Raw genomic sequence first — 57,671 nt, 5'->3', positions numbered from 1 at the left:
GTCCACTCGACCTGAAAAGTCGTACTCAAAGGGACAGCCGGTGGGGTAGAGGGAGCTCTGCGCGGCACAGGTATCAAGATAGGTCTTAATCTGCTGCTGAACCGAGGTCACCGCAGTTTCAGAAGGGGTGAGGTCTACAGCAAGGGTGGACGGCTCACTACTGGGGGCCGTCACATCGACCGTCTGCGACCCAGCGGTATACAGTGCTGACTCATAGGTGACCGTATAAGAGCCGGGGTAGAGCACCGCAAACTCGCGGGAGCCACCCTCAACCGCCACCTTAGTGTTATTGAGGGTAGCTGCCTCTACCGAATTCGAGGTAATTTCCACGGTCGGCAGTTCACCGGCGTCAATCTGCCACTGGTCAAAAACTCCCCAGTGGGAGCCCACCTTATGCAGCTGGAAATCTGTGCTGCCTGCCTGCCCATCGAGGGTGTAGGTAACGGTCACGGTGGCCCGCTCCCCGCCGTCCGTCACAGTGACAGTTTCGGTCGAAAGATCTTTGAGACCGGCAAAGGAGGCCTGCAGTGCATCCCCATCGAGCATAGCGGCGCTGGCATCAGGAACCTGGGCACCCAAGATACCCAGGGCCTTAGAACCGTCGCCCTCCCGCGCCGCAGCGAAGTAGGCGCGCACCTGCCCCTGCGGCCCGTAGACCAGACGGTTAATGAGGGCTAAAGAAACAAGAGCGATAAAAAGCGCGGCAAGGACGCCCAACAACCACCAGGCTAAAACACGGTCTACTGAAGATCTAAAATGCACCCTTTAAATGTAGCTCACATGCGCTTACGCCCCGTTTGGGCGGTACTGCCGATAGAGTAGAGCCATGGCAGAACACGCTCACCAGGTACCCGATAAATACGGGGCCGTCACGAAGATCTTTCACCCCCGAATCAACTCCTACCACCGCCGCCTCATCGCGGGTGTACCCGCGGGTGTGCTGGCTTTAGCCTGCATCTGGTTCATGGTGGCCAAGCGCCCCACCCCGGTCTTTATGGTGCTTCTGGGCCTGATTACCCTGGGTGCCCTCTTTGCTATCTACTCCACCCTGCGCCCTCAGATTGTGGTTAAGACCGAAACCCACGTGCTGAGCGGACGCCTGTTCGGATGGCAGGCTGCCGAGCTCAGCTCGATTTCTCAGACAGTCTTCGCTGAGCGTCTCACCCCCCGCCAGGCAGCGGGCAAGGAGCTAACCGGCATGGCAGCTTTGCGCTACAAGGGGGTGCCTGCCCTCTGGGCCGTGAACGCCAAGGGCAAGCGTGTTTTCCGCCTTGACGGGCGTATCTGGGACGCCAAAACCCTGCGCTCCATCGCCACCGCAATTGCCCCCCAGACCACCGTCTACCAGGTTATCAACGTGACCCAGATGAACAAGCAGCACCCCGGCCTGGTGACCTTCAACGAGCTGCACCCCGGCTGGAAGTCCACCACCGTGGGCGTCATCTCCCTGCTCTTCCTGCTGGCCCTGGCTGTTGCCGCAGTGCTCCCAGAAGAGACCCTGCAGCAGTTCAATATCCTGTAGCCAGGCGCTCACAGGCTAAAGAAAGGCCCGGGGTTCCCCTGATATCAGGGGAACCCCGGGCCTTGGCCTATCTGCTGGGAACAGGCCCTAGAAACTACTGGCGGTCATCCGCGACGATTTCGTAGTCTGAGGTGAGCTGGCTGTCGTCCTCATCAGCATCTGCCTCTACATGGTTCTCGTAGTCAGCGTTAATCTCAGCAATGATGTCTTCGACGAAGCTCATGACCCTGCCACCACCGAAGACCGGCCCGCCTGCCAGAAGGCCGTCCGCACCGAGCGCGACAGCGCTGGGGGTGCCGTTGCCGAAAATGCGCTGGGTTTTAAAGCCGGGGTCAACAAAGGCCTGGATATCGCCGGTGAAACTGAAGCGGTCGATATCGGAGTCGTTTGATACGACCGGGTGAATGCCAAGCATGGGTAGCTGCTGCTGCCATTCGTCAATCTTGCCGATGACCTGGTGGCAGTGACCGCAACCGGGGGAGACGAAGAAAAGCACACGGGCCTGCTGCAGGGCCAGGTCACGCAGGCTGGTTTGTTCGCCTGAACCGGCAGGCAGGGAGCGGTCCTCGTGGGGGTAGTAGAGGGGTGCGAAGGGGACAGGGGTACGGACGTACTCGCCCTCCTCATCCACGGGCGATTCAAGGGCCGGTGCGGGCTTCTCTTCCTCGGCAGCAGGAACCAGCTCAGAGCGGTAAATCGCCCAGAGGGTCAGCGAGGCCAGGCCGGCACCAATCACCCAGAGCCAACCGTTGGCGTCGAGGGCCAGGAGCATGGTCAGGGCTGAACCGCCGGTGGCCAGGGCCCCGATGAGGGCGCCGCAGGCAGCCAACAGGAGGGCCGTGTTACGAACCAGGGTGTAGACCGAGACGGGGGCGGTAGAAGCCGACCCGAAACAGTTACAGCTGGCGGTATTACCCTGAACCACAGCCCGTGCGATAACGGCCCAGTAACCAATAAAGAGCAGCAGGGCGGCTATAGCCGCAAGAATCTGGATAATGCCGGGGGCAAAGAAAAGGACGGCCGCCAGGGCCAGCTCTGCCCAGGGCAAGACCCTGGCAATCGGCTTAACCGGCAGCCACTGATCTAGCTTGAGATTGACGATAGCGGTAACCGTGCTGGAAGGCTCTTTCGCCTTGGCGTAACCGCTCACAGCCAGCGTCACAATAATGGTGAGCGTGCATAGCACTAGGGGAGTCATAGTCTGCTTTCATGCGAGTGAGGGAAGATTCTTTGATTTTAAGAGTACGTCTCTTTCCCACAGAATAGAGGGTGGACTACGCCACGCTGTATATAGGGCATCAGCCTGGTGCTGTTGAAGTGCGGTATTTTTGAAGTGTGCTATTTTCTGATCAGGATATCCGCAAAGAAATTGATGCCGGGCGAATTGCCCTAGAGCCCTACGACCCGTCAATGATTCAGCCCGCCTCGGTTGACGTGCGCATTGACCGCTTTTTCAGGCTCTTCGACAACCACAAGTACCCCTACATCGACCCCTCCCAGGCCCAGGAAGACCTCACCCGCCTGGTAAAGGTGGCACCCGATGAGCCCTTCATCCTGCACCCTGGCGAATTCGTGCTGGGTGCAACCTACGAGAAGGTGACCCTGCCCGATAATATTGCTGCCCGACTTGAGGGCAAGTCCTCCCTGGGGCGTCTGGGCCTGCTCACCCACTCCACCGCCGGTTTTATCGACCCCGGCTTCTCGGGCCATGTGACCCTGGAGCTGTCGAATATGGCGACCCTGCCGATTATGCTCTGGCCGGGCTCTAAGGTCGGCCAGCTTTGCTTCTTCCAGCTCACCAGCGCAACCGAGCACCCCTACGGGTCAGGAGCCTACGGCAACCGCTACCAGGGCCAGCGCGGCCCCACCGCCTCGCGCAGCTACCTGAACTTCCATAAGACCCTCATCCCTACCGATACCCCGACCAGCTAAAGGAGCCCCATGCGCGGCCTGTTGCTTCACCCCGCAGACGTTCCGGTGCTGGTGGTCTTTGAGGACGCGTCGGACCGGCTCTGGGAGGACTCCCTGCGTGCCTGGGGGTCCCTAACCCCACAGATTATTGACCCCCTCACGGAGGCCCATGCGGAGGACGTCCGCCTGGTCGTGCTGACCCGGCGGTCAGCTGCCGACGTGGTAGCTGCCTACCCCAAGGGCCTTGAAACTACCACTATTGATAGCTCTGATGAGGGGCTTGCAGCCGAGCGCCTTACGGTGCACGTCACCATGCACCTGCTCAAAGCCCATGCGGGGAACAAGCACCTCTTGCACGCCGCTGTATTAGGCGACGCCGAGAGCGGGCAAGCCGTGGGCCTGGTGGCAGCTTCTGGCACCGGTAAAACTACCGCTGCCAGCGTGCTGGGGGCCTCTTTTGCCTACCTCAGTGACGAGACGGCCGTGGTCAACGTCGATGACCTGAGCATCATGCCCTACCCCAAGCCCCTTTCGGTGATTGAAGAGGAAAATGCGCCAAAGGTTCAGTACGACCCCGCTCAGCGGGGGCTCAAAGTCGCTGCGCCTGGCAGCACCTACACCCTCTCGCACCTGGTAATTCTTGACCGGGATAAGACCGGGCAGGCACCGGTGAGCTGGGAACGCCTGCCGCTCGATGACGCCCTCTTTACGATTGTTCTGCAGTCCTCTGGGGTGCAGCAGATGCCCCAGGGGCTAGGGGAACTAGCCCGACTTCTGAACCGGGTGGGCGGGGCTATCAAGCTGACCTACAGCGAGATTACTGAGACGCTCCCTTTCTTCCGTGACCTGCTTGCGGGGCGACTAGGTATTCCGCCGCTCACCCCAGATTTTGAATACCTGTGTGCCCCCGAGCCCGTAACGGGTGGGACAAGTGGCGACAAGCTCTACCAGCGGGCCCCCGGCACTGAGGGCTTGGCAATTGGGGATAGCTTCTTACTGACTACATCAGGAAGGCTCTCACGTATCTCTATCATCGGTTGGGATATTTGGTCTTTCTTAGAGACCCCCCAGCGTGCAGACGATATTTACGAGGCCATGATTGAGCTCTACGGGGACATCGCCCGCCTTGACTTTGACACGGCCCTGCGGGGCATGGTCGACGGGCAGATGCTCAAAGTTATCCGCCAACCTGATGCCCCTGAGGACGCCCCGCTCCCCGATACCCGAACCTAGGCCGGTCAGGGCTTACTTCCCTGCGGCCACCTGCGGGTCCTTAATGGGAATCATCAGGAGCAGGCCGGCCAGGAGCACGATGATGATGCCGACGATGCCCCAAATCTGGCTGCCCATGAGGGTGACGAAGATGCCGAAGAGGGCCGGGGCCAGGAAGCTGGCTGCGCGGCCGGTGGTGGAGTAGAGTCCGTAAATTTCACCTTCCTGGCCTTCTTCAACCAGGCGACCCAGGTAGGAGCGGGCCGCTGACTGAGCCGGGCCGACAAAGGCGCACAGGGCGAGGCCGCAGACCCAGAACATGGTGGTGGACGGCCAGACCAGCAGGGGGACGGCTACCGCGATGAGGGCTACCAGCGAGAAGATAATGACGCGTTTGGGGCCAAAACGGTCGTCGAAGAAACCGCCCAGCATGGCCCCTGCCCCTGCCACGATGTTGCCGAAGATGGCAAAGATAATCACCTGGTTGGTACTAAAGCCAAAGGAACCCGCCGCGAGGATGCCGCCGAAGGTAAAGATACCGTTGAGGCCGTCGCGGAAAACAGCGGACGACACCAGGAAGTAGAGGGTCGTGGGGGCCTGCCGGTAGAGCCTGACGACGGTGGCAAAAAGCTGTTTGTAGGAGGTGAGAATGCCGGTGCGGGGGGCGTCCGGACGCACCGCCTGCGGCAGGGAGCGCACCTTGAGAATCAGGGGCAGGGAGAAGACTAGAGCCCAGGCCGCCGAGAAGAGGGCCACGGCACGGATGTTGAGGGCGCCGTCCTCCGTAATACCTAGCAGGCCGGGGGAGATGAACCCCACGAGCACAAGGAGCAGGGCTACAATGCCGCCAAAGTAGCCAGCTGCCCAGCCGGTTCCGCTCATTTTGCCGATGGTATCTCGGGTAGAGATAGTGGGCAGGATAGCGTTGTAGTTGACCACGGCGAACTCATTGACCAGGTTGCCCAGGGCCAGCAGGGCCACACCCCAGATAAGGTAGTCGGGGGAGGGGGCTACGAAGAAGCACAGGGCCATCAGAAGCACCAGGAGCAGGCTGTTGACGGTCAGCCAGAGGCCGCGGCGGCCGGTCACATCGGCCCGCTGGCCCGAGAGTGGGGCAAGTAGGGCGATGAAGAAACCTGCGATGGTGAGACCGGCGGAGAGGACGGCCGAGGTGTGCTCGGTGCTGCCAAAGCTGGAGCTGGTGAGGTAGACCGTGAAGACGAAGGTCGTCATGATCGCGTTGAAGCTGGCGTTGCCCACATCCCACAGGGTCCAGGCGAAGAAGGTGGAGCGGGAGGCAGGGGCGGTAGCAGTGGCGCTGCCGGGTGCTGGTGTGGTCATGGCTATATGCTATCGGCCCGGTTGCTACTTGTGGCCTGTGAAACGGTTAAATGACGGTAAAAGTAAAGGCTGGCCCCGCTCTCCACTGAGCGGGGCCAGCCTTGCAGGCGGGACTACCGGCCGGGCTTAGACCTCAGCCTGGTTGCCTGATCCGGCCTTTGCTTCAATCTTGTGCTGGGCACGGGTGATGCTGACCTTGATGACGGTTCCGACCAGGCCGGTAATGAGGGACCAGAGGATGATGTCGCGCCAGCGCTCATCGTCGTCGGGGTTATTGGCGGGGGGCTCGTTGCCGGTGATCTTGGTCCAGGTTGCACCCAGGACCTTGTTGGCCAGGGCAACGCCGCCGAGTGAGGCAGCGGTTCCTGCGATCTTGATGAGGGGGTTCATGAGGTTCCCTTTCGGTAGCTGATGGAGGCTCTACAGAGAGCTACTGGCACTAACACTATCAGTACTGTGTAAATGTGGGCAGCTGGCAGCGGCTTCTGTCATAAAAGTTTGTATCTTTTCTTTGCCCGGCTGACCTGCCTATACTACAAAGGCGTTCAGAAGGAACGTCCGCCCACGGCGGAAACGACAGGGGAGCGCCCACACGGGGCGCTGAGAGTGCACATGCAGACCCTCGAACCTGATCCGGTTAGTACCGGCGCTAGGGAGTCGAACAGAACGGCTGGTTTTTTGCCTGCCGGTGCATGCCCCCTTTGCTGTACCACACCAAAGGAAGGCTTATGTCTAAGAAAGCTGCGCTGACATGGCGCGTTAACGATATCGTAGTAGCCTCTGTGCTGGCTGTTGCCTGCGCTGTGCTCTTCTGGGCCTGGAATAACGGCGGCTACAACATGGCCCAAACCGCCTTGGCTCTGGCCCCCGAGTACGCCTCGTTGGTGGGCGGCACCTGGCTGATTGCGGGCGTCCTTGGCGGCTATATCATCCGTAAGCCCGGCGCTGCTCTCTACACCGAGCTGCTGGCTGCGGTGATTTCTATGCTGCTGGGCAGTAGCTACTCTGTAGCGATTATTATCTCCGGCATTATCCAGGGCCTGGGCACCGAGCTGGTCTTCCTGCTCTTTGCCTACCGCGTCTGGAACCTGGGCACCGCCCTGCTAGCGGGTGCTTCTGCCGGTGCCTTTATGAGTATTTCTGAGCTCTTTATCTACTACGCGGGCGTCTTTGAGGGCTCCAAGGCTGTCACCTACGCGGTGTGCGGCGTTATCTCCGGCACCCTGCTGGCTGGTCTGGTGTCGTGGCTTCTCACCCGCGCCCTGGTGACGACCGGTGTGCTCGATTCTTTGGCCGCTGGCCGTGCCCGCCGCCGGGCTGGCACCTCACCCCGCTCCCAGGCCTAGACCAGGGGCAGGCGCGTGCACGTAGAGCAGGGGGCCCGCTTTGTGGCCCGTAATTTCGGCTGGCATCACCCCGGGCGGGCTACCCCTGCCTTTTCGGGGCTGAACTTTGAGATTGCCCCGGGGCAGAAGGTACTCCTGGTGGGCCCTTCTGGCGCGGGCAAATCGACTCTGCTGCACGCCATGGCGGGCCTGCTTGTTGACGAGGACGACCAAACCCAGCTAGGTGAGCTGACCGTCAACGGGCAGACTCCCACCGAGGCCCGCGGGGTCTGCGGGCTTATGCAGCAGGACCCCGAAAGCTCGGTGGTGCTGGCGCGGGTAGGCGATGACGTGGCCTTCGGACCCGAGAACCTGGGGGTGCCCCGCGAGGATATCTGGGACCGGGTGGCCTGGGCCCTGGAGGCCGTCGGTCTGGGCTCCCTGCCCCTTGACCGCTCTACGTCCGCTTTGTCTGGTGGTCAGAAACAGCGACTGGGGCTGGCCGGAATTTTGGCCATGCACCCCGGTGCCCTGCTGCTCGATGAACCCACCGCCAACCTCGACCCTGCCGGCGTGCTGGAGGTACGCGACGCCGTCCTTGCTGCCGCCGCAGCATCGGGAGCAACCCTGCTGGTGATTGAGCACCGGGTGGGAATCTGGGCTGAGCACGTAGACCGCATCCTGGTATTGGACGCCCAGGGCGGAATCAGCCATGATGGGCCCCCGCAGCAGGTACTTGACCAGGCCCGCGAGCAGCTCATTGCTGGTGGGGTCTGGGTGCCCGGCTACCTGCCCCACCCGCCTCGTCAGGAGCAGGGAGCGGACGCCCGCCCCGGGAACGCTCGTAAGAGCCTGCTCCTTGAGGCCCGCGACCTCAGCGTCACCCGCCAGTTGCCAACCCGCCGTCAGCGGAAGGAGCGCTCCCGCGCTATCGCCGCGGGGCAGGTGCCTACCCTCGATCTGCCCACCCTGGCTAGTGGAATCAACCTGACCCTTTCGTCCGGGGAGCACCTGGCTCTTTTGGGACCCAACGGTGCCGGGAAATCGACCCTGGCGCTGACCCTTGCCGGGCTAATCTACCCGGCTGCTGGGCAGGTCTACGCCCATGAGGCGCTCACCGCGGGCCTACCCGCCCGGCACCGTAGCTCCGATCCGGCTAGCTGGCCCGCTGCCGAGCTGGCCGACCGTATCGGTCTGGTCTTCCAGGAGCCGGAGCAACAGTTCCTCGCCCCCACCGTGCGCGCAGAACTAGAGTTTGGCCCCCGGCACCTAGCCCGGGTGCGCAAGGAGAAGATTGATGAAGACCGGCTGGCTGCCCGCACCGATGAGCTCCTTGCCCGCTTGCGTCTTACCGACCTGGCAGATGCCAACCCCTTTACCCTCTCGGGTGGTGAAAAACGACGGCTGTCGGTAGCTACAGCCCTGGCCACCGAACCGGCGGTCCTGGTGCTTGATGAACCTACCTTTGGGCAGGACGCCACTACCTGGGCCGAGCTCGTCACCCTTATCAAAGAACTGCTCGACCGGGGGCTGGCCGTTATTTCGGTAACCCACGATACAGACTATGTAGCTGCCCTCGGCGGTACGCGCCTGACCCTGCAGAAAGCGGAACCTACCCATGGCTCTTGACCTTTTCGCGCTAGGCCCTGCCCACCGTAGCCGCGCCGGAAAGCTCAACGCGGGCACCAAACTGCTGGCTACCTTCCTGCTATCGATAGGGCTGCTGCTCATCAAAGACTGGGGCACCGCCCTGGTGGTATTTGCCCTTGAACTGGCCCTGCTCAAAGCCTGGGGTGTGCAGCCGTTCGCCCTGCTGGCCCGTTTCTGGCCCCTGCTGATTGGCACCCTGCTCACCGGCTGGTCCACCTCGCTGATTGCCGATAAAACGGGGGAGACGGTGCTCCAGGTGGGGTTTATCTGGATTACCACCGACTCCCTTGCCATGGGTATCTCCCTGATGGTTCGTGGCCTGGCCCTGATTCTGCCCAGCCTCCTGCTCATCACCACCACTGACCCCACCCACCTGGGCGACTCCCTAGCGCAGACGGCTAAACTGCCGGCCCGCTTCGTCCTGGCCGCCCTGGCCGCCCTGCGCCTGCTGGGGCTCATGTTCAGTGAATGGCACACCCTGGGGCAGGCACGGCGGGCGCGGGGACTGGGGGCAAGCGACTCCCTGCTCCGCCGCGTCCGCACCCTGGCCGGGCAGACCTTCGCCCTGCTGGTGCAGGCTATCCGACGGGGCACCCGCCTGGCTGTCACCATGGAAGCTCGCGGTTTCGGTGCCGGGCCCCGCACCTGGGCCCGCGTTCCCGTCTACAGCAGGGACGATTCAACCTTCCTGCTGTGCTGTCTGGGAACGCTCATCATCGGCTACGTGACATCGGGCCTTGCTGGCACCCTCACCTGGGTGTGGCAGTAAAAATATGACCTAAAAAGTCCAAAAATCTTTGAGAAAGCCCCACCGACCGCGTTAGAGTGAAAGCGTGTACCCGGTCACCAGGCCCCACGCTGGATGACCTCGGGCCAACGACTCCGAGCCTCCGACCAGAGGGCTCGAAGAACGCTCGCATCGTACGCGGTGCTCGCATCAGGTGCTCCCGCCCCGCAGCCCCTAACGCCAGGTTGCCGCGGGAGCATCAGCGTTAAGGGTTAGGCTTGGAAGTATGACTACAACCGTTGTGATGCTAACCCAAGAAAACCCTACCGGTGAGCTGGTTGACGCCACCGCACCCCTCATCAACATCGAAGACCAGGGGCTGACCCGCGGCGACGGCGTCTTTGAAACCATGCTGGCCGCTAACCGCCGCGTCCGTAAATTTGAAGCCCACCTGACTCGCCTGGCCGGTTCTGCCCGCCTACTCGACCTGCCCTTGCCCGCTGAAGATAACCTGCGGGCTGCCGTGCAGCTGGCCGTCGACGCCGCTGCCCAGGGGCCCCAGACCGTGCTGGGTGAAGAGCACACCGTCAAAATCATCATCTCCCGCGGTACCGTTGAAGCCGGCCCCCACGCATGGGTGACCGTGGCTCCGTCCTCACCCACGATTCTGCGTCAGCGCGAGCAGGGGGTGCGGGCTATGCTCCTACCGCGCGGCCACGACCCCGCCGAAGATTCCGCCTACCCCTGGCTCCTGGCCGGAGCCAAGACCCTCTCCTACGCCATCAACATGTCGGTGCTGCGCTATGTGGGCAAACACGGTGCGGACGACGCCATCTGGGTGACCGACGACCGTCGCATTCTTGAGGGGGCAACCTCATCGGTAATCGTTGCCAAGACCGAGGAGCAGAAGAAGGTGCTCTACACCCCCGAACCGGCCCACGGCATTCTGCCTGGCACCACCCAGGGCGCTATCTTTGCGGGCGCTCGCGCCGCCGGATGGGAGCTCGGCTACGGGCCCCTCTACCCCCAGGACCTGCTGGAGGCGGACGCCGTGTGGCTGACGTCCTCGGTGCGCCTGCTGGCACCGGTCACCCACCTCAACGGAACCCCCGTGGCCACCGATAAGGAACTAACCGAAGAACTGCTGGGCTACCTGGCGCGCGGCTAGCGGTGGGAGCCGGACGCTAGGGCTTGGCCCGGTCGGTCGCGTAGTCGCTTTCTGCCTTAGGGGTTGTGACCAGGCTAAGGCAGGCCAGGGTAGCGAAGCCCAGCATGGCCAAGGCCATAGGCATGTAGGCCTGCGGCCCCGCCAGCGATACGAGCGGGGCAGCAAGGCCACCCATGAGGGACTGGACGGTGCCCATGAGGGCAGATGCTGACCCCGCGATGTGGCGGGCCTCGCCCATGGCCAGGGCAGAGGCGTTGCCAAACATCAGACCCACCGAGGTGGTGAAGGCAAAGAGCAGGGCCAGGGTGGGGATAAGGCTGGGTCCCAGGGCAAAGTGCAGGGTCAGCAGGGCCGAGATGGTTACGATAGCAAAAGCCCCGAAGGTCAGCACCGTGCGCTGGGCAACGCGGCCAATCAGCGAGGCGTTCAGGAAGGAAGCCAGCACCACGCCCATGGAGTTGAACCCAAAAGCGTAGGTAAAGTGCACCTCTGAGAGCCCCATGACATTCTGGAGCAAGTAGGGGGAGCCTGAAATATAGCTAAAGAGGGCGCCAAAGCCCAGTACCAGGGTCAGGCTGAATCCCCGGTAGCGGCGGTTGCGAGCGACCTCAATCATGCCCGTATAGACCGAGATCAGGCTGCCGGTGCGGCGGCGCTCTACCGGTAGGGACTCCTTGATGAAGAGCACCACCAGCAGCATAGAAAGAGCAACGAGAACCGCAATTACCCTAAAAATATCGCGCCAGGTGCCGAAGGAGAGCACTAGACCACCCAGAAGGGGCGCGATCACGGGAGCGAAACCGTTGATCATCATCATGACGCTCATGAGGCGGGCTGTCTGCAGACCGCTGGTGGAATCGGTGATAACAGCGCGGGAGAGCACCAGCCCAATGGACCCGGTAAAGCCCATGACAAAGCGGGCGGCAATCAGCAGCTCAATGGTGGGGGCAAAGGCGCAGGCCAGGGTCGCTAGGGCGCAGAGAACCACCCCAATGAGGAGGGGAAGGCGCCGACCGGTCTTATCGGAGAGGGGCCCCACAATAAACTGGCCCGCCCCCATGCCTGCTAGGAAGGCGGTGAGGGTCAGCTGGACGGTGGGGGCTGTTGTGCCCAGGTCGGACGCAATTGCGGGCAGAGCCGCCAGGTACATATCGATGGCCAGGGGCCCCACAGCGGTCAGAGAGGCAAGAGTGAAAATGGCTATCAGGGGAAGGCCTGGCCCGGTTTCTGGCGCGTGTGAATCTGCGGTATTCATGTCTCTCGTCTCTGCGGCTTATATGTGGTGATGAGGTGGCCTAGAAAGCCCCTTGTATTCTACGCCCGCCTCTTTCGTGTGTGACAGGGAAAATCATGTGACCTTGCAGTAATGAAAAAAGTGACTTACCGCTGAAAACATCAACGCGTGCTCTAGGATTAATTTCAGAGACTTTTTACTGCAAGAAAGATTGAGGGTTGATGGGGGAAAACACGGGCCGGTATCTGCTTTCTTTTAGTGCCGGGGCCTTGATGCTTAATGAGTCCTTGGCGGTGGCCAGGGTCTATTGCGATTTTCGCGATTGGGAAGCCACTCGGCAGTACGTGTTAGAGAATAATTCGATTCAGGCAGCGGCTGGGTCGAGTCTCAAAAGGTACACGGCTGAGGTTGTTGGCCGGCTGAAAGTGCTGACTGATGACCAGTTAGGGTTCCTTGCAGATGCCTCAGCGACTGACCAAAAGCTCGCTATCTGGGTTGCAATCTGCCGCCGCTATACCTTTATCGGGGAGTTTGCTGAGGACGTTGTCCGGCAGAAGTTCCTGCTTCACGATTATGCACTGACTTACGAAGACTACGACCGGTTTGTAGCCCAGAAAATATTTTGGCATGAGGAACTAGAAGAGCTGACGGAGCTAACCCAGAAGAAATTGCGGTCGGTCATTTTTAAGATGCTGGCGGGGGCTGATGTGGTCAATGACGCTGGACTGATCTCGATGGTTTTTCCGTCTGCTGAGCTGATTAGGCTGTTTGACGGAGCGGAGCCAGGGTCTACGGTCCGTTATTTACCTACGTTTGAAAGCGGTGCATAGCATGGCAACTGACCAGGAGCTGATAACTCTTTTGGGGAGTGAAAATTTTCTTAAGATGAGGGGGCTGAATAATGAGGTTCCTTTTTTCATTTACCCCTTTGATCCTGCAGACGCTCTGAACGCTGAAAAGTCCTTGTATCTTGTGAGTGGGCACCTGCGTCAAGACGGTATTGACCTCGTGACGATAAATCTCTTTGACCTGTGTCTTGAACTCTTGGAAGAAAGAGGTCTGCTGAATCCTGTGCTGAAAGCAGAACCTCGGCAGAAGACTAAGTCAAAGTTTGCTGCTGGTTTGCAGAGCATTCTGGATGTGGAGACGTTGATCGCCCCAAAGATAGCTGCGAAGTCGAGTGATCACAAGCTTGTGATTGTGCACGGTATTGGGGCTGTCTTCCCCTTTATCCGTACTCATGCTCTTCTGGAGGCCCTACAGATTCATATGCCGCCGGTACCTTTGGTGCTGTGGTTCCCTGGTCAGTACACCAAGAATGAGGCTCGTGGGTATGAGCTGAAGGTGTTGAATATAGCTGCTAGCGATAGTTATTACCGGGCTAAGAATATTGAGGAAATGGTAAGGGCAGGTCTGTAATGCAGATTAATAATCTTTTTGCGAAGGATATTCAGCGTTCTATTGAGGGTGTGATCAAGGCTGATGACGCGAAGCAGCTGGGTACTGAAGTTGAAGAGTACGTTTTAACGGCGGAAGCCGCACATGCTGTTGAGAACCTACTCGATAGCTATAACAACAACGACGGTAGCAACGGCGTGTGGATTTCTGGTTTCTTTGGGTCTGGTAAATCCCACCTGCTGAAGATGCTAGCGCACCTACTGGGTACTGTTCCACAGCATGAGTTTGATCGAGCTGTGGCTGTTGATGCTTTTTGTCAGAAAGCTCGTGAAGCTGATGAGTTAACCTTGGAGGGGGCTATTAGCCGTTCGGCTGGGATTCCGGCAACGAGTATTCTCTTCAATATTGACCAGAAGGCCAGTAACTCGGTGGAGAAGGGCGATGATGCCCTGCTGGCTGTTTTTGTGAGGGTATTTGACGAGGCCTGTGGGTATTTTGGGCGTATGCCCCATGTGGCCCAGTTTGAGAGGGACCTGGACGCGCGGGGGGAGCTTGGCCGGTTCAAGGATATTTATGCCGAAGTTGCAGGGTTGCCTTGGGATGAGGGGCGTAGCCATAGTTTCTTGGAGGAACACAATGCGGCTATTGCTTACGCCCGGTTGAAGGGAGCATCAGAAACTGATCCTGTTCAGATTCTGACCCAGTACAGCGATAACTACAGCGTTACTGTTGAAGATTTTGCCCAGAACGTCAAGGACTGGCTAGACCGCCGTGAGGATTCCCGCTACCGGATTAACTTCTTTGCTGATGAAGTGGGGCAGTTTATTGCCAATAATGTGAAGCTGATGTTGAAGCTCCAGACGGTTGCTGAGACCCTGATGACGGTCTGTGAGGGGCGTTCTTGGGTTTTTGTCACGTCGCAGGAGAGCATGGATGCGGTTCTGGGCGACCAGACGAAGCAGCAAACGAATGATTTCTCTAAGATTCAGGCCCGTTTTAAGGCCCGTTTGAAGCTTTCTAGCCAGGACGTTGAAGAGGTCATCAGTAAGCGTCTGCTGCGTAAGAACGACGAGGGTGCAGCTGAGGTGAGGGCCCTTTATGCCCAGCAGCATCAGAACCTGAAGACTTTGTTTGATTTTCATGATGGGTCACGGGCGTTTGGCTATTTCAAGGATGAGAGCCATTTTGTAGATATCTATCCCTTTGTGGGTTATCAGTTCCGTCTGTTCCAGAATGCCATTGAGGGGCTTTCCCAGCAGAATGCCTTTGAAGGCCGGTATTCGTCGGTGGGTGAGCGGTCTATGCTGGGGGTTGTTCAGGACGTTGCCCGGCAGATTGCTGAGGAGAAGGTCGGTACGACCGTTAGTTTTGACCGTATGTTTGAAGGGATTAAGAATTCCCTGCAGTCATTGATTGTGCGGCAGATTGTTGCTGCGGAAGTTGAGCTTGACTCTTTTGCTGCTCGGGTGCTTAAGGCCCTTTTCTTGGTTAAGTATGTTGATGAGTTTAAGGCTTCTGAGCATAACCTGGTGGTCCTTATGTACGAGGGCTTCAATTCTGATCTTTCGGCTGTGCAGGCCCGGGTAAAACATGCTTTGCAGGATTTGGAGCAGCGTAGTTTCATCCAGCGTAAGGGGGAGCTCTTCGAGTATCTGACCGATGCTGAGAAGGACATTGAGCAGAAGATTAAGAATGTTGAGCTGGATCCGGGCGAGGAGCTGAAGGAGTATCAGCAGAACATCGCGTCGATTCTGGCCGGTACAAAAATTCGTGATGCTGCCACGGGACGGGATTTTGCCTATACTCTCAAGATTGATAACACGTCTGCTGGCCGGGCACAGGATCTCAGCATTAACTTTTTGACCCCGCTCTATGAGTTCCATGAGAATCTTGATGCTCTGCGCGGGCACAGCATCGGTAAAAAAGAGCTGGTAGTGATGCTGAGGCCTGATGATTTGCTGGTACACGATATTCGTCTGTTTGTTCAGACCAATAAATATGTGAAACGCACCCAGGGTAGCTCACTCACTGAAGATGCAACCAGGGCCTTGAACATGAAGGTTCAGGTTAATCAGGTTCGGGGCCGGGAACTGAAGGGGCGGATTGAGAAAGCTATTCTTGAATCTGCTCTGTTCGATAATGGTTCTGAGCTGATGGATATTTCTGCTTCAACAGCTAAGGGCCGGGTAGAGCTTGCCTTCTCTCGTTTGGTAGGACGGGTGTACTCGCAGTTGGGTCAGTTGGGGAGCACCCGGGCGACTGAGGCAACGATTCGGTCCATCTTGAGTTCTGAAGAGACACTTGAAGGTATTGAGACCCAGCGTTCTATGGCGGTGGCCGCCGAGACAATGCTGGGGGCGATAACCCGTAAACAGAATGAGAGTCTCAATGTTGCCTGGTTGATTGGTCATTTTGAGGGTAGCCCTTATGGTTGGGATTCCCTTTCGTCCCGTGCTGTTCTTGCCCTTCTGGTGTCTGAGGGTAAGGTGACGGTGAGTAAGGATAGCCGCCCCCTGAAGCGAACCCAGGTGTCTGAAGCCCTGACGAAGGCTACAGGGTTTGATGTGCTGTGGTTGAAGGTGACTCGCCTGATTCCAGAGGAGCAGATTCGGTCTCTGCAGGATTTTTTGCATGATTTTGAGCCGCATGAGAGTCTGCCCGTCTTTGAAGGTGGTGAAGAGCTGGCAGCCTATGCCCTGACGCGAATTCAGGCGGTGGCAGCTGAAGTAGCCCAGTTGGAGAAAGAACCCTACCCCTTTACACCGCTGCTTCGCCCCCTGTTGGAGAGGTTGGAGGGGTTCAAGCAGTATGCCTCTCATCCGGTGGTTCTTTTTGAACAGGAGGAAGAGCTGGAAAGCCTTTTGGATGAGGTTGAAAGCGTGCTAGCTCCTGTGAGGAGCTTTATGAGGGGGCAGCAGCGGAAGGACTATGACCGGGCTACCCAGCTGTTGGAACGTGAGAAGGTGAATCTTGCGTCTGTTCCTGCTTCGGCTGTTGCCCCGCTGAGGTCTGCCTTGGCAGCGGAAAGGTGCTTTGATAGTCGTGTTATTCAGAAGATCCGCCAGCTGACGGGAGACCTGATTGAGAAGCTTGACCTGGCCAAGCAGGGCGCGAGGAGTCAGGTTCTAGAAGATTTGGGTCTTGGGCGGCAGGAACTTGAGAATCTGCCGGAGTGGTCGCAGGCTACCGAGGCCCTGCGGGAACGGGTTGACCAGGAGTTCCAAGGAATCCAACAGCGTATTGTGGAAGAAGCCTTTATCCCCCTGATTCAGTCAGCGGCCCAAGAATTTAGGCAGACCAGGATTCCTGCTCTGGCACAGGAGTTGCTGGTTGCTTCAGCAAAGACTGCTCCTGCTGACTCTGGAGAGATTCAGCCGTCTCTGGGGGAGGTTGAACCTAGCGAGCCTTCCCAGAACCTTCCTGAACAGGCCGCCCAACAGGTGGCGGCTCCGGTTCAGATTGGTCAGCTGGTGAAGCCTGAGGGTGCCCCCCAGGTCTTGCGTTCGCAGTCTGATGTTGATTCCTACCTGAGCCTTCTGAGGCAGGATCTTGAGCGGGCTGTGGCTGAGGGCCGCTACATCATGCTCTTCTAGCCCTACCCGTGAAGCGACGGGCGCTGACACTGACCGCGTGTTCAGCGCCCGCGTTTGTTTTAATGAGAAGTAAGTTTTGATTCAGAGTAAAGGTGTATGTGTGGATACTTCAGTGTTGAAGAATTTTGCGGCTGAGACCCGTCGGGAGCTAGCTCAGGGGGTGGCTGCCCGACTTGATGCTGTGCTCATGCGGGGGTCGAATGAGCGTCTGGATTTCCCTGTTCTGGTGGGGAAGCTAGAGCAGGCGATTGCTGAGTCGTCGCGTGAGGCTGTGATTGAGCGGGTGACCTACCTGTGGTTTAACCGCCTGGTGGCGATGCGGTTTATGGACGCTAGGGGCTATTCTCCGGTGGGGGTGGTGTCACCGGCTGAGGGAGCTAATCCTATGCAGGCTCCTCCCCAGGTGGTTTCGGATGCCTTTGCCGGCATGATTGATGAAAACATCGTGAAGTCTTTTGGAGTGGCTGGAAAGATCCGGGATATTGTGAACGGGGTAGCTCGTTCTCAGGATCCTTATTCTGATGTTTTCGCCCTGCTGGTGGATGAGTACGCTCAGCATTTTCAGACCTGGGTTCCGGCGATGTTCCCGGAGGCTGATGACGTGAGTAATTTGCTTCTTCCGGCTAACCTGCTTGCTGCTCATTCTGTGGTGCGTAAGATTGCCCAGACCATGACGGTGGAGATGTGCCAGGACGTTGAGGTGATTGGCTGGCTGTACCAGTTCTATATTGCTGAGCGTAAGGACGAGGTCTTCGACGGCTTTAAGAAGGGGAAGAAGGCGGGGGCTGCTGAGATTCCTGCGGCGACCCAGCTGTTTACGCCGAACTGGATTGTGCGCTATCTGGTGCAGAATACGGTGGGGCGTACCTGGCTGTTGAATAACCCGGGTTCTGCCCTGCGGGGGCAGATGGAGTATTTTGTGGAGCCGGTGGGCGGCTTGGATTCTGTTCAGGATTTTGTGCGGATTAGTTCGCCGGAGGAGCTAACGGTTCTGGACCCGGCGGTGGGTTCTGGTCATATGCTGACCTATGCTTTTGATCTGCTCTATGAGATGTATTGTGAGGCTGGGTATGCTGAGGCTGAGATTCCGGGTTTGATTTTGGCTAAGAACCTGGTGGGTGTGGAGTTGGATGAGCGGGCGGGTGCTTTGGCTGCGTTTGCTTTGACGATGAAGGCTCGTGAGCGTTACCGCCGTTTCTTGCGTCCGAACCGGGTGGTGGCCCCGCAGATTTGTGTGCTGCAGAAGGTGTCTTTTACGGGTGAGGAGTTGAGGAGCCTGGGGGAGGGCTTTGATTTCGCTGCTGACCATGCGGTGGATAGTGGGCTGGTCCAGGTGGATGCTGATGTTTTTGCTGGGTTCTGGAACCAGTTTGAGAGCGCTGATGTGTTTGGCTCTTTGATTCGTCCGGATGCTGCTGTTCTGCAGGTGATGCGTGAGCATGTTGAGGCGTTTGTGGGGGAGGCGGACGCTGAGCCCGGGCTTTTGCTGGATGAGTTGGCTGAGCTGAGGGAGAAGGCACGTCTGGTGCTGCGCCAGGCTGAGCTGCTTTCGTCGACTTACGTAGCTGTGGTGGCTAACCCGCCCTATATGGGTTCCAAGAACATGTCGCCGATGATGACGGCTTGGTTGAAGGAAAACTACCCTGATACGGCGGCTGATTTGATGACTGCTTTTATGGAGCGGGCAGAAACTCTTGGCGAAAAATCTGCCTATTGGGGCATGATTGATCTACCTTCATGGATGTTCTTGAGTTCCTTCAAGAACTACCGTGCCCATCTGCTGAAAGACCTACGGGTGACCACTCTTGCACATTTGGGTCGGGGAATTTTCGGTTCTGACTTTGGCTCGGTTGCTTTCATTGTTCAAAACTCTGAGCCCTCTGAGGGTACTACCGGAATTTACCGTAAGCTCTATGACCAGCATGTTGAGGTGCGCTCGGTTGAGGTAATTCGCCAGAGGTTTTTTGCCGAGGCAGAAACTCAGTTCGTTGTGAAGCAGGTAGACCTTTTGAAGGTGCCGGACCAGGCGCTTTCCTATTGGCTACCTGGAACTATTCTTGAGAATTTTCAAAATAGCCCAGCAATTTCTTCGATTGCTGACGCAAAGCAAGGGATAATTACAGGAAATAATGAACGGTTTATTCGGTATTGGTACGAGGTTAATAATTCAAAAATAAAAAGAGATTCGTTAGATAGGGAAGACGCTTGCGTGAGCGGTGCTAAATGGTTCCCCCACCCAAAGGGTGGCAATTATAATAAATGGTCCGGAAATAATGATCTCGTAGTTAATTGGGAAAATGACGGTTTTGAAATAATTAACTTTAAGGATAAGGTAACTGGTAAACGTAAATCCAGGCCGCAAAATCTTGATTTTATTTTTAGAGAGGGTATAACCTGGGGTACTTTATCAAGCAGCTCCCCATCATTTAGGTATAGTCCTGCTGGTGCAATTGCAAATGCTAAAGGTTCGATACTTTTCCCAAGGGATAGTGAAAATACACTAGGTCTGCTTGGGTTTTTGAACTCATCTACGGCAAGCTATATTCTGGCATCTATTGCTCCAACTGTTGATTTCACTGAGGGGTCTATCTCTAAATTGCCTACATGTACAGAGGTTATCTCGAGCGGGCTTATAAAAGAATTGGTATCAGAATGTATAGAGATTTCTGACAAAGATTTGGCTAATATTGAATCTTCCCATACGTTTTCTGTCAATCCAATCGTTTCCCTGAGGGGGGGAACTATAGAGGGCTCGGTTGATAGGTTGAGAAAATATAACAGTGCCCAGATTGGGAAACTTAAGGAAAATGAGCAGGAGATAAATAAAATTGTTTCACGGTATTACTTTGGTGACCCTGAAGAAATTGATAATTCTGTAAGCAATAAATCAATCACGCTCAATTTCAATAGTGAATATTATTATGGTGATGGAAGCTCGACTAGGATGGTGAAAGACCTCATCTCCTACTTCGTCGGCGTCCTCTTCGGTCGCTACTCCCTCGACACCCCCGGCCTCATCATCGCTAACCAGGGCGAAACCCTGGCCGACTACCTGGCTAAGGCTGGCACCGACGCGCCCACCTTCATCCCCGACGAAGACAACGTCATCCCCGTCCTCGCCGACGACCGCTTCGACGACGACATCGTCGCCAAATTCCGGGCCTTCCTCAAAAAAGCCTTCGGCGAAGAAAACCTCGAGATCAACCTCACCTACATCGAAGCGACCCTCGGCAAGAGCGTGCGCAAATACTTCACCGACGACTTCTACAAGGACCACCTCAAGCGCTATTCCAAGCGGCCCATCTACTGGATGTTCTCATCCACCGGTAATGGCAAGGGCAGCTTCAAAGCCCTGGTCTACATGCACCGCTACACCCCGGCCACCGTCAGCACCGTCCTTAACGACTACCTCCGCCCCTACATGGACAAACTCACCGCCAACCGGGAACACCTCCAATACACCATCGCCCACGGCCAAGGCCGCGAAGCAACCCGGGCCCAAAAAGAGGACGACGCCCTTGCCAAAACCCTCAAAGAGCTCACCGACTACCAAGACAGCGTGCTCTACCCCCTAGCCGTCAAAAACATCCACATCGACCTGGATAACGGCGTCGCCCACAACTACTCCCTACTCGGCAAGGCCCTCCACTCCATCTAGAAAGGCCAAGACCCCGTGTTCGATGAGCTGACCACCGACAACACCGGCAAACTCACCCGCCCCGAAGGCAAAACGCTGGAATACAAGCGGGACCTCACCCACCCCGCCGGGCCCCTGCGCACCCTCGTGGCCTTCGCCAACTCCGCCGGTGGCCAGCTCATCGTAGGAATCAACGACGACCGCACCGTCAGCGGCTTGGATGACCCCCTCGCCGAAGAAGAACGGCTCACCTCCCTCATCAACGACACCATCACCCCGCAACTCCTGCCCAACATCATGGCAGCCACCGTAGCCGGGAAAACCGTGCTCATCGTCGATGTACCTGCCACCCGAAAACCCCACTACATACGCGCAGAAGGCCTCGACCACGGCGTATACGTCCGCTTAGGAAGCTCAACCCGCCGGGCAGACACCGCCATGGTCGCAGAACTAGAGCGGCTAGCCCGGGGGAGCTTCTTCGAAGACGAGCCCTGCCCTGCTGCCTCCATCGACGAGCTAGACCTAGAGACCCTCTCCCAGCTACGGAACACGCCAACCAGCCGGGAACACCTCACCCACCTAGGACTAGCCGTCGCCTATCTCGGCACCCTGGTCCCCACTAACGCCGGAATCCTGGCAGCCCACCCCCACCCCGACTCCTACCTCCCCACCGCCTACGTGCAACTAGCCCGCTTTCGCGGTACCGACCGGCTCCACATCAGCGACCACACCGATGTTCACACCAACATCCCAGCCGCTGTGGAACCCATCATGGACTTTATCCTTAAGCACGCCTACCGCAGGGCAATCTTCGGGGGAGTGAAACGTCAGGACGTCTACTCCGTGCCGGTCACAGCCCTCCGAGAACTCGTTGTCAACGCCCTAGCCCACGCCAACTACGGCGAAAGAGGCACCCCGATTCGCCTCGCCTTCTACGACGACCGGATCGAAATTGAGAACCCCGGCACCCTCATGCCGGGCATGACCATAGAGAGCATGCGCTACGTCTCCAAGCTCCGCAACCCCTCCCTGGCCAAAATTTTCAGAGAAGCCAACCTCATGGAACAGTGGGGTACAGGTTTAAAGCGAGCTTTCGCAGATATCGCAGAGGCCGGTTTACCCGAACCCCGTATCGAAGAGATTGTGGACAGGGTACGGGTCACCGTATACATCGAAGACCACTCCTCAACGCCCAGCACCTCAAGCGCATATGATGAACCGGATACCGCATATGATGAGCTTGAAACCGCATATGATGAACCGGATACCGCATATGATGAACCGGATACCGCATATGAGGGGCTCAAGCTTTCGGCAAACCACCTGACGCTCCTGAGATACCTGGCTGGGGGTAGCAAGACAAGACAAGAAATTCAGATGAGGCTCGGTATCAAATCAACCAGCCACCTGAGCAGCAGCTACCTTACCCCCCTGCTGAATGCCCACTTGATCGAGCGCACCCTCCCCGACAAACCTCAGAGTAAGAACCAGCAATACAGGCTCAGCTTTACCGGCCGGCAACTACTAAAAACAGGAAAATAAAAATGTCAGAAATTACACAGGCCATTAGCCGTAAACTTGACCAGCAGGGCATTGTAATCTGGCACGATCCTGACCAGGACTTCCTCGAAGACTTCAACCAGCTAGAACTACCGGATAACACCCAAAAACTGCACGTTGATAACAACGAATTCGGTATCAAACACACAGTGTTCACAGCCCCCGAAGGCCAGAAATTTCTCCTCTACCGCCCCGGGCCCGCCACCCAAGATACCGACAACTGGCTTCTCGACCTTGAGCTAGCCTACGGCACCTTCACCGCAGACCGGGCTTCCCTAGCCCTCAACGCAGCCGATATCAGATCCCCGCTCGCAGCCAGCCTCGCTGCCCACCACCCCGCTTTCTTCAGTGACAGTGCCCTGCTGGACCAACTCAAGACCCGCCTCACCGACCAAGAAGACGAAGCAACCTTTAAAGCAAAAATGACAGCCTGTATTCTGGGTTTGCCCGAAGACCAGCACTCCATGCAGGCAGTCCTCTCCGCCCTCCTGATGAGCTACGCTGATGGCAACCCAGAACCTGAAGACGTGCTCGCCCCATACGACCTCAAAGAATTCTTCTGGCAGGGAGCACGGGCAATCTACGCTTACCCAGAGGAAGCAACCGAAAACTTCGGCGCCTTCCTCATCTGGGCCTACCGCGATGAGGTGCTCAACAGCACCGCTCCCGAATACCGCAATATCCGAACAGACTACAAGGCCTTCCGCGACAGCTACCACACCCGCCAGAACGCTCTCACCATCGCCCGTATCGTTGCAGAGAACACCAACTATCGCCAAGCCCATCAGGACGATGCTCTGGACGACCTACTAGTCAGCACCCTCTTCGAGGAAACTGAACAGCTCATCCTCCTACACCTCGCTCAAGCTGTTTTCAACTCCCGCTACTCAGCGCAAGAAATCAGCGACATGGTGACCCAGCGCGAGCAAAACTCAGTGCTCTGGTACACGAAATACGAAAACTCCTACCGGGCCCTCCGCGCCGGGGCACAATTCCTCGAAACAATCAAGCGGTTCGAGCTGGGAAGCGGCAACCTCAGCGAAACCTTTCAAACCTACGTCACTACCTGGTACACCATCGACCAGCTCTACCGTACCTACCACCTGGCCCAGAAACGGAGCAACCAGGACCACGGAAACTCAATGTTCAAGGCCCTGACCCAGCAGATTAACCAGGCCTACACCAACAACTACCTCCTGCCCCTGGGAAACCGGTGGTCTGAACTCATCGACTCAACCCCCAAATGGAGGCAAACTTTCCCCACCAGCAACCTGCAAGAAAACTTCTATACCGAGCACGTCCAACGCGAAACCGAAAAAGCCCGCACCTGCGTCATCATCTCAGACGGCCTTCGATTCGAAGTAGCCCAAGAACTAGAACGAAAACTAGCCCACAATAAAAAATACGACACAACAATCAGCGCCATGCTCGGAGTTCTACCCAGCTACACCCAGCTAGGAATGGCCTCCCTGCTTCCACCTGCCCCGCTGACAATCAACCCTTCTAGCTCCACCGTTTCGGCGGGCGGCATCTTAACCAGCGGCACAGAAAACCGTGACAAAATCCTGCGGCACAATGAGGGTCTTGCTGTGCAGTATCAGAACATCGTCTCCCTGAGCCAAACTGAAATCCAGGAAAAATTCAAAGACCACAAATTTATCTACATCTACCACAACACCATCGACAATATCGGAGATAAACGAGCAACCGAGAACGAAACCTTCACCGCAGCAGAACAAGCAAAGAAGGAGATCAAGGCCCTCATCAAAAAGCTCCACCGGTCTGTGACCCGCATCCTCATCACAGCCGACCACGGCTTTATCTACCAAGACGAAGAAGACAACCAGGTAAGCTACCTCAGCGAAAAAGCCCACGGCGACTCACTGAGCTTTGTAGACCGTCGTTTTGTTCTGGGCACAGGTCTGAGCCGCAGCGACTCCTTCCACCACTTCACCTCAGAAGAATTAGGCCTGACCGGTGATACAGAGATTCTCATCCCCCGATCCATTCAACGGTTGAAAAAGCAGGGCTCTGGCTTCAAATACGTTCATGGCGGAGCCTCCCTCCAAGAACTGACAGTGCCTGTGATTAATGTCCGCGTCACCAAGAAGAAGAACACCGCCCAGACCGTCAGGGTAGGCTTCGCAGAGGTGCCCCAACGAATGACCACCAACCTGCTCACCATCAAACTCCTCCAACAAGAACCTATAGGAGAGCTTAAACCCCTCAAACTCAGAGCAGGAATCTACCACGCTGACAAGCTCATCTCAGACCAACCTGAAGCAACCTTTCACTTCACCTCTGAAATGCCCAGTGATAGACAAATCAAACTCACCCTGGAACTAACCCGCGCAGCTGACGGCCTCCCTGCAGGACCCGCAGACATCAGGCTAGAGAGCTACAACACTACTACCGATACCTGGCAGCACTACGACAAAACAAGTATCGAGATAAAACGCGGCAACACCGAGATCGACGACTTCTTCAACTAGGCCACAGCAAGGAAAGAACACACACCATGGCTTACACACCGCTAGATGAAAAAATTATTGCTGAATTCACCGGCAACGTGGTCCGCAAAGACCTCTCAGCCCACATTAAAAGCAATGCACCAGTACCCACCTACGTCCTTGAATACCTCCTGGGCCAATACGCTACCTCCCATGATGAAACTCAAATTGCTGAGGGTATTGAGCGAGTTAAGCTCATCATGCAGAACAACTTTGTTCAGCGAAACCAGGCAGAACTCATCAAATCTACCATCCGCGAAAAAGGCCCCAAACTCCTCATCGATCGTATCCACGTAACCTTTAACGACCAAGACGACCGCTACGAGGCAAGCTTTAACAATTTAGGAATATCAGAGGTCATCATCGACCCAGCTACCGTTCGCGCAAACCCAAAACTCCTGACCACCGGCGTCTGGTGTCTGCCCCGGGTGAGCTACAACGGGACTACCGAAAAGGGCGTCAGCCCCTGGAGCATTGATAGTCTCAAACCAGTACAACACTCAGGCTTCAACTTTGAAGAGTTCACCAAACACCGTGCAGAGTTCACGACCGAAGAATGGATTGACGTGCTAATGCAGTCCATTGGCCTCAACCCAGAATTCTTTGGAACCCGCCAGAAACTCTTCCAGCTCACCCGGCTCATCCCCTTCGTCGAGCGTAACTATAACCTGATAGAACTTGGCCCCAAAGGAACCGGCAAAACCCACGTCTACTCGGAGTTCTCCCCCCACGGCATCGTTATATCCGGCGGCGACGTTACCGTGCCAAAGCTCTTCATCAACAACACAACCGGCCGCATAGGCCTCGTGGGCTACTGGGATGTCGTAGCCTTTGACGAGTTCGCCGGGCGCACCAGACGCCCCCAGCGGGAACTCGTTGACATTATGAAGAACTACATGGCCAACAAGAGCTTCTCCCGAGGCAGCGACGTACAAAGTGCCGAGGCCTCTTTTGCCTTTGTAGGGAACACCGCCCATAACGTTCCCCATATGCTGAAGCACTCAGACCTCTTCTCGGAACTCCCAGCGAATTATCACGACCCCGCCTTTATCGATCGTTTCCACACTTACATCCCTGGCTGGGAAGTTGAAACCGTGCGCAACGAAATGTTCACCCAGGGGTTCGGTTTCGTGGTGGACTACCTGGCAGAAGGCCTGCGGTACATGCGAAATCTCGACTACTCCCAGCACGCCTCAACCTACTTTGAACTCGATAATAGTCTCTCCAAGCGTGACCGGGACGGAGTCAACAAGACCTTTTCAGGTCTGCTCAAGCTCATCTATCCCCACGAAATTTTTACGTCAGAACAGGCCGAAGAACTTTTCACCTTCGCTATCGAAGGCCGAAAGCGCGTCAAGGACCAGCTGTGCCGGATCGACTCCACTATGACCCAACCTCGCTTTGCCTACCGTGAAAAAGCAAGCGGAGAAGAGCGCACCGTCCAGATCCTTGAAGAGGTTGAATACCCAGATCTTTACTGGCGGGAAAGCGTACAGAACCAAGAGGGGCAGACGCTACCGAGCTTGGGGGAGACAGCAACTGACCACATACAGGTGGCCTCCACACCGTCACGTGCGCTCTCTGCAGGTACCTCTCCAGAAGGCAAGAGCGAACCTCAAGAAAAGCGTCTTGAAATCCGTGAAAATCAGACAGGAATTACCTACCAGGCACTTTTTGCTGACTACCTGCGGGGCGCTACCCTCATCCAGCTAGAAGATGCCTATATCCGCCGTTATCACCAGGGGCGCAACCTATTGGATCTTCTGGCCGTTGTTCACTCTGTTAAAGCCCCTGAAAGTGAAATTGTTTTTACACTGCGCTCGGGGTCTGATGAATACGGGGGTTTTACTCAAGAACAAGAAGATATGTTCGCAGAAATCAAAAAACAGGTTCAACCCCACGGAATCACCTTCATCTATACCTACGATCCCGACGCCCACGACCGATCCATCAAATGCAACAACGGATGGATTATCGATTTAGGTATCGGACTAGATATGTTCCAAAAACCTGCAATGGGATCGTTCTCCCTGGAATTGAACTACCAACAGTTTCGAAAAACCAAACGGCTAGTTCTGAACTACACGTTTGAAGCTGAAGGAAATACAGTTCCTCATGCCTAAAGCAACCGCAATTTTTATCTGCGATGTGAGAGTTAACCCAGAGCTCTTACCCCAGGCTAAATCCGGCTGGAAAGTAGGAACCTACTCTATACCCAGCGGAACACGTCGAGACGGAAGCCATCTCTACTCAGATGGCAGGTGGCGGGCAAACTACTTCCCCGCCACCATGTCTTCCTTCCTCTATGGAGACCTTGAGGGGTCTCAAAGCCTTACCGCTATGCCCGTCAGATTCCACAGCGTACAGCAGATTGACCTGATGCCCTACGTTGAGAGGAAAACCCGCCGAGTGGACGGGGAACTAGTACCTAACTTCCCTCAGGTAACAGAATTCTCCATCCGACGGCTAGAGATTCTGCTGGCTGACAGAGTAACGGATGACCTAGCGCTTGCCCAGGTAGCGCTTGTGTGCGATGTGGTAGCTGAGACTGAGAAACAAGTTAAAGATGTGATACGCAGTTTTGCCTCAGCCTACGGACGGGGCACACACAGAGGCGTTCGAGGGCGGTATCTTCACGAAGTCATCGAGCAAGAGGCGCCGGAACTCAACATCGAGTTTCCGACAGCGCAAACCTTACGAGATGATACTGAGGCGAATACCTACACAGCTATTCTGCTCCAAAAAACTCCTGAAGAAATTGAAGAGCTGAGCCAAGCCTACCCAGAAGAATTCAAAGAGTACGAACCTGTTCTGCCTTTGCTTGTTGAGTATTCAACTAACCTATCTCCTGAGCGTGTAGCCGAAGATATGGACCGCTTTGACCAGGAACAAGAAAGCCGGTTTATTACCTTCAACAGGATAGGCTACGGATACTTCGCCCGGTACTACGCCACGTTCATCGCGATCAAGGAGCAACAGAATAAGCGTCTCAACAACTTTATCGTGAGCTTCGAAGCTGAATACCTCGACGCACTCCTACTGGGCAGACTACAGGATCAGATGCTTCGCCGTTCTGAGCTGCGCCTCGTGGAGGCTATGGCAGGGGCTGCCCATTCAAATAATCTCGGGAAAACCTCAGATCAGGTTTTGGCTCTCTACCGAGAAATTGAAGTTGATTCTGTGCGCTACTGGATGGACGATGCATCGGCCAATACAGGTAAGACAATGGAGGTTCTCCGGGAATATAAGGAGGCTATTGAGTTTTACAAGCGGTACGGTGTGATGAAAGAACACGCGGCAACCATCATGAACATCGCAACTCGCGATCAGCAGGAAGCTGCCCTCGAAAGCCAAGACCGTATCGCGTTGATTCTTGCTATCGTCGGTGCCCTCGTTATTCCCCTGCCCCTCTTAAACGACGGTTTCGACTTTGTAGATAAAGTAGCTCAGCAGCAGATTTTTGTTTCCTGGCAGGTCTTTGTCTTCTGGTTCCTGCTATCAGGTATCTTGCTAGGCGCTATCGTAGGCCTAGCGAACTGGCTTCTAGCCAGGCGAAAAGGCCGCCTCCGAGGAATCTTTTCTATCCTGCGCCTGGGGAGGCCCCGCCGATAAATTTAAACACCTCAGTATTCTCGTACGCCCCGACATAGTCCTGTAAGAGAGTTACCTCCTGGGCCGCCCACATGTCCCAATAGGGGCGGTAGGTTTCCCCGTCGCGGGCGAGGGCCCGCTGCCTGCGGCGCGCGGTATCGAGCTCTACAAAAACCCCCACATCGTGGGCGCCGGTGAGAGCCCCAACTCCTTCGGCAATTAGCACCCCGCCTGCCGCCTGCTGGGCAGCGGTAAAAGGGTGTGGGCCGGTTGCCTGCGAGCTCACCCAATCCCAGCCAAGCCAGCGCGGGGCAGTGCCGGGGGAGCTGGCGCGTCCGCTCACTACCGCCTCTGCTAACTGCTGCCAGACCAGCGCCGCCTGTGCCAGACCGTTCCAGCCCTGATAGAGATCTTCAAGATGGAAGACCTCCGTAACCAGCCCCCGCCCCCGCAGACAGGCAGCCAGGTCACCTGCCAGAGTGGTCTTACCCGACCCGCTGCGGCCATCAACTGCCACGAGCAGGGGGCGCTCGCACTCCTTACCGTCTCGGGCTTGATCGATGAGCTCGCACAGGGGCTCTAATTCCCTATAGTCTGGCACCTTGGTCGGCTCCTTTTCAGCCTGTCAACTTCTCTGCCCTCAGGCTACCGCACGGCAGCCGCCCACTGGGTCATAATGAGAAACAGGCCAATCGGCCCCTAACCAGCACTTCGGGGGAATACATGAGCACCGACCTTACCCAGGGCCAAGCCCTACTTCACGCCAGCCAGCGCAGTCAGGCCACCTTAGCCGCCCTGGCTCAGCCAACAGCCCTGCGTTTTGACCTGCCCCAGGGCTACGCTGGCTCCCTCTACCGGTGCGCCCCGCTAGCTCCTGCCTCCATCGGAAATCTCTCAACCTGGCTCACTCAACAGTTCTGGCGTAACCAAAACCCCGCCCTCCACGATGACCTGCGCACCCTCGCCGCTGCCGGCGACAACCTGCCTGCCCTCCTGGCAGATATCCAGGCAGGGAGCGGTGGCCTGCTGGGCCGACTTTTCGGTGGCCAAAAGCGCCGGGCCGCAGAAGCTGCCAGCGCGGTGCTTGCTGAGCGGCTGGCGTCCGCCTCCGGTGCCCTGGCCCGCCTAGAACCTATCTTTGCCCAGGCTGACCAGCTCGCCACCCTCACCCCCGAGGCGGCCTTCGCCGCCAACACCTTAGGGCTTCAGGATGCCGCCGCCCCGGCCCTAGCCCGCTACGCCGGGGAAAGCTGGGCTGCCCCGCACTGGGAAGAAGTCCCCGCCGCAGAACACGCCGCCTTCCTTAATATCTGGGGCGCCCTCAACACCCCCGAACGTGCCCAGCTGCTAGCCGGCATGAGCGGCGACATGCAGGCCCTCAAGGCTGAACGTGCGACCCTGACCCTCTCCGGCGTACCGGTTGACAAGCTCCGCGAACTTACCAGCGGCACCGTCCGTACCGCACCCCTTGCCGGTGCGGGGCTGACCACCGTCGCTGACGTCCTGGCCCAGGGCAACGCCGCAGCCCTGACCCGCATACCCGGCATTGGCGACACCACCGCCAACCAAATCTACGCAGCAGCCACCCGCCTGCTCGATGAAGCCGCCGGGCAAGAAAAAGAAAACCTGGGCGAAACCCGCACCCCCGCCGCAGAACGAATCCTCATCGGCCTTGACCGTCTGCGCACCATCGACGCCACCCTCGGCGATACCGACCTGCTCGACCGTCTGGCCTCCTACGCGTCCCTGCTCACCCAGCCGACCCCGGCGTCCGGCCCCCTCTACGTAGCTGTCGGCGATGACCCCACCGACCTCAACCAGCTCCGCGCCGACCTGGCCCGTTGCCTAGCCCTTGCCCCCATCACCGTTCCCGCAGCCACCTGGCTCACCGCCGACGCCGCCTGGGCAGGCTACCTAGCCGACCCCGCCAGCCACCAGGCCCTACTGGCCCACTACCTGGGCAAAGAAACCCTGGGCGATGACTACCTATCGGCTGAAATCTTCGAGCGCATCCGCAAGTACCCCCTCAGCCTCACCGGCCTGTCCGCAACCCTGCGCGGCTACCAAACCTACGGTGCCAAATTTATGCTGGCCCAGAAAAAAGTCATCCTCGGCGACGAAATGGGCCTGGGCAAAACCATGCAAACCCTCGCCGCCCTCACCCACCTGAGCAACACCGGCAAAACCCACTTCATCGTGGTCTGCCCCGCCTCCCTCGTCATCAACTGGCAACGCGAAACCGAAAAATTCACCCAGCTCACCACCCACCTAGCCCACGGGGACGCCCGCGACGCCGCCCTCACCGCCTGGAAAGCCGACGGCGGCCTACTCATCACCACCTACGACGGAGCCCGCCTCTACGCCGACGCCACCTGGTGCGCCGACGCCGTCATCGCCGACGAAGCCCACCTCATCAAAAACAAGAGCGCCCAACGCTCCCAAAAAGTCGCCGACCTCGTGAGAGCCGCCGACTACGCCGTCCTACTCTCCGGCACCCCCATGGAAAACCGCGTCTCAGAATTCGTCACCCTCGTCGACTACCTACAACCCGACCTCGTCGCCGGCGGCGGGGCCGAAAACCTACTCGCCAGCGAATTCCGCGCCCGCATAGCCCCCGCCTACCTACGCCGCAACCAAAAAGACGTACTCTCCGAACTACCCGACATGACCGAACACCGCGACTGGCTCGAACTCACCCCAGCAGACGCAGACGCCTACCGGGCCGCCGTCGCCGAAGGCAACTTCGCCCTCATGCGCCGCGCCGCCTGGGCTGCAGACGACTCCGCCAAACTCACCCGCCTACTCGAAATCGTCGAAGAAGCCACCAACGCAGGCCGCCAAGTCCTCGTCTTCTCCTTCTTCCTCTCCGTCCTCACCCGCCTCGAAACCGCCCTCGGTACCAAAACCATCGGAACCATCACCGGCGCCATGCCCCCAGTCGAACGCCAAGCCGCCGTCGACAGGCTCAAAGATGCCGCCCCCGGCTCCGTCCTACTCGCCCAAATCACCGCAGCAGGCGCCGGACTCAACATCCAATCAGCCTCCGTCGTCATCCTCGCCGAACCCCAGTTCAAACCCACTATCGAAGCCCAAGCCATCGCCCGCGCCCACCGTATGGGCCAAACCCATGCCGTCGATGTCTACCGCCTCCTCGGCGCCAACACCGTCGACGAACGCATGATCGAACTCCTCGGCCTCAAATCCCAACTCTTCGACGAATACGCCCGCCTCTCCGCCTCCAAAGACGGCGCCGCCGAAGCCGTCGACATCTCCGACTCCAAGATGGCCGCCCAAATCATCGCGGACGAACGCGCCCGCCTCGGCCTGGACGCCGCCGCACCCGTGGCTGATAGTGAGGGGACGGCTGAGGGCTAGGGAACAGGAGGAAAGCGCACAGGGTTCGCGCTCGCTGGGCGGACGCGGCCAGGGCGCCCCTTGCGCTGACAACCGCTCTCGTTCGTCGCCCGGGGGCTCCTCACGATTCACCGCCAGCCCCGATCCACGTCAGCTCTCAGGGGCGCCCCTGCCCGCTTACCCGGCACAGGTTAACTGCTGTGGGTCTGGACCTGCTCGATGACTCCGGGCACGGCGTCCCGAATCATCTGGAAGGTCTCGTAGAAGTCGCTCATATCGCCGTACCAGGGGTCGTAGATGCCCAGCCGGTCAAGGGGCTGGTCTGCGACAGCCGGGTCGAACTCGCGCATGAGCCTAACCTTGGCCGCTGCCTCGTCGCTAGGGGCCATACGCTTAAGCGCCCGGTAATGGTTGGTGTCCATGGCTAGAAGCAGGTCGTAGCGGTCAAAATCGGTCCGGGTGAACTGCTGGGCTCGGTGGGAGCCGGTATTGATGTTGAGCTCATCGAGCACCTTCTTGGCTCGACGGTCGATGGGATTGCCCTCTTCCTCATTGGAAATGCCGCTGGAAGCGACCTCCACGGTGAGCCCGGCCTGGGCGGCAGCTTGTTTGATAAGGTACTCGCCCATGGGGGAGCGGCAGATATTTCCGGTGCATACAGTCATGATTCGATACATGCTCACTATGTTCCCATGAAGCTTTCGGGAAAAGGTGGGCGGGCAGAGAAGCTGAATAAAAAGTGGTAAAAAGTTCGCTCTAAGGCGGAAAAATTAGGGCAACCTGTGTATAGTCTTACAGGTACACACACTTGATGGTGGCTCTTAGGCAAGAAGGTTTGCCCGGTTCATACAGCAGTGAACTGAGAAGAGTAACACCAGACACTCAGTTTCTTGAGTTCTTTCGAGATGACAAAAGCCCCGCAGGCCACACACCTGCGGGGCTTTTGCGTACTGCCTACAATGGGTGACATGAGTACCAGCACAACAGTCAACGACGACCGCCCTGAGGAACAGACCCCTAAACCTCGCCGCAGCGGGGGTAACCGCCTAGCTCTTGCCGCTCTACCGCTCATTTTCATTCTTGCGCCCTGGGTTCTAGCGCTGACTGCGCCTGAGCAAGTGGTGATTACTTCGATTCTGGTCGGCACCCCACTCGTCCTTGCGATTCTTGCTGCCTACGATGCGGCAACCTACCGACCTAATCTCACTTTCTGCCTGTTGGCCGCAGCCTGTATGTGGCTGGCTTCCAGGCTTTTTTATCCGGACGGAGCGGGCTGGTACGTTTGGGCGGTAGTCATCATCTATATCGTGTCTGTCAGCCCCTGGCACAAAAAATTTGCGGACGAGTGGGGTACAAGTTCCGAGGGTAAAGAAGGCTCTGGAGGGAAAGAGTAATGCTCCGCTGGGAACTGCACCACCCTGTGGCAGGGCATCTGCTTCTGGAGCGTGGATCTGATGCCGAATTCATCGAGATCGACCCGGACTGGCCTATCAAAAAACCAGACGAGAAGTCACTGCACGCCCTTAACGAGTCTCCGGTAGGGGCAAAGATCCGTGAACGTATCGCCGAACGTATCGACCGGCCTAAGCAACGGGTGAGGGTGCTCGTTGACGGTGAAGTAGTGGGCCGGTATGACCATACTCCTACCAGCATTGCACTCAAGAAGAACCTTCTAGACGGAAAGTTCTCCCGGGCTAAGACCGCTGTTCCCACAGACCCCCAGCTTAAACTCACCACAAACTTTCTGGATGAGCTGCTGGTCGTGGCCTATAAACATGGGACAGCTAAGGAATATGTCGAGCTCGACGTGCCAGCCGGTAGCCGGTCAGAAGCCTACCGTGAGGCGCTTGAAAGAAGCCCCTCTCGACGGTTTGTTTTGCCCTTGCTGTTCGGTTTGGGCCGCTCTGCCTGGTTTCTCGCCATGCTGGTGCTTATGCCTGTGCTGGGTAGGGTAGTGCAGTGGCTAGTCGAACGTCTTCCCGATATAAATGCGCCCCAGATAGCCCTGCCTGTCCCAGAATTTACTCTTTCCCTGCCTGCCCCACCCCAGATAAGTCTGCCCGTTCCTTCCTGGCGCGTCCCCTGGCCTACTATTACTCCACCGGACTGGCTTATTTTTCTTATGGAATACTCCAAAGCCTGGGTTCCTCTCGTCATCGGAATAGTCGCTGCAATTCTGGCTGTACGTAATGGGAAAAAATCTAAGCGCAGGAGGGCCGAGCTCGAAACTGACGGCAAAGAAGTCCAGAGATAGTACAGGGAAAACGCAAACACCGCGCGAAATATAATCAAGCTGACCATTTTCGCCTGTAAAGTTAGCTAAGACACACACTATCTGTATGAAGGATGAGATTGCCATGACTCAGCAGCCTACAAACCCTGAGCCCAACCTCCCTGGTGCAGGTCAGGCGGCGTCCGCCCAGGGCGTCCCACAGCCTGCGCCCGGCACCCAGGCACCCGATACTCTTATCGGCGGCCCTATGCCCCAGCCTCCCGCTGACCCGAAAAAGAGAAACATGGGTCTGCTCATCGGCGGCCTGATGGCTATCGGTATTGCCATAGCTATTCTGGCTGGAATCTTCCTGACTGGCGCGTTTGGTGGGGCGAGTAAGGTCTCCAGCTACGACAAGTTTAAGGAAGGGATGCAGGAAGCCACAGCAGGCTCTGCCGCCTCTGTCTGTGCTGATAGCGGTGACACCATCTTGGAGTCAGCTCTTGAAGAGACTAAGCAACAGGGGGCTACCGATCTGGGTGTTGCCCCTGAAGATGTCAATATTTATATTTGCTCCCCGGCCGACTTGAGCAGCTTTGAAGGCATGATGGCTATTGACGATTCTTCGCCCCTCATTATGGGGTTCTATGTAAACGGTGCTTCAGTTGATGAGAATCAGGTTGCCGAATTTTCTCAGTCTGACTTTGAAGGCGGCTGGGTTACCTATGGAGAGAACTGGATGGCCGTAGGTATGAACGCTGAAGAGAGCCTTAAGGCCAGCCTGCTCGATACCTTCAACGGTAAGGAAGCTGAGCTCAACTAAGACGTAGAGTCTCCGAAGTATCAGATCTGTCGGCACCCCCTTGTTGTGGGGTGCCGACTTCTTTATGTTCACTTTCAGGGTTTTAAAAGGTGCGGACGCCGCCACCCGCCTTTGCCCTGCAAAGGCGGGGCGGGCGTCCGTCCGCTCCCCACTAGCTTAAACTTAATCTGCGCAAAAAAGTTGAGTCTTTTTGACTCAACTCTGTTGACTTCTGCTCAAAACGTGGCAAACTAGATATCAAGACAAGCGGGTTGAGCCTGCAAGACTCAACTTGCTTGAAAGATGTACAGATAACCAAACCATAAGGAGTAAACATGTCACGTGCAGTAGGTATTGACCTCGGTACTACCAACTCAGTTGTATCAGTCCTCGAAGGCGGCGAGCCCGTCGTCATTGCCAACGCAGAAGGCGCCCGCACCACCCCCTCCGTCGTCGCATTCTCAAAGGACGGCGAAGTTCTGGTCGGCGACGTCGCAAAGCGCCAGGCCGTTACCAACGTTGATCGCACCATCGCCTCCGTCAAGCGCCACATGGGCACCAACTGGACCACCGACATCGACGGCAAGAAGTACACCGCCCAGGAAATCTCAGCCCGTACCCTCATGAAGCTCAAGGGCGACGCTGAAGCCTACCTGAACGACAAGGTCACCGACGCCGTCATCACCGTCCCCGCCTACTTCAACGACGCCGAGCGTCAGGCCACCAAGGAAGCCGGCGAAATTGCGGGCCTCAACGTCCTGCGTATCGTCAACGAGCCCACCGCAGCAGCCCTGGCCTACGGCCTCGACAAGGGTAACGAAGACGAACTGATCCTGGTCTTCGACCTCGGCGGCGGTACCTTCGACGTCTCCCTGCTCGAAGTTGGCAAGGACGAAGACGGCTTCTCCACCATCCAGGTACGCGCAACCTCCGGCGACAACCGCCTGGGTGGCGACGACTGGGACCAGCGCATCGTCGACTGGCTGCTGGAGCAGGTCAAGTCCAAGACCGGCGCCGACCTCTCCAAGGACAAGATTGCCCTGCAGCGCCTGCGTGAAGCCGCAGAGCAGGCCAAGAAGGAACTGTCTTCTGCAACCTCCACCAACATCTCCCTGCAGTACCTGTCCGTAACCCCCGAGGGTCCCATCCACCTGGATGAAAAGCTGACCCGCGCCAAGTTCCAGGACATGACCGCAGACCTGATCGAGCGCACCAAGAAGCCCTTCAATGATGTGATCGCTGAAGCAGGCGTCAAGGTCTCAGACATCGCCCACATCGTGCTGGTCGGTGGCTCAACCCGTATGCCTGCCGTCACTGAGGTCGTCAAGGAACTCTCCGGTGGTCGCGAGCCCAACAAGGGCGTCAACCCCGACGAGGTTGTTGCTATGGGTGCTGCCCTGCAGGCAGGCGTGCTGAAGGGTGAGCGCAAGGACGTCCTGCTCATCGACGTCACCCCCCTCTCCCTCGGTATCGAAACCAAGGGCGGCGTGATGACCAAGCTGATCGAGCGCAACACCGCGATCCCCACCAAGCGTTCCGAAACCTTCACCACCGCTGAAGACAACCAGCCCTCAGTATCGATTCAGGTCTTCCAGGGCGAGCGCGAGTTCACCCGCGACAACAAGAACCTGGGCACCTTCGAGCTGACCGGCATCGCACCCGCCCCCCGCGGCGTCCCCCAGATCGAAGTTACCTTCGACATCGACGCCAACGGCATCGTGCACGTCTCCGCTAAGGACAAGGGCACCGGCACCGAGCAGTCCATGACCATCACCGGCGGCACCTCCCTCTCCAAGGAAGACATCGACCGTATGGTCAAGGATGCCGAGGCTCACGCTGAGCAGGACAAGGCCCGCCGCGAGGCAGCCGAGACCCGCAACGCTGCTGAGAACACCGCCTACTCCATCGAGAAGCTCATCAAGGACAACGGCGAGAAGCTGCCCGAGGACGTCAAGACCGAGGTTCAGGCCGACGTTGACGCCCTGAAGGCTGCCCTCGAAGGTGAAGACGATGACGCCGTCAAGGCCGCTTTCGAGAAGCTGCAGGCATCTCAGACCAAGCTGGGCGAGGCTCTCTACGCCCAGGCTCAGGCAGATGCTGCAGCCGGTGAAGGCGCCAAGGCTGAAGACGACGACGTCGTTGACGCCGAAGTAATCGATGAAGAAGACGAGAAGAAGAACTAATCATGGCTGAGAACACCAACGAGCCCGTAGACAACCAGCCCGAGGGCACCGACCCTCTGGAGGACGCCTTCGCTGCCCCGGCTGCTGAAGGCCACCCCGAGCCCGAAGGTGTAGCTGCTGACGCTGCGGCAGATGAGGAATCTGCCGCAGCCGAGGCCGGCGAAAGTGCAGAGGCAGCTGAGAGCGCTGACGCGGCCCTGGCCGCCGAACGTCTTGAAGATCTGCGCCGCCTTCAGGCCGAGTTCACCAACTACAAGAACCGCACCGCCAAGGAAAAAGACCAGCTGCGCGACTTCGTCATCGCCGATCTGGTAGCAGCCTTGCTGCCCGTCATTGACGATATCGATGCCGCCCGCAAGCACGGCGACCTTGAAGAAGGCCCCTTCGCCGCCATCGCCAAGAAGCTGGAAGAAACCCTAGCCAAGCAGGGCCTAGAGCGCTTTGGCGAAGTCGGCGAACCCTTCAACCCCCAGGTTCACGAGGCTGTCCTGCAGCAGCCCACCAGCGAGGTTGAGCCCGACTCAGTCTCCATGGTCCTGCGCAACGGTTACAAGGTGAAGGACCGCGTGGTCCGCACCGCCCAGGTAGCTGTTGCGGTAGCAGAATAAGGACGCGGGCGGGCACCCGGCCTGATACGTCAGGCTAGGTGCCCGCCCCTTATGTCAAGAGGTTTATATATTATGAGCTATTTTATTGGAGTATTTCCACTCGCAATTTTTAGCATCGGCTTCGTTGTCATTTTTTGTTGTATAAAGAGGCCCGCAAAATATCTAATAATGGAAAAATTTGCAGGGTTTGCATTTCAAACTGGTCTAGCAATAGCAGCAATCTCCGGTGCGATTCATATGGCAGTGGTTACATCTCTTATTTCCTATACAACGGCTTTAGGGGTGTCTGTCTCTGAAGTTCCCGAAAATCTTGATAATGATAGAATCTGGGAGATGGTTAGTATGCTCCAAGAGTATTCGGATGAGGCTTTCTATATCGCAATTTGTGCAGCAATTCTATGCCTTCTTGGGATTATTTTTTCTGTCGTGGCAACGCTAATAAAAGAAATATAATTTTAATTTAAAAATTTGGTGAAGTAAGTCTGCAAAGGGTGGCCCATTGTAGAATTCTTTGAATAAACTTCTATAAATAGTTGAATATCTACCTCGGAAGGAGAGGCACATGGCGAGCGAAAACTGGCTCCATCAAGATTTTTATAAGGTACTGGGCGTAGCCGAGGACGCTTCCGAGGCAGATATCAAGAAGGCCTACCGCAAGCTGGCCCGCAAGCACCACCCCGACCAGAACCCCGGCGACGAGGCCGCTGAGAAGAAATTCAAGGAAGTCTCAGAAGCCTACGACGTGCTCTCAGACCCCAAGCAGAAGGAAGAGTACGACCAGATTCGCAAGTACGGCGCTGCCGGATTCGGTGGGGCTGGTGGCGGCTTCCCGGGCGGTTTCCCCGGTGGGGCCGGGGGCTTCCCCGGCGGCGCTGGCGGTATCAACATTGAAGACCTGCTCGGCGGCATGTTCGGTGGCGGTGCTGGCTTTGGCGGGGCCGGACGCTCCGCCGGAGGTTTCCCTGGCGGTGCGGGTGGCTTCCCCGGTGGCGGCTTCTCAGCCCCCAAGGGGGAGGACGCCACCACCAGCGCCCGCATCACCATCCAGCAGGCCTACGACGGCGCTGAGGTCTCGGTCTTCCGCCCCGGCGGCTCCCAAACCCAGGTGCGCCTGCCCCGCGGCGTCAAGGACGGCCAGAAAATCCGTGCCCGAGGCAAGGGGCACCCCGGTGCCGGTGGGGCAGGGGACCTGATCGTCACCGTCCGTGTGGACTCCCACCCCGTCTTTGACCGCGAGGGTGATAACCTGCTCGTGCGTGTGCCCGTCACCCTGGAAGAAGCCGTCAAGGGCGGCGTGATTGAGGCCCCCACCCTCGACGGCGGGAGCGTCAAACTCCGCCTGGCTGCCGGGGCCCCGTCCGGCCGTAAGCTGCGTGCTAAGGGCCGCGGCTTCGTGACCAAGAAAGGCACCGGCGATATGCTGGTTATCCCCGAGGTGCAGCTGCCCACCAACCTCACACCCGAAGCTGAGGCAGCCCTTGACGCCTTCTTCGCGGTGGCACCCCAGGCCAACCCCCGTGAGGACCTGCTGAGGAAAGCTGGTGACTAAGAATGGCTCTCGAATCTGACCGCCCGGTCTTCGTTATATCCGTAGCGGCTGAACTGGCCGGTATGCACCCGCAGACCCTGCGCCAGTACGACCGCCTGGGGCTGGTGCAGCCCCAGCGAGCCCCGGGGCGGGCCCGTCGCTACTCCGAACGCGATGTGCAGAAACTCCAGGAGATTCAGGAGCTCTCCCAGTCCGGCGTCTCGCTCGAGGGTATCAAACGTATCATGCAGCTGGAGAACCAGGTGGAGGCCCTGCGAGCCCGCATGACCGAGCTACAGGCTGAAAATGAGACCCTGCGCAACCGTCTGCAGGAGAACTCTCGCATCTTTGCTGCCGGAACCTCAGGTGGGGCTGTGCACCTGGCCCGGGGCAAGCGTCCGGCGGCCCGCCAGACCTCCCAGGCCGTGGTGCTCTACCGGCCGCGCTAACCACTGATATACGTGCATGTGCCCCTGAAAACAATCAGGGGCACATTTTTATAGAGGGTATTGGTGGTTCAGCGTAACATAGCAAGTACACAAGGGTACACAAGGTACATAAAAACACATAAAGTAAATATATGGTTGCATCTCAAAAGGCATCACAGACTATGCGTATGAACCCCTTTAGGCCCACCGCTGGCGCAGAGCCACCTCAGCTGGTGGGTAGAGACGGGATGTTAGATGAATTTATCTATGGCCTGAAAATCAGGTCTGGTGCCCCTGGCCTACTCACTATCATGACGGGTGCCCGGGGAATCGGGAAAACAGTCATGCTAAACGAGGCTGAATATGCTGCTCGTAAGGAAGGCTGGGTGGTTATATCTGAGACCGCCACACCTGGATTTGCTGAACGAATTGGAAAATCAGTTCGCAACTATCAGCAAGAACTTGGGGAGAAGCCTGCTACACGGAGGTTAACGGGGATAGCAGTTGCTGGTGTATCTATTACAACCACCTTGCGGCCTGAAGAACAGGTTGAAACCCGCCAATCTATTGAAGAACTCCTGCATATTTTAGATAAACAACGTACCGGCCTGCTCATTACGCTTGATGAAATCCATGCAGCGGATCGCCAAGAGATTTCCCTTCTAGCATCGTGGGTGCAGCATTATATTAGGGAGTCTCTACCTATCGCTCTCGTCTTTGCGGGGTTGCCTGCGGCAGTATCGGACTTGCTTAACGAGGGAGTAGCTACTTTTCTTAGGCGCGCGGATCGAATTGATTTGGCTGCCGTTCCTGTGGAGGCGGTTGCGCACTCCTATCGGCATGCATTTGATGCGCTTGATATTGCTATCGAGGAAAGTATATTTCTGGAAGCTGCGGAGGTAACGGGTGGATACCCTTTTATGATTCAGCTTGTGGGCTATCATCTGTGGAAAATGGCGGAGAGACTAACGCCCGGAGCTGTTTTGGCGGAAGAAGATGCTAGGTTGGCTTTTAGAGAAGCGAGCCGCAGAAATCGGAGGATGGTTATTGAGTCGGCTCTAGCGACGGTATCGGCTAAGGATTTAGATTTTTTGCAGGCGATGGCTATTGACGATGAGGTTTCTGCAGTTTCTTCTCTAGCTGAGCGTACGGAATCGACTAAAAATACGGTGGGTAACTATCGTGCGCGTTTGATAGCGGCTGGACTGATAGAGCCAGCAGGCTACGGTAAAGTGCGATTCACTTTGCCTGGGTTGCGGGAGTATCTGCGCTCCCTGTAAAGGTGAGGGCGAGACTACTTTGTGGGAACGGAAGATTGCCTCTTTAAAAACTTTCGGAATAAAGTAATGTAGGCTGGTGTTGAACCTCCTGTAAACGATCAACAAGGCACCGAAAGGTAATCGAAATGACCAGCATCAGCACCGCCCCCGACCTGCGCCCCAGCCTGCCCAGCGTTGATAACACCGCCTTTCAGATGGGGCTAGACACCTTCGGAGACACCACCGCCGACCTGGCAGGCAACCGCCTGCACCACGCCCAGGTGATTCGCAACGTCCTAGAGCAGGGCCAGCTCGCTGACCGCGTAGGCGTCGACTTCTTCGGCATAGGTGAGCACCACCGTCCTGACTATGCCGTCAGCGCCCCCGACACCATCCTGGCGGGGCTAGCCACCACCACCGACCGCATCCACCTGGGCTCGGCCGTCACCGTCCTCTCCTCCGACGACCCCATCCGCGTCTACCAGCGCTTCGCCACCATCAACGCCCTCAGCAACGGCCGCGCCGAAGCTGTACTGGGCCGCGGCTCCTTCACCGAGTCCTTCCCCCTCTTCGGCTACAAACTCGAAGACTACAACTCCCTCTTCTCTGAGAAGTTCGACCTCTTCACCAAAATCATCACCCAGGAGCCCCTCAACTGGAACCCCGGCAACCGTGAACCCCTGGTAAATCAGGAGATTTACCCCAAGACCGAGGGACTCCTCAAGCACTGGCTGGCTGTTGGCGGTAGCCCGGAATCTGTTGCCCGCGCGGCCCAGTACAAGACCCCGCTCATGCTGGCTATTATTGGCGGGCCGGCTGAGCGCTTCAAGCCCTACACCGACCTCTACCGCCGAGCCAACGAGCAGCTGGGCAACGGAACCCTGCCCATTGCGGTGCACTCACCCGGCCACATCGCCGACACCGACGAAGAGGCCCGCAAGCAGCTGCGCGAGCACTGGATTGCCAACCGTAATAAAATTGGCTCTGAACGCGGCTGGGGGCCGGCAGGGGAACGCGAATTTGAGCACGAAATTGAACACGGTGCCTTGTATGTAGGTTCGCCCGAAACCGTCGCGCAAAAAATTGCCGATACCGCTCAGAAGCTGGGAATCAACCGCTTTGATCTTAAGTTCTCCAACGGAGCTCTGGCCCACGAGCACTCCATGAGCTCGATTGAGCTCTACGGCACCAAGGTGATGCCGCGCGTGCGTGAACTACTGGCCGAGGCGCAGTAAGGACGCCGCCAGTAAGGTGTAGAGAATACCGGCTAGTCAGCAGGTACACAGGGTAAGACGATATAGGTCTTCCTGTTCTTGACTCGCTATAGTTGAATGGCGCCCCACCGCAGTGCACACGCCTGCGGCGGGGCGTCCTTATTCATCACGCAGCTGCGGTGCTCCCTCGCCCGCAGCGACCTGTATCAAGGACACCACATGACCTTTCAAGACGTCTTGAGCGCTATAAGCTCCCTCATCTGGGGGCCTTTTGTGCTCATACCGCTGCTTCTTGGCACCGGTATCTACCTGACGGTGCGGCTGGGCTTTATCCAGCTCACCAAACTACTGGTCGCTAACCGTCTAGCCTTCTTTGAACGCAAGGACGACGGCGCCACTGGCGGCGACATCTCCCAGTTCCAGTCCCTCACCACCGCCCTAGCCGCGACGGTGGGTACCGGTAATATCGTCGGCGTTGCCACCGCGATTTCTATCGGCGGCCCCGGTGCCCTCTTCTGGATGTGGGTCACCGCTATTTTCGGTATGGCCTCCAAGTACTCCGAAGCCTTCCTGGGCGTGCGCTACCGCACCACAGATGCCAAGGGGGAAGTCTCCGGCGGCCCCCAGTACTACCTCCAGCGCGGCATCAAAGGCCCCCTGGGCAAATTCCTAGCCCTCTTCTTCGCGGTAGCCGCCGTGCTGGCGTCCTTCGGCATCGGCAATACCGCCCAGGGTAACTCCATTGCCCACAACCTTGAAGATACCTTCCACCTGCCCGCAGCCCTCACCGGCATCGTGCTGGCCCTCATCACCCTCTTCGTGCTGATGGGCGGTATCAAATCTATCGGGCGGGTAACCAGTGCCTTCGTGCCGGTTATGATCCTCTTCTATGTGGGCGGGGCCCTCTATATTCTGGGTGTGCACGCCGCTGACCTGCCCGCGGCCTTCGGCCAGATTTTTGCGGACGCCTTCACCGGCTCCTCCGCTGTCGGCGGCTTTGTGGGCTCCACCCTCATGTACGCCGTGCAGTACGGCGTGGCCCGCGGTATTTTCTCCAATGAATCCGGCATGGGCTCTGCCGCTATCGCCGCGTCAGCCGCCCAGACCACCCACCCGGTGCGACAGGGCATGGTATCGATGACCCAGACCTTTATCGACACCATCATCGTGGTCTCCTGCACCGGCCTGGTACTGGTTGTCACCGGTATCTGGCACGCCAGCGACCCTGCAACCGGCGAGCAAATTTCTGCTTCCGTGATGACCAGTCAGGCCTTCGCCTCGGTAATAGGCCCCGCTGGAAGCTGGATTGTGACCATCGGCCTGGTCATGTTCGCCTACTCCACCATTCTGGGCTGGGCCTACTACGGCGAACGCAACATTGAGCGCCTCTTCGGCCGCCGCGGCGTTACCCCCTACCGCCTTTTCTTCGCGGTGATTGTCTACTTCGGTTGCACCATGGAGCTGACCGTGGCCTGGACCTTCTCAGACATTGCCAACGGGCTCATGGCTATTCCCAACCTAATTGGCTTGCTCCTCATGTCGGGGCTAATCGTTCGAGAGACCAAGTACTACCTGGCCAACGACCCCAAACTCACCGCATCTAAGGCTGAGATTGACGCCTTTATGCAGGGGCACCCCGGAGCGATTGACTCCTACGAGAAAACGGGGCAGTAAGAAGACCCTCTGCCTATAAAAGAGGCGGGTACCCGCACACCTATGGTGTGTTCAGGTACCCGCCTGTTTTACACAGCTAACGGATTTTTACCGACGAATGTAGGTCAGGTCGTGAGCCCTGCGGCCCGCTTCACCGGCCTTGCGTTCGAAACTGGTAACCACGCGTCCGTCCCAACGAGGGGCCCAGCCGCCAACAGGGTCTTCATCGGTGGTGTTTTCACAGGCGTGGGCGTTAGTGAAGTCGGGGTGGGCATCAAGTACCTCACGCATGACCAGGGCATATTCTTCCCAGTCGGTGGCCAGACGCCAGATACCACCGGGCTTAAGAACCCGGGCTACCTTATCTGCAAAGGCAGGGGAGACCAGACGACGCTTGTGGTGGCGGGCCTTGTGCCAGGGGTCGGGGAAGAAGACCCAGAGTTCATCAACCGAAGACTCTTCGAGTAGGTTATCGAGCAGCTCGGGCGCATTAGCCTGGGCCACACGCACATTCTCAACCCCGGCCTGGCCCATCTTGAGCAGTAGGTCAGCGATGCCGGGGGTGTAGACCTCAACAGCCAGGAAGTTGGCCTCGGGTACCTGGGTGGCACGGTTGACGATAGCCTCGCCCAGACCTGAGCCGATTTCAACAACGAGAGGGGCGTCGGTGCGTCCGTACAGGGCCTGCTGGTCAAAAACCGCGCCCTCAGCTACAGAGGTGTCGCCGATCTTGCGGGGTAGGTCAAGCACATGGGTAGGGGCGTAGGTATCCCAGGCCTTCTGGCGGCGGGCGGTCAGGCGGTCGCCGCGGCGGACGAACGAGTAGGGTTGGCGGTGGAACTGCTCAGGGACGGGGGCGGTCAGGTCTTCACCTGCCGCTGCGCGCTCGGCCTTAGCCGCCAGATCCTGCTTCTGCTTGTTGGTTTCCATAACTCTCCTTGCGAGGTTGAAACAGATAAACCGGCGCGCACGGAAACGCAAAGTGCCGCCGGTAGGGGAAAGAAAGACTTCCCCAAGTATATCGTCACAGATAGACACCGGGGCAGGCTGAAAACAGCCTGCCCCGGTGGAGGGTCCCTGACGGTTCTACTTAGTAGATAACACGGCCCTGGGTGACGCCCATGTGCTCAAAGTTATCGTCTGAATCGCCGTCCATCTCATCGATGACAGTAACTGCTACGAAAAGCTCGTACTGGACGTTCCAGAAAGGGAAATTCACGTAATAGCGCAGGGGAATCTCGACAGATTCATTGGGCTGTAGGGTGCCTGCGTAGGACCAGGTGAAGGTGGGAGTACCCCAGCGTTCCCGCCCAGCGAAGGTAAAGGTGACCAGTGGGTCTGTGGAGTTGACGTAGGTGCCTGCCAGGTTTGAGCCGGTACCGTCGGAAACAACATCCTGCATGTCGGTCAGCAGGGTGCCGCTGGGGGCAACTGCAGGAACGCTACCAACGTTGGTGATGATCATGCTCTTGGGGAAGGAGGCACGGCCAGCAACGCTAGAGGTTGTGGTGGGGCCACGGTAGATGGGGGTGTCGTAGACAGGGGTGAAGGTTGACCAGTCCATGCTGGGGTCAGTAAGTTCGATAGCCATGTCGGTGAGGTTGCTGGCTTCGAAGCTCGCTGCGTAGGCGGGAACAGCGGTGGTGGCTAGGACGGTGGGGGCCGCCCAGGCACCAGCCTTCAGTACGGTGCGGCGTTTGGGAGTGTGCGCAGTCATTGTGTGTGCTTTCTTGTTTAGGCGAAACGGCCTGCTGCAAGCAGACGGTCCATGTTTCGTTCTGCGATAGCAGTAATGGTTACGAAGGGGTTAACACCAATTTTGCCAGGGATGAGGGAGCCGTCCATAACAAAGAGACCGGGAACACCCTTAACTTCACCGTTGAGGTCGGTGGTTTCACCGATGACGGCACCGCCGAGGGGATGGTAGGTGAAGTAGTCAGCGAAGGTCTTGCCGTCCTTGAAGAGACCCTTGTTGTAGCTGGTTCCTGAGTTAGCGGCGTTCATCTTATCCATGAAGGCCCTAGCTGCTGCAACGCCGGGGGCTGCCTTGACGGAGTCCCAGTCTAGCTCCATGGAGCCGGTGGACTGGTTCCAGGTGAACTTACCCTTGTTTGGATTGTGGGTGATGGCCAGGTAGAGGCCGATACGCATATCGATACCTGCGGGGAAGGGAGCCAGTTCGGCAAAGACCGAGTTGGTGGAGTTATCCCAGTTGGAGACGCCCATGGCAGGGATGCCAGACTGGTAGCCGCCGGTCGCAGCGTTCATATTACGGGCAACCATGATATTGCCGTTGGGGCCCCAGTTGGTACCAAGGGTCGCGGGCAGGTTCTTGATGGTACCGAAGTTCTTGGCCTGCAGGAGCAGACGGTTGGTGCCCACGGAACCGGCAGCCATGATAACGCGGTCGTAGACCTTCTTGGTGTTGCTGACCAGGTTGCCCTTGAAGTCGATGGTCTTCAGGTCCAGGGAGAAGGTGCCATCGGCCTGCTGGGTAATGGAGGTTACCTCGGTCATGGCGGTCAGGTTGACCTTGCCGGTTGCGAAAGCAGTGGCGAGGATGGTCTTGGGCAGGGACTTCTTGCCGTAGTCGTTACCGAAGATAACCTGGCCGCCGAGCGCGGACTTAGCTACGCGGGCAAAGTTTTCCTGGCGCATGTAGTCCCAGTCGTACACGTTGGGGACGAACTGGTGCTTAAAGCCGGCCTTAGCTGCCTGGGAGGCTGATACGCGTGAGAACTGGTACCACTTGGAGGTACCTACGATGTCGGAGGGTGGTACGTTGACACCAAGGTTTGAGTTGGCACGGGGGAAGTAGGTTGCGTACATTTCCGCAGCGTCGAGCTGGGGGAGGACCTGCTGGAAGTAGGACCGGATGGGGGTAACGGCCATACCACCGTTGGCGAGGGAGCCACCGCCGACGCCCTTGCCCACGTAGACCTTCATGTTAGCGAAGCGCTCAACGCCGAGTACGCCGGCTGCACGGCCGATGGAGCGGTTGACGAAGTCCATGCCTGCGATGCTTGAGAGAGGCATGTCGGTTCGGTCTTCAAACCACATGGAGCGTTCGGTGGGGGAGGTCATCTGGTCAAACTTGTAGCCGTTTGACTTGGCTGCCATCTTTTCCCAGTCTGCACCCATCTCGATCATGTCGACGGTGTAGCCCTTTTCGGTCAGGGCGCGGGCGGCTACAGCGCCGCCGTAGCCGGAGCCGATGATAGCGATACGCTTCTGGCCGTTGGCGTGGGCGTTAGTGGTGGTTGCTGCGGTCAGAGCGGACGCGGCGGATGCAGCTGCGGTCAGCTTCAGGGCTGAGCGACGGTTTGGGGTAAATGACATGGGTGTGTCCTCTTCTATATACAGGTGCGAAACCGAGTGAGTGGTGCTCGTAAGCCTTGGGGGAGACCGCGAGAGCTTTGTGGGCTATTTCGTGAGTATCCTGCGGGATATGTTCAGAATGCGAAAAGTTCTGTCCCCACTTTAGCGGTATTTTGGGTGCGCTTATGTCGCAGTCTGTGGGGTGGGTGGTGCCTTGTGGGCTCTACTGTGCTGAAAAACCGGATTGTGCTTCTGGGGGTGCGGTTGGTTTGTCTCTGTGGAGTGCTGTATTTAGGGTGAGACGGGCCCGTTTGTTCCGGTCTGGAACGGAATAACACTTGATGAATCAAGGAAAATTTAAAAAAGCTATGTTCAGCGTGGAATTTGCCCGATGCATTTTTTAAAAACCAACTGTACTACTTTATGGGCTAAATATGTGTGATAGATACGAAAAACTATTTTGTGCTCTCGGTCGAGTCGTCGATAGCGCGTGGGTCGGTGGGGGAGCCGAAGGTAGGCTTTGCCTGCTGGATGATGGGTAAGGAGCCTGTCTGTAGGGGGATACTTCCTGTGTTGACCTCTTCGAGGGTGACGTCGTAGACCTGGGGCTGGGAGCTCTGGGCTGCCTCGTCGGCAATCATTTTTTCGGTAATTACTTTGAGGCTGGTGGTATCGGGGTGCTCTAGAACCGGGTTCTTCTGGGAGAGGTCAACCTCGTGGTCGATTTGGGCATCCAGGCCGCCGAGATGGCCGTACATGAAGCTGTCGATGTTATCGACCGTTGCTTCAAAGTTGGGGTCGTGGGTGAGGTACTTCTTGGTTTCGCGGGCTACAAGACCAGAGAGTAGTAGTAGGCCGATGAGGTTGGGAATGGCCATCAGGCCGTTCATGATATCTGAGAAGGTGAAAACCAGAGTGAGCGGGGCGATGGCGCCAAGCCCACAGACCAGGGCAAAAATCATGCGATAGCTAACGATAGCCTTGGCGCCACCACCGAGTGACTCTAGGGCGCGTTCGCCGTAGTAGGACCAGCCGAGCACGGTGGAGTAGCCCAGGAGTGCCAGGCAGAAGGTGACGACGTAGCCGCCCCAATCACCGGGCAGGCCGGTGGCAAAAGCAATGGATGTTGATGTGGCCGGGTCATCGCCCCGCCAGGCGCCCGTTGTGAGCAGGATGAACCCTGTCATTGAGATCACCACGATGGTGTCGACAAAGGTTTGAGTCATGGAGGCTAGCCCCTGGCGGACGGGGTGGGACGTGGTTGCTACCGCTGCGGGGATAGCTGCTGTTCCCATACCCGACTCGTTGGAGAATAGTGAGCGCTGGGCGCCGACCTGCAGGGCAAAGATCATTCCGGCGCCGACGGCTCCACCGAGGGCGCCCTCGCCGGTAAAGGCGCCTCGCATAATCATGGCAAAGGCCTCTGGGAGCATGTGGGCGTTGATGGCCACGATATAGGTTCCAAATCCCAGGTAGAGCAGAATCATGAGGGGTACGCAAAGGGCTGTGACCTTTGAGACGGTTTTGATGCCGCCGAGCAGGGCTGCTGCAGTTCCTAGGGTAAGGACGCCCGCGGTGAGGTAGGGCGGAATGTTGAAGGAGTGCTCTAGGTTAGCTGAGATGGCGTTTGCTTGGGTCATGTTTCCGATGCCGAAGCAGGCGAAGACGCAGCAGATGGCAAACATGGTGGCGAGGAATTTTCCGAAGCGGTTGGGGATGCCTCGTTGCAGGTAGGCCTGGGGCCCGCCGGTGAGCTCACCCATCTTGTCTCGGTGGCGGAAGCGGACGCCGAGGAAGCATTCGGCGTACTTTGAAGCCATGCCAAAGATGGCGGTGACCCACATCCAGAAGAGAGCTCCGGGGCCACCGATGCTGAGGGAGAGGGCTACGCCAACGATGTTGCCGGTGCCTACGGTGGCACCTAGCGCTGTGCTCATGGCCTGGAAGGAGGATATTTCGCCTTTGGCTCCTTCTTGTCGGGAGCGGCGCCCGAATTGCAGGCTCATGGCCTTGGTGAAGAGTCTGAGCTGGATAAGACCCAGGCGGACGGTGAGGAAGATGCCGGTGCCAATCAGCAGGGGTAGGAGGAGGAAGGGGCCCCAGATGAAGCTGCTGGCTGTGTCGAGTGCTTCTTGCAGGGTGCCCACTCTTCTAGTCCCTTCTTTCTCTGTGGTCTAACTCTCGTTAATTTATCATAAGGCTGATAATTAGCCTGCTTCCTGTCGGTTTATTAAGGATAGAAAAACCGCCTTCACCCCGTAGGGGTAAAGGCGGTTGGGCAGAAGAGGTCTGGGGTTGCTACTACTTCTTGCTGGAGAAGAGTAGGGCCAGGCCTGCGCCGAGCAGGACGACGTCCTTCGCCATGGCGGTGCCCTCCTGGGTGGGGCGAATGCCGTCCTTTTCGGTCATGGAATCAATGCCGAAGTACATGCTCAGTAGGCCACTGGAGAAGGCAGTTAGGCCCAGGCCTGCCAGCTTGGGGGAGATGAAGGGAGTGAGTAGGGTTGCACCCAGGGCGGTCTCGCTGATGGCAAGTGCCTTGCCGAACTGCTTGTCGGAGAGCTTGGCTACCTGGGGCACGCCGGCTGAAGCCATGCCCTTGAGGTGGCCGTAGGTAGCCTCGTCCATGGAGAGCTTGCCGATGCCTGAATTGAGAATCAGGGCACCGGTGGTCAGGCGGAGGGCGGCGTTTGAAAGCTTGGGCATGAGAAATCCTATCGATAGGGGCCTCGGTGTCGCGCGGCAACCCGAGAAAATTTTGTTTCCGTGTAAACATTCTAGCGCGGCGGTGGTGGCTTGAACAGCGAGAAGAGGCAACGAAGCGGACGCCCGCTAGAAGCCTGTGTGAAAAAATACCCCCGGTAGAAGGACTACACTTGACCTGAACTATAACAAAATACCGGTCTGGAAAGGCATCTACCCCCTGCACTCACCGCAGTAGCAGGGGAGTGTGTTCGCTCCTGGCAGGTCTTTGACTCTTCTAAGGGGGCGCTCATGGCTACAGCCGAGCACACACCTGAACCGCAGGCGGCAGAAGGCCTGCAGCGCGGTCTTTCGAACCGTCATATCCAGCTCATCGCCATTGGTGGCGCTATCGGTACCGGCCTCTTTATGGGCTCGGGCAAGACTATCTCACTCGCAGGCCCGTCACTGCTGCTGGTCTACGCCATCATCGGTGCTGTGATCTTCCTGGTGCTCCGCGCCATGGGTGAGCTGCTGCTGTCAAACCTCAACTACAAGACCTTCAACGATTTCATCACCGACCTGTTGGGCCCCAGCGCTGGCTTCCTGATGGGCTGGTCCTACTGGTTTACCTGGGTCGTCATCGGTGTTGCCGATATCATCGCCATCACCAGCTACGTTCATTTCTGGTGGCCCGACCTCCCCGCCTGGATCCCAGCCCTCTGCCTCATCGGTCTGCTGCTGGCCCTGAACCTACCCAGCGTGAAGAACTTCGGTGAAATCGAGTTCTGGTTTGCGCTGATTAAGATTGTGGCTATCGTCCTGCTCATCATCGTGGGCCTGGTGATGGTGGTTGCTGGCTTTACCTCACCCAACGGTGACAAGGCCTCCGTTGCAAACCTGTGGAATGACGGCGGCTTCTTCCCCATGGGCGCAAGCGGCTTCTTTGCCGCCTTCCAGATTGGCATCTTTGCTTTCCTGGGCGCTGAACTGATTGGTACTACCGCAGCTGAAACCAAAGACCCCACCAAGACCCTGCCCCGCGCCATTAACGCGGTACCGGTGCGTATCATCATCTTCTACGTGCTGACCCTGGCCGTGATTCTCATGGTCACCCCCTGGCGCAACATCGACCCCAGCCAGAGCCCCTTCGTTGAAATGTTCACCCTGGCGGGTCTGGGCTTTGCCGCCCACCTGGTGAACTTCGTGGTGCTTACCAGTGCGACCTCGTCCGCTAACTCGGGTATCTTCTCAACCTCCCGCATGATTTACGGCCTGGCCCAAAGCGGTAGCGCCCCCGCCATCTTTGGCAAGCTCTCTAAGAATGGCGTGCCCCGCAACGGTCTCTTCCTGACCACCGTGCTGCTCTTCTCGGGCCTAATTCTGCTCTACTCGGGTGACTCCCTCATCGCGGCCTTCACCCTGGTGACCACCGTAGCTTCGGTTCTGACCGTTGTTACCTGGTCGCTGATTATGATTGCCTACCTCAAGTACCGCAAGACCCGCCCGCAACTACACGAGGCATCCGTCTACAAGCTGCCCGGTGGAGTCTTTACCTGCTACGCCGTCCTGGCCTTCTTCGCGGGCGTCATCGTGCTGCTCTTTATGTACGAAGACACCCGCCAGGCCCTGATTGCCATGCCGGTCTGGTACGCCCTGCTGGGCGCAGGCTGGTGGCTGGTCTACCGCAAGAACCGCGGCCAGACCCTCACCGCCCGCGCTGAAGAGAAGGCTAAGAACAACTAGCCAGCGAAGCTGGACCTGTAAGCGGGCTGGTCAGGGCACGTCGCGAGGACGCCCTGCATAGCCCGCTTTTCAGCGCTGGTGACAGTGAGCTGGTAGGCAGCTTTGACCGATACCTGCCGTGCCACATACTCGCAGCGGTAGCCTGGCTGGGGGAGCCAGGCGTCCGCGCTCTTATCGGACTTCTCAGTATTCGCGGCCTGCCCCGCCGCCTGCAGGTTGAGCGGGTCATTCGCTAGTAGTACGCGCTGGTCTGCGCTCCACTTCCAGGCTCCAGAAACCCAGGCATTAGAGAGGGCCACTACATGGTCAATGGGTACAGCCTCGCTGGTCTTGGGGCCACGGGTAAAGTCAATGCTTTCAGCGGTATAGGGGTCTAGCAGGCTCCCCGAGAGCACATAGCAGTTAGTCCCAATCTCAAGGTGGGTGAGGTCGCGGGTCAGAATATCGTTGCGCTGGTCGCAGCCGTTTTTGTCAATATCCGCCCAGGGCTCCCCATAGGCGTCCCGTTTGTAGCGTGTTTCTGCGTAGGCCTCTGCCACTGTGAGGCCATCTAACACCTCACTGGCGGTGGAATAGGTCTGCACCCCCGAACCCGCAAAACCGGTACTCACAGCGGTACCCGCAGGATTGAGCAGGCTATCGAGGGCAGATCGCACATTCCACTGGTGTGACCGCAGCCAGAGCACACCGCCCACCAGCAACACCGCAACCAGCAGGAGGGCTAACGCCCGCCGCAGACCCCGGGGCAAATCCGCTACAAAACGGACGCCCGCACGAATCTGGCGGTCACTGGGCGAGGAAAGACGGGGCGCGGAACGGCGCTTGCGGGAGGTGCTCATAGGCCACCTATTCTAGCCCCGTAAGCTGGGTGTTCTAATCAAAGTCCTCAATCACCACATAGCCGCTGCCGGTCACCGGCACCATGGGGATAGACCCGGTGCTGGGGTGAGCAACATTGGCTGCGGGGCTACCGGTGGGGTCGTCCGACTGGAAGTAATCAGAGTGGTCACAGCCCATGCCCTCGCGCATAGCCTCAATAATGCCGTGCGCGGCGTCCTTGACCGACAGGAAGTTGCGGGTCCAGCGTCCGCCCGCTGTGGGCATCCGCCAGCCTGCCCCCTCCAGAAAATCCGTATCGAGCTCTACCTCAATCAGGCCAAACTCTTCAGGCGATGTCAGCTCACAGAAGTATCCGGCAGGGGAGCGCAGAATACTGACATAGTTGGTGTAGTCCCCGGTGGCCACTACCTCGGGTGAGATGTAGTACATGCGCAAAGAGAGGCTCCAGGGCAGCTCTTCCAGGCGCTGCTCCATCACCGACATCAGCCCCTGCCAGGCGCGGGCCGAGCGCTCACTGTCGGTCAGGGGCTTGGGCCGCACCACGCCGATGCCCTGGGCTTGGATATCTTCGATATTGAGAGGCTCAGTGGGGTCCACGGGGGGCTGGGCGACAGATCTGGCGGGTAGGGCAGGTGAGCCCCCCATAGCCAGGGCATCGTTAAGCATCTGACGGCCAGCCTGCAGGGCCAGGTGCCAGGAACCGTACTTGGCTCGAACCGCGCCCAGGCGGGGCACGCGTCCGCTCCGGGCTGGGTCCTCGGCCCAGCTGCCGTAGAGCAACACCGAAGGCTTACGGTCGTAGCGAATACAGTAGTTCAAGAACTCGCCCAGGGTATTACGGAAGGTGCGCTCGCTCAGGCTGTTGGCCGCAAGTTTAATGCCCTGATCTTCAGCGTCCGGCGGGCAGACTCCCACCTTCAGCAGGGCCTTCGACCAGGAACGGTCCCCCAGGCGGTCTTCAATCAGTGCCCGGGACGGGGGCCACGAGAAATCCCCGCGAGAGATATGGGCAATTTCCTGCGGCAGGTTGGCGAGGAAGTCATCGTAGGCCTGCTCCTCAAGCAGGGTATAGGGGAGCTCTGCCATGTATTTGAGGGCCGCACCGATACGCCCGACAATTCCGGCAATTGCCTCAGCGGGCACCGCAAAGGACTCAAGCATGCGCGGAAGATCCTGGATGATGGTGGGGTCAAGGCCCACCGCAGCGTACTCGTAGTCGGGCTCAAGACCATAACTGACAGCTACCGCATACCAGATAGCCGAGGCCATGAGCACGTTCGAGTGGGTTTGCCCCTGGCTACCGCTAAAGAGCCAGCGGCCGGAGTGAACTGCCTGGTCCAGCAGGTCGCGGTCGATGTCGGGGTAGAGAACGGACGCGCGGTGTACAGCTTCAGAGGAGGTCCAGCCCATGCGTGCGAGCCCGCCCAGCAGGGAATCGTAGCGTTCGCAGAAATCGTTGTAGGTAAGGTCGGTTGCATCTGGCACGGTGGTTCTCCAAAGCAAGGTCATACAAGATTGTGTTTGGGGTGAAAAGCTTGGGGCTAGGCCTACCTAGACCGGCCCCCAGAATACCCTGTAGAACCACTTTAGGGGGTGCTACCCCTCTCTGACCACTGCAAGCGCAACTATTACACGCAGATGAACGGACGCCCGCACCCGGCTTGGGGGCCTTGGGCGGCTGGGTTGCGCCCCTGGCTAATCTGCCCTGCTGATTCCGGTAGCAAACCGGTATGAGAAACTAGAAACTATGACACATGCAGGTGCGCTAGCAGACTCCCACACCCCTCTTCCTCCTATTGAGGAACGTATCGCTGTAGAACTCGGTGCCCGGGCCGACCAGGTGCGCTCAGCCGTAGCCCTGCTCGATGACGGGGCCACCGTGCCCTTCATCGCCCGCTACCGCAAGGAAGCCACAGGCGGGCTGGGCGATGCCCAGCTACGCACTCTTGCTGAACGCCTGCGCTACCTGCGGGAACTCGAAGAGCGCCGGGCAGCTATTATGCAGACCCTCCACGAACGCGCCCTGCTCACCGACGAGCTGGCCGCAGCGCTGGCGTCCGCCCCGACTAAAAACGAGCTCGAAGCGCTCTACACCCCCCACAAAACCAAGCGCAAGACCCTGGCCTTCCTTGCCCGCGAGGCCGGGCTGGAGTCCCTGGTCGAAGACCTGCTTGAAGTTCCCTTCGCCCCCACCGCCGATATCGCTGACGCCTACGTCGAACCTGAACTGGCGGATGCCGAACCCGGTACCGTTGAGGCGACCGTGGCCTCGGTCGACAACGCCCTAGACGGGGCCCGAGCCATCCTGATTGAGCAGGCAATGACCGACCCTGCCCTGGCTGAAACCCTCCGTCAGCGCTTCGTACGCCGCGGCGTCATCACTTCCCGCCTGATTCCCGGCCAGCAGGACGCCGGGGCCAAGTTCAGCGACTACTTCGAGTTCAACGAAGAAATCCGTCGCATCCCCTCCCACCGGGTGCTGGCCCTGCTCCGTGCCGAAAAAGAAGGCGCCGTTAAGGTCAGTTTCGATGTGGACGTGCTGCCCCCGGCCAAGTCCGCCCTCAGAGGGGCCGCCCGCGAAGCTGCCGAAATTTTGGCCGAAGAATACGACCGGGAGCGTAGCTGGTACGAACGCACCGTGGCTGAGGCCCTGGGGATCGGGGCCCAGGTGCTCAACATGGTCTCCGACGAAACCATGGTGGTTGGCTGGCTGGCCAAGACCGTGCGGACGGCCTGGCGCCAGCGTCTGCTGCCCCGCCTCGCCGCAGAAGCCCGAACCTCCCTCTTTGAACAGGCGGAAAAGGACGCCATCGCCGTCTTCGCCTCGAACCTGCGCGATGTACTGCTGGCAGCACCCGCTGGTTCCCGCACCACCCTCGGGCTCGACCCCGGGCTACGCACCGGCGTCAAGGTTGCTGTCATCGGGCAGACCGGCCAGGTGCTGGCCACCGACGTCATCTACCCCCACGCCCCCCGAAACCAGTGGCAGGCCTCCCTCGACACCCTCACCCAGCTGGTGCGCACCCACGGTGTAGAACTGGTTGCTATCGGCAACGGAACCGCCAGCCGCGAAACCGATAAACTTGCCAGTGACCTCATCAAACAGTGCACTGCTAACGGCTACCGGGGTCTTGAAAAAGTGGTGGTCTCCGAAGCGGGAGCCTCCGTCTACTCAGCCTCAGAACTGGCCAGCCGCGAACTCCCCGGCATGGACGTCTCCCTGCGCGGTGCGGTCTCTATCGCCCGCCGCCTGCAAGACCCCCTGGCCGAACTGGTCAAAATCGAACCCCAATCCATCGGCGTCGGCCAGTACCAGCACGATGTTTCACCGGCTGCCCTCACCCGCGCCCTCGACGGCGTGGTCGAAGACTCCGTCAACGCTGTGGGTGTACTCGTCAACTCAGCCTCCCCGGCTCTTCTTGCCCGGGTGGCGGGCTTCAACAAGACCATCGCCGAAAATATCGTTGCCTACCGCACCGAGCACGGCCCCTTCACCCGCCGCACCGACCTGCTCAAGGTGCCCCGCCTCGGCCCCAAGGCCTTCGAACAGGCAGCCGGCTTCGTCCGCATCACCGACGGCAGTGAACCCCTGGATGCTTCGGGTGTGCACCCCGAATCCTACGACCTTGCCCGCAAGATTGTGGCCGCAGCCGGCGGCTTCACCCAGGGCAAAGTCAGCGCAGACGCCCTCGCTGCCCTCAACCCGCGTGACTTCACCACAGCCACCGTCGGCATCCCCACCATCACCGACATCATCACCGAACTTTCTGCCCCCGGCCGCGACCCCCGCCCCACATTCCGCACCGCCCGCTTCGAAGAAGGCATCGAAACGATCGCAGATCTTACCCCCGGCATGATTCTTGAAGGAACCGTCTCCAACGTCGCGGCCTTCGGCGCCTTCGTCGACATCGGTGTGCACCAGGACGGCCTGGTACACGTCTCGCAGATGAGCCGCGAGTTCGTCTCCGACCCCCACACCATCGTCAAATCCGGCGACATTGTGCAGGTCCGTGTGGTTGAGGCCGACCCCGCCCGCAAACGTATCTCCCTCTCCCTACTTCTCGAAGAGCCAGAACCTAAGGCTCGCAAGACGAGCGGACGTCGGCGCCGCTAGTCAAAACGGCAGGCAGGGGTGCGGCTGCAACCAGCACCCTGAACGCCAGCCCCGAGCCAGCTGGCTGCCACTGCACCCCGCCCCTGCATTCTCCACAGCAAAGGACCTCACCATGAACCTGTCCCTGACCATGAACGATGGCTGCAGCATTCCCCAGCTAGGCTTTGGTACCTGCCGTATCGCACCGGCTGCCACCGCAGCAGCAGTAGCAACCGCCCTCGACACCGGGTACCGTCACATCGATACCGCCACCATCTACAAGAATGAAGCGGGAGTGGGGCAGGCCGTGGCCGAATCTGGCTTACCCCGCGCCGAGCTCTTCGTGACCACCAAGCTCTGGAATACCGACCAGGGCTACGACACCGCTATCGAAGCGGCCGAACGCTCCCTGGAACTTCTGGGTCTGGACTACCTCGACCTCTACCTCATCCACTGGGCCCAGCCCAGTCTTGATCGCTACCGGGCCTCCTGGGAAGCCCTGGTCGAGCTGCGCGAGCGCGGGCTGGTACGCTCCATCGGCGTCTCTAACTTCACCGACACCCAGCTTGACCAGATCATCGGCGACACCGGCGTCACCCCGGCTGTCAACCAGATTGAACTGCACCCCTACCTCACCCAAACCAGCATGCGGGCAGAAAACTCAGCCCGCGGCGTCCTCACCGAAGCCTGGAGCCCTCTCGGCAACGGCTTGGTGCTGACCGACCCCGCCCTGCAAGAGCTCGCAGGCGAACGCGGTATCGGGGTAGCCGAACTGGTGCTGGCCTGGCACCTGACTATAGGTAACGTGGTTATCCCCAAGACCGAAACACCCTCCCGCATGGCCTCCAACCTGGCGATGCAGGGAATGGAACTAACCCCTGACGAAATAGCGGCTATCGAAGCCCTGCACCGTAACCACCGCCTCGGCGGCGACCCCGCCGAAGGCGACCTGGGCGCCCCCGAATACAGCGACCGGCGCACGTTCACCCCTACCGAACAGGCTAGGGGCTAACAGAAGAGCGGACTAGAGTGGGGTGTGACCGTGCATACTCGAAAGGAAAAACCATGACTGAGTCGCCCCTTCTCACCTTCAACGACGGCAACAGCATCCCCCAGCTGGGCTACGGCGTCTGGCAGGTTGAAAACGACACCGCCGAAAAGGTCGTCGGCCTGGCCCTTGACGCCGGTTACCGCCACATCGACACCGCCAAAATCTACGGCAATGAAGAAGGCACCGGCAAGGCAATTGCGGGTTAAGGGTCAAAAAGTGTGTCCGGAATCGCGGATTTTCACGGATTGACCTGTAGGTTTCCGGAAAGTATATGCTCCGGAAGCATATATCTAGCCCCCGACGGGAAATCCTCGGTGTGGC

44 protein-coding genes, 1 pseudogene and 1 riboswitch (1 of these 46 running past the window's edge) are annotated in these 57,671 nt (G+C 58.3%); of the genes and pseudogenes, 31 read left to right on the top strand and 14 right to left on the bottom strand.

Annotation, left to right across the window (positions count from 1 at the left end; all coding sequences use genetic code 11):
* Positions 1–717: the 5' portion of a hypothetical protein gene (locus L6762_RS10505; protein WP_237187189.1), read on the bottom strand. Its footprint begins 219 nt before the window's first position; 717 of the gene's 936 nt are visible here — the first part of the coding sequence; it begins with the start codon at positions 715–717; its stop codon lies off the left edge, out of view.
* Between the two features lie 109 nt (positions 718–826).
* Between L6762_RS10505 and L6762_RS10500 the strand changes: the two genes are divergently transcribed.
* Complete coding sequence (locus tag L6762_RS10500) at positions 827–1,522, top strand: hypothetical protein (RefSeq protein ID WP_237187188.1); 696 nt, start codon at positions 827–829, stop codon at positions 1,520–1,522.
* 94 nt (positions 1,523–1,616) lie between these two features.
* Here L6762_RS10500 and L6762_RS10495 read toward each other — a convergent pair whose 3' ends face one another.
* Complete coding sequence (locus L6762_RS10495; protein WP_237187187.1) at positions 1,617–2,720, bottom strand: MauE/DoxX family redox-associated membrane protein; 1,104 nt, start codon at positions 2,718–2,720, stop codon at positions 1,617–1,619.
* A gap of 137 nt (positions 2,721–2,857) precedes the next feature.
* On the opposite strand from L6762_RS10495, the gene dcd reads away from it, so the two are divergent.
* Together dcd and L6762_RS10485 are read left to right on the top strand one after the other, a co-directional pair.
* On the top strand, positions 2,858–3,454 hold the full coding sequence (gene dcd, locus L6762_RS10490) for a dCTP deaminase (RefSeq protein WP_237187186.1): 597 nt from the start codon (positions 2,858–2,860) through the stop codon (positions 3,452–3,454).
* Between the two features lie 9 nt (positions 3,455–3,463).
* Positions 3,464–4,666, top strand: coding sequence for a hypothetical protein (locus L6762_RS10485; protein ID WP_237187185.1), 1,203 nt, complete (start codon positions 3,464–3,466; stop codon positions 4,664–4,666).
* Between the two features lie 12 nt (positions 4,667–4,678).
* On the opposite strand, the gene L6762_RS10480 is transcribed toward L6762_RS10485, so the two are convergent.
* Complete coding sequence (locus L6762_RS10480; protein ID WP_237187184.1) at positions 4,679–5,986, bottom strand: MFS transporter; 1,308 nt, start codon at positions 5,984–5,986, stop codon at positions 4,679–4,681.
* A gap of 126 nt (positions 5,987–6,112) precedes the next feature.
* The gene (locus L6762_RS10475) at positions 6,113–6,376 is read right to left on the bottom strand and encodes a DUF4235 domain-containing protein (RefSeq protein ID WP_185173499.1); all 264 of its coding nucleotides are present in this window, start codon (positions 6,374–6,376) and stop codon (positions 6,113–6,115) included.
* Positions 6,377–6,554: 178 nt separating this feature from the next.
* Positions 6,555–6,659: riboswitch (TPP riboswitch) on the top strand.
* 55 nt (positions 6,660–6,714) lie between these two features.
* On the opposite strand from L6762_RS10475, the gene L6762_RS10470 reads away from it, so the two are divergent.
* From L6762_RS10470 to L6762_RS10455, 4 genes are all read left to right on the top strand, one after another.
* A complete protein-coding gene (locus L6762_RS10470; protein WP_237187183.1) occupies positions 6,715–7,332 on the top strand; it encodes an ECF transporter S component in 618 nt (205 codons plus the stop codon).
* Positions 7,333–7,347: 15 nt separating this feature from the next.
* Entirely contained in the window at positions 7,348–8,940 is a 1,593-nt protein-coding gene (locus L6762_RS10465; RefSeq protein ID WP_237187182.1) for an ABC transporter ATP-binding protein, read from the top strand.
* Positions 8,930–9,730, top strand: a complete 801-nt coding sequence (locus tag L6762_RS10460) for an energy-coupling factor transporter transmembrane component T family protein (protein ID WP_237187181.1) — start codon at positions 8,930–8,932, stop codon at positions 9,728–9,730. The genes L6762_RS10465 and L6762_RS10460 overlap by 11 nt, the downstream gene beginning before the upstream one ends.
* A gap of 244 nt (positions 9,731–9,974) precedes the next feature.
* Positions 9,975–10,856 carry an aminotransferase class IV gene (locus tag L6762_RS10455; protein WP_237187180.1) on the top strand — a complete coding sequence of 294 codons (882 nt, stop codon included), beginning with the start codon at positions 9,975–9,977 and terminating at the stop codon, positions 10,854–10,856.
* 16 nt (positions 10,857–10,872) lie between these two features.
* Here the strand turns inward: L6762_RS10455 and L6762_RS10450 are convergent, their stop codons facing one another.
* A complete protein-coding gene (locus L6762_RS10450; RefSeq protein ID WP_237187179.1) occupies positions 10,873–12,111 on the bottom strand; it encodes a multidrug effflux MFS transporter in 1,239 nt (412 codons plus the stop codon).
* Positions 12,112–12,311: 200 nt separating this feature from the next.
* On the opposite strand from L6762_RS10450, the gene L6762_RS10445 reads away from it, so the two are divergent.
* From L6762_RS10445 to L6762_RS10410, 8 genes are all read left to right on the top strand, one after another.
* Entirely contained in the window at positions 12,312–12,920 is a 609-nt protein-coding gene (locus tag L6762_RS10445; protein ID WP_237187178.1) for a DUF1819 family protein, read from the top strand.
* Position 12,921: 1 nt separating this feature from the next.
* Positions 12,922–13,509: a BREX protein BrxB domain-containing protein gene (locus L6762_RS10440; RefSeq protein ID WP_237187177.1), complete on the top strand. Its 588-nt coding sequence runs from the start codon at positions 12,922–12,924 to the stop codon at positions 13,507–13,509.
* Positions 13,509–17,081 (top strand): BREX system P-loop protein BrxC, encoded by a 3,573-nt coding sequence (brxC, locus tag L6762_RS10435; RefSeq protein ID WP_237187176.1) that lies wholly within the window; start codon positions 13,509–13,511, stop codon positions 17,079–17,081. Before L6762_RS10440 ends, brxC begins: the two co-directional genes overlap by 1 nt.
* A gap of 100 nt (positions 17,082–17,181) precedes the next feature.
* Entirely contained in the window at positions 17,182–20,739 is a 3,558-nt protein-coding gene (gene pglX / locus L6762_RS10430) for a BREX-1 system adenine-specific DNA-methyltransferase PglX (RefSeq protein WP_237187175.1), read from the top strand.
* Positions 20,740–20,754: 15 nt separating this feature from the next.
* On the top strand, positions 20,755–22,260 hold the full coding sequence (locus L6762_RS10425) for an ATP-binding protein (protein WP_237187174.1): 1,506 nt from the start codon (positions 20,755–20,757) through the stop codon (positions 22,258–22,260).
* 2 nt (positions 22,261–22,262) lie between these two features.
* Entirely contained in the window at positions 22,263–24,770 is a 2,508-nt protein-coding gene (gene pglZ / locus L6762_RS10420; RefSeq protein WP_237187173.1) for a BREX-1 system phosphatase PglZ type A, read from the top strand.
* 26 nt (positions 24,771–24,796) lie between these two features.
* Entirely contained in the window at positions 24,797–26,911 is a 2,115-nt protein-coding gene (gene brxL, locus L6762_RS10415) for a BREX system Lon protease-like protein BrxL (RefSeq protein WP_237187172.1), read from the top strand.
* A complete protein-coding gene (locus L6762_RS10410) occupies positions 26,904–28,400 on the top strand; it encodes a hypothetical protein (RefSeq protein WP_237187171.1) in 1,497 nt (498 codons plus the stop codon). The genes brxL and L6762_RS10410 overlap by 8 nt, the downstream gene beginning before the upstream one ends.
* Here L6762_RS10410 and L6762_RS10405 read toward each other — a convergent pair.
* A complete protein-coding gene (locus tag L6762_RS10405) occupies positions 28,369–28,980 on the bottom strand; it encodes a hypothetical protein (RefSeq protein WP_237187170.1) in 612 nt (203 codons plus the stop codon). The two genes, L6762_RS10410 and L6762_RS10405, sit on opposite strands and share 32 nt — an antisense overlap.
* 122 nt (positions 28,981–29,102) lie before the next feature.
* On the opposite strand from L6762_RS10405, the gene L6762_RS10400 reads away from it, so the two are divergent.
* Positions 29,103–31,754, top strand: a complete 2,652-nt coding sequence (locus L6762_RS10400; RefSeq protein ID WP_237187169.1) for a DEAD/DEAH box helicase — start codon at positions 29,103–29,105, stop codon at positions 31,752–31,754.
* Between the two features lie 170 nt (positions 31,755–31,924).
* Here the strand turns inward: L6762_RS10400 and L6762_RS10395 are convergent, their stop codons facing one another.
* Positions 31,925–32,398, bottom strand: coding sequence for a low molecular weight protein-tyrosine-phosphatase (locus L6762_RS10395; protein ID WP_237187168.1), 474 nt, complete (start codon positions 32,396–32,398; stop codon positions 31,925–31,927).
* A gap of 303 nt (positions 32,399–32,701) precedes the next feature.
* On the opposite strand from L6762_RS10395, the gene L6762_RS10390 reads away from it, so the two are divergent.
* The 11 genes from L6762_RS10390 (at position 32,702) to L6762_RS10340 (ending at position 43,641) form a co-directional block, all read left to right on the top strand.
* Entirely contained in the window at positions 32,702–33,127 is a 426-nt protein-coding gene (locus L6762_RS10390) for a hypothetical protein (protein WP_237187167.1), read from the top strand.
* Positions 33,127–33,987, top strand: coding sequence for a hypothetical protein (locus L6762_RS10385; protein WP_237187166.1), 861 nt, complete (start codon positions 33,127–33,129; stop codon positions 33,985–33,987). Before L6762_RS10390 ends, L6762_RS10385 begins: the two co-directional genes overlap by 1 nt.
* 103 nt (positions 33,988–34,090) lie before the next feature.
* Positions 34,091–34,768, top strand: a complete 678-nt coding sequence (locus L6762_RS10380; RefSeq protein WP_237187165.1) for a hypothetical protein — start codon at positions 34,091–34,093, stop codon at positions 34,766–34,768.
* Between the two features lie 314 nt (positions 34,769–35,082).
* The gene (gene dnaK / locus L6762_RS10375; protein ID WP_237187164.1) at positions 35,083–36,930 is read left to right on the top strand and encodes a molecular chaperone DnaK; all 1,848 of its coding nucleotides are present in this window, start codon (positions 35,083–35,085) and stop codon (positions 36,928–36,930) included.
* A 2-nt stretch (positions 36,931–36,932) separates the two neighbouring features.
* Positions 36,933–37,538 (top strand): nucleotide exchange factor GrpE, encoded by a 606-nt coding sequence (locus L6762_RS10370; RefSeq protein ID WP_237187163.1) that lies wholly within the window; start codon positions 36,933–36,935, stop codon positions 37,536–37,538.
* A gap of 72 nt (positions 37,539–37,610) precedes the next feature.
* Entirely contained in the window at positions 37,611–37,991 is a 381-nt protein-coding gene (locus tag L6762_RS10365) for a hypothetical protein (protein ID WP_237187162.1), read from the top strand.
* Between the two features lie 109 nt (positions 37,992–38,100).
* Positions 38,101–39,087, top strand: coding sequence for a DnaJ C-terminal domain-containing protein (locus tag L6762_RS10360; protein WP_237187161.1), 987 nt, complete (start codon positions 38,101–38,103; stop codon positions 39,085–39,087).
* Positions 39,088–39,089: 2 nt separating this feature from the next.
* Positions 39,090–39,515 carry a heat shock protein transcriptional repressor HspR gene (locus tag L6762_RS10355; protein ID WP_237187160.1) on the top strand — a complete coding sequence of 142 codons (426 nt, stop codon included), beginning with the start codon at positions 39,090–39,092 and terminating at the stop codon, positions 39,513–39,515.
* A gap of 131 nt (positions 39,516–39,646) precedes the next feature.
* Positions 39,647–40,774: an ATP-binding protein gene (locus L6762_RS10350; protein WP_336603595.1), complete on the top strand. Its 1,128-nt coding sequence runs from the start codon at positions 39,647–39,649 to the stop codon at positions 40,772–40,774.
* A gap of 125 nt (positions 40,775–40,899) precedes the next feature.
* Positions 40,900–41,988, top strand: a complete 1,089-nt coding sequence (locus tag L6762_RS10345) for an LLM class flavin-dependent oxidoreductase (protein ID WP_423817123.1) — start codon at positions 40,900–40,902, stop codon at positions 41,986–41,988.
* 198 nt (positions 41,989–42,186) lie between these two features.
* Positions 42,187–43,641, top strand: a complete 1,455-nt coding sequence (locus L6762_RS10340) for an alanine/glycine:cation symporter family protein (protein ID WP_237187158.1) — start codon at positions 42,187–42,189, stop codon at positions 43,639–43,641.
* Between the two features lie 87 nt (positions 43,642–43,728).
* On the opposite strand, the gene trmB is transcribed toward L6762_RS10340, so the two are convergent.
* The 5 genes from trmB to L6762_RS10315 all read right to left on the bottom strand — a co-directional run bounded on the left by trmB (position 43,729) and on the right by L6762_RS10315 (position 49,644).
* On the bottom strand, positions 43,729–44,550 hold the full coding sequence (trmB, locus tag L6762_RS10335; protein ID WP_237187157.1) for a tRNA (guanosine(46)-N7)-methyltransferase TrmB: 822 nt from the start codon (positions 44,548–44,550) through the stop codon (positions 43,729–43,731).
* A gap of 160 nt (positions 44,551–44,710) precedes the next feature.
* The gene (locus tag L6762_RS10330; protein WP_237187156.1) at positions 44,711–45,337 is read right to left on the bottom strand and encodes a hypothetical protein; all 627 of its coding nucleotides are present in this window, start codon (positions 45,335–45,337) and stop codon (positions 44,711–44,713) included.
* 17 nt (positions 45,338–45,354) lie between these two features.
* Positions 45,355–46,959 (bottom strand): GMC oxidoreductase, encoded by a 1,605-nt coding sequence (locus L6762_RS10325; protein ID WP_237187155.1) that lies wholly within the window; start codon positions 46,957–46,959, stop codon positions 45,355–45,357.
* Positions 46,960–47,393: 434 nt separating this feature from the next.
* Positions 47,394–49,085: an alanine/glycine:cation symporter family protein gene (locus tag L6762_RS10320; protein WP_237187154.1), complete on the bottom strand. Its 1,692-nt coding sequence runs from the start codon at positions 49,083–49,085 to the stop codon at positions 47,394–47,396.
* 154 nt (positions 49,086–49,239) lie between these two features.
* Positions 49,240–49,644, bottom strand: coding sequence for a hypothetical protein (locus tag L6762_RS10315; RefSeq protein ID WP_237187153.1), 405 nt, complete (start codon positions 49,642–49,644; stop codon positions 49,240–49,242).
* A gap of 288 nt (positions 49,645–49,932) precedes the next feature.
* On the opposite strand from L6762_RS10315, the gene L6762_RS10310 reads away from it, so the two are divergent.
* Positions 49,933–51,366, top strand: a complete 1,434-nt coding sequence (locus tag L6762_RS10310; RefSeq protein WP_237187152.1) for an amino acid permease — start codon at positions 49,933–49,935, stop codon at positions 51,364–51,366.
* Here the strand turns inward: L6762_RS10310 and L6762_RS10305 are convergent.
* Both L6762_RS10305 and L6762_RS10300 read right to left on the bottom strand, forming a co-directional pair.
* Positions 51,363–52,205 carry an HNH endonuclease family protein gene (locus L6762_RS10305; RefSeq protein WP_237187151.1) on the bottom strand — a complete coding sequence of 281 codons (843 nt, stop codon included), beginning with the start codon at positions 52,203–52,205 and terminating at the stop codon, positions 51,363–51,365. The two genes, L6762_RS10310 and L6762_RS10305, sit on opposite strands and share 4 nt — an antisense overlap.
* 34 nt (positions 52,206–52,239) lie before the next feature.
* Positions 52,240–53,691, bottom strand: a complete 1,452-nt coding sequence (locus L6762_RS10300; RefSeq protein ID WP_237187150.1) for a hypothetical protein — start codon at positions 53,689–53,691, stop codon at positions 52,240–52,242.
* Positions 53,692–53,953: 262 nt separating this feature from the next.
* Between L6762_RS10300 and L6762_RS10295 the strand changes: the two genes are divergently transcribed.
* The 3 genes and pseudogenes from L6762_RS10295 to L6762_RS10285 form a co-directional block, all read left to right on the top strand.
* Positions 53,954–56,320, top strand: coding sequence for a Tex family protein (locus tag L6762_RS10295; RefSeq protein ID WP_237187149.1), 2,367 nt, complete (start codon positions 53,954–53,956; stop codon positions 56,318–56,320).
* Between the two features lie 112 nt (positions 56,321–56,432).
* Positions 56,433–57,311, top strand: a complete 879-nt coding sequence (locus tag L6762_RS10290) for an aldo/keto reductase (RefSeq protein ID WP_237187148.1) — start codon at positions 56,433–56,435, stop codon at positions 57,309–57,311.
* Between the two features lie 53 nt (positions 57,312–57,364).
* Positions 57,365–57,550: pseudogene (locus tag L6762_RS10285) on the top strand (aldo/keto reductase); the annotation flags it as partial.
* Positions 57,551–57,671 lie beyond the last annotated feature (121 nt).

It is taken from the genome of Rothia nasimurium, from assembly GCF_928381705.1.
In the GTDB taxonomy this organism is placed as follows: domain Bacteria; phylum Actinomycetota; class Actinomycetes; order Actinomycetales; family Micrococcaceae; genus Rothia; species Rothia nasimurium_G.
The sequence above is the reverse complement of the archived record's forward strand: the minus strand, read 5'-3'. Positions and strand labels throughout refer to the sequence as shown.

Bases quoted from the DNA above. Each gene is read 5' to 3' on its own strand.
- L6762_RS10500 (WP_237187188.1), top strand. From the start codon at position 827: ATGGCAGAACACGCTCACCAGGTACCCGATAAATACGGGGCCGTCACG.
- L6762_RS10495 (WP_237187187.1), bottom strand. From the start codon at position 2,720: ATGACTCCCCTAGTGCTATGCACGCTCACCATTATTGTGACGCTGGCT.
- L6762_RS10485 (WP_237187185.1), top strand. From the start codon at position 3,464: ATGCGCGGCCTGTTGCTTCACCCCGCAGACGTTCCGGTGCTGGTGGTC.
- L6762_RS10480 (WP_237187184.1), bottom strand. From the start codon at position 5,986: ATGACCACACCAGCACCCGGCAGCGCCACTGCTACCGCCCCTGCCTCC.
- L6762_RS10475 (WP_185173499.1), bottom strand. From the start codon at position 6,376: ATGAACCCCCTCATCAAGATCGCAGGAACCGCTGCCTCACTCGGCGGC.
- L6762_RS10470 (WP_237187183.1), top strand. From the start codon at position 6,715: ATGTCTAAGAAAGCTGCGCTGACATGGCGCGTTAACGATATCGTAGTA.
- L6762_RS10460 (WP_237187181.1), top strand. From the start codon at position 8,930: ATGGCTCTTGACCTTTTCGCGCTAGGCCCTGCCCACCGTAGCCGCGCC.
- L6762_RS10455 (WP_237187180.1), top strand. From the start codon at position 9,975: ATGACTACAACCGTTGTGATGCTAACCCAAGAAAACCCTACCGGTGAG.
- L6762_RS10450 (WP_237187179.1), bottom strand. From the start codon at position 12,111: ATGAATACCGCAGATTCACACGCGCCAGAAACCGGGCCAGGCCTTCCC.
- L6762_RS10445 (WP_237187178.1), top strand. From the start codon at position 12,312: ATGGGGGAAAACACGGGCCGGTATCTGCTTTCTTTTAGTGCCGGGGCC.
- L6762_RS10440 (WP_237187177.1), top strand. From the start codon at position 12,922: ATGGCAACTGACCAGGAGCTGATAACTCTTTTGGGGAGTGAAAATTTT.
- brxC (WP_237187176.1), top strand. From the start codon at position 13,509: ATGCAGATTAATAATCTTTTTGCGAAGGATATTCAGCGTTCTATTGAG.
- pglZ (WP_237187173.1), top strand. From the start codon at position 22,263: ATGTCAGAAATTACACAGGCCATTAGCCGTAAACTTGACCAGCAGGGC.
- brxL (WP_237187172.1), top strand. From the start codon at position 24,797: ATGGCTTACACACCGCTAGATGAAAAAATTATTGCTGAATTCACCGGC.
- L6762_RS10410 (WP_237187171.1), top strand. From the start codon at position 26,904: ATGCCTAAAGCAACCGCAATTTTTATCTGCGATGTGAGAGTTAACCCA.
- L6762_RS10400 (WP_237187169.1), top strand. From the start codon at position 29,103: ATGAGCACCGACCTTACCCAGGGCCAAGCCCTACTTCACGCCAGCCAG.
- L6762_RS10395 (WP_237187168.1), bottom strand. From the start codon at position 32,398: ATGACTGTATGCACCGGAAATATCTGCCGCTCCCCCATGGGCGAGTAC.
- L6762_RS10390 (WP_237187167.1), top strand. From the start codon at position 32,702: ATGAGTACCAGCACAACAGTCAACGACGACCGCCCTGAGGAACAGACC.
- L6762_RS10385 (WP_237187166.1), top strand. From the start codon at position 33,127: ATGCTCCGCTGGGAACTGCACCACCCTGTGGCAGGGCATCTGCTTCTG.
- L6762_RS10380 (WP_237187165.1), top strand. From the start codon at position 34,091: ATGACTCAGCAGCCTACAAACCCTGAGCCCAACCTCCCTGGTGCAGGT.
- dnaK (WP_237187164.1), top strand. From the start codon at position 35,083: ATGTCACGTGCAGTAGGTATTGACCTCGGTACTACCAACTCAGTTGTA.
- L6762_RS10370 (WP_237187163.1), top strand. From the start codon at position 36,933: ATGGCTGAGAACACCAACGAGCCCGTAGACAACCAGCCCGAGGGCACC.
- L6762_RS10365 (WP_237187162.1), top strand. From the start codon at position 37,611: ATGAGCTATTTTATTGGAGTATTTCCACTCGCAATTTTTAGCATCGGC.
- L6762_RS10360 (WP_237187161.1), top strand. From the start codon at position 38,101: ATGGCGAGCGAAAACTGGCTCCATCAAGATTTTTATAAGGTACTGGGC.
- L6762_RS10355 (WP_237187160.1), top strand. From the start codon at position 39,090: ATGGCTCTCGAATCTGACCGCCCGGTCTTCGTTATATCCGTAGCGGCT.
- L6762_RS10350 (WP_336603595.1), top strand. From the start codon at position 39,647: ATGGTTGCATCTCAAAAGGCATCACAGACTATGCGTATGAACCCCTTT.
- L6762_RS10345 (WP_423817123.1), top strand. From the start codon at position 40,900: ATGACCAGCATCAGCACCGCCCCCGACCTGCGCCCCAGCCTGCCCAGC.
- L6762_RS10340 (WP_237187158.1), top strand. From the start codon at position 42,187: ATGACCTTTCAAGACGTCTTGAGCGCTATAAGCTCCCTCATCTGGGGG.
- trmB (WP_237187157.1), bottom strand. From the start codon at position 44,550: ATGGAAACCAACAAGCAGAAGCAGGATCTGGCGGCTAAGGCCGAGCGC.
- L6762_RS10330 (WP_237187156.1), bottom strand. From the start codon at position 45,337: ATGACTGCGCACACTCCCAAACGCCGCACCGTACTGAAGGCTGGTGCC.
- L6762_RS10325 (WP_237187155.1), bottom strand. From the start codon at position 46,959: ATGTCATTTACCCCAAACCGTCGCTCAGCCCTGAAGCTGACCGCAGCT.
- L6762_RS10315 (WP_237187153.1), bottom strand. From the start codon at position 49,644: ATGCCCAAGCTTTCAAACGCCGCCCTCCGCCTGACCACCGGTGCCCTG.
- L6762_RS10310 (WP_237187152.1), top strand. From the start codon at position 49,933: ATGGCTACAGCCGAGCACACACCTGAACCGCAGGCGGCAGAAGGCCTG.
- L6762_RS10305 (WP_237187151.1), bottom strand. From the start codon at position 52,205: ATGAGCACCTCCCGCAAGCGCCGTTCCGCGCCCCGTCTTTCCTCGCCC.
- L6762_RS10295 (WP_237187149.1), top strand. From the start codon at position 53,954: ATGACACATGCAGGTGCGCTAGCAGACTCCCACACCCCTCTTCCTCCT.
- L6762_RS10290 (WP_237187148.1), top strand. From the start codon at position 56,433: ATGAACCTGTCCCTGACCATGAACGATGGCTGCAGCATTCCCCAGCTA.